This is a genomic window from Brasilonema angustatum (assembly GCF_059505445.1).
Window position 1 is genome coordinate 57672 of record NZ_JCACKO010000118.1, and the last position, 57671, is coordinate 115342.

The following is a 57671-nucleotide window of genomic DNA, read 5'->3' on the forward strand; positions in this document are numbered from 1 at the left end:
ATGCTTAAGTGTTTGTCAGTTTCTGGTAACTGATGTACTACATTCAAGTGACGCTTGTATCTCGCTTTGAGCGAATACGTGCCCCACTCTCTCCAGCCCGCAAGCTTTTGCCAAAGGTAGGTAGGTCCTAGTTGTAAAAGATTATTGAGATGCAAGAAAATTCGCTTATGGAATGGCAATCGTTTCTCATAACCGGGACGACAGGTATCCAATATAACTAGACAACCCACTTTCTGACCTTGAGAGTGGAGTTGCTGAGCCATCTCAAAGGCAATTGTACCCCCAAACGAGTAGCCTGCCAGATAGTAAGGACCATTGGGCTGAATCGTCTGGATTTCTTTAATGTAGTGCGCTGCCATGTCTTCAACTCGGGTATAAGGAGGTTGTTTCCCATCTAGCCCATGTGGTTGTAATCCATAAAATGGTTGATCCGATCCTAGATGCATTGCCAAAGGGCGGTAACACAGAATTTCTCCACCAAGCGGATGAACGCAGAACAAAGGTGGTTTGGAACCCTTCGGTTGAATTTCTACCAGCGATGACCAAGAAGTTTTTGATTTTTCCTGATTACTGGATAGTAACTTAGCAAGAGCTTCCACTGTACCTGAAGTAAAAAGTGTCGCTAGGGGAATGGATGTGCCGAATTTCTTCTCTATTTGAGCGAATAAGCGTACAGCGAGTAAGGAATGCCCCCCCAGATCAAAGAAGTTATCCTTGACGTTAATGGGTTGAATCCCCAAAACTTCTTCCCAAATCTGTGTCAGCTGGCGTTCTATCTCATCGCGGGGAGCAACAAATGTTTCTTCCACCTCTTGCCTAACTTGCTCTGGCATTGGCAAAGCTCGACGATCTACTTTACCGTTAGGAGTCAGGGGTAGAGCGTCTAGCATCACAAAAGCTGAAGGAATCATATATTTGGGCAGCTTCTCCTTCACAAAGCGCCGCAGTTCATCAGTTGTCTTGACTTGCTCCTGCTGTAGAACAACGTAAGCTACTAAACGCTGATCACCGGGTTGGTCTTCGCGGGCAATAACCACTACTTCCCGTACACTGGGGTGTTGACCTAACAGCGTCTCAATTTCTCTAAGTTCAATGCGTACTCCTCGGATCTTTACTTGACGATCCAAGCGACCAAGAATTTCTAGAGTACCATCTGGACGATAGCGTCCGCGATCGCCTGTATAGTAAAGCAAATCTTGTTCGTCGTTGCCCAAGGGGTTCTTGACAAACCGAGAATGATTTTCTTCAGAGGCATTGATGTAACCTAAACTACGGAATGGTGTCCGTATAACAATCTGACCTGGTTCACCAATACCACACAGTTGATTATTTTGTGCTAAAACCAGTGCCTGGGTTTCTGGCTGTGGTGAACCAACAGGTTGTACTCCAGGCAGGACATCAGCAGTGACTCGGTAAAAGCACTTTGCCAAAGTTGTTTCTGTCGGTCCATAAAGATTGACAATTTCGCCTCCCTCTGGGAAAGTTTCCCTCCACCGATGTATGAGTGTATCCTTGAGAGGTTCTCCAGCAAAGAAGATACGTTTTAAGGCACGTAGAGAAACTCCCGGCGGTACATTGACTAACCACGATTGAGCAAGAGTTGGAACAGTGTGCAGCACAGATATCTGCTCGCGTTCCAACCAACGTAGAATTCGCGTTGGTTCTAATTCATCACCTTCTGCTGGTAGACAAAGGGTTGCTCCACTGGTTAAAGGTAGGAAGACATCCCTAAGGACGACATCAAAGGAAAGCCCTGTTAATTGGGCACTGCGGTCTTGCTGACCAACTGCAAAAGTTTGCCGCTGCCAGTTGAGAAAATGCGCCATCCCTTTGTGACACCCCAACACACCTTTAGGAACACCTGTGGTGCCGGAAGTAAAGAAAATATAAGCTGCATCGTCACCAGACAGTTGAGGTAGGTGTATTGCACTACTGCTGTCTGTTTCAGAATTTATTCCAACTCCAGCGTCTGGATCTACGCAGATGGTAACCAGGGACTTCCATAACTCCTTCTGTTCTGGCTGATCGTCACCGATGCACAATAAATACTTTGCCTTCGATTCCTGAAGCATGATTTGCTGTCGATGCACAGGAAGCTTCGGATCGATAGTCAGTAACACACCGCCACTCAAGAGTACGCCCATCATACTGGCAATCAGCCCAAAGCTGCGTGAGCCGAACACGGCGACGACCTCACCACGCTTAACTCCATGACTCAGCAGAACCCGTGCTAGGGCATGAGCGCTTGTGGACAATTCGTTGTAGTTCCAGGAGCGTTCACCCCTTGGGTGGCTCCCTTTGGGAGCATCGCTTTGGCGGACTGCTGAGTGTTCTGGCGCAGAGTTTACCCAAGAGGTAAACATTGTAGTCACCAATTCGTACCGTGGTTCCGGCAAGGCTGCACTCAGTTCTGGAAGCAAAGGTCGAGATTCTGGTGTGACGAGGGAATATAATCCGATTTCGCTATCCGGAGTTGCAACGATCTGCTCAAGCAGATGCTGGAATTGATTCAGAAGGCAAGTCATGCGTGCAGCAGAAAATAGGACCTGCTGATACACCAGTCGCAAATTCAGCTCACCTGAGTGTTCCTCCACATATAAAGTCATGGAAAATATTGACTCAAGTTCATTCAGTTCTAAGGAACTGAGGGTCAATTCAGGGAGTTCCAAAGCCGTCTTAGGAGTGTTGATGAAGTTAAACATCACATCGAACACTGGATTTCGGCTCAAGTTACGTTCTGGATGCAGCTCTTCTACGAGCTTCTCGAAGGGTATCTCTTGGTGAGTATAGGCATCCAAAGCCACCTTACGAACTCGACCTAGCAATTCTAAAAAACTCGGGTTGCCCCCAAGGTTGGTACGCAGGGCGAGCGTATTCAGAAAACAGCCAATCAGCCCCTCAGTCTCGGTTTGGTTACGACCAGCGATTGGAGTCCCAACGATAATATCTTCCTGTACTGTATGGCGGTAGAGCAACGTCTTGAACGCCGCTAGTAGAGTCATGAACAAGGTAGTATCTGACCGCTGACTCAGTGCTTTGAGCGCCAAGGTGAGTTTCTTTGATAACACTAAAGATTGGCGTGCCCCTTGGTGGTTCTGGATTGATGGTCGCGGTTTATCGGTTGGTAATTCTAAAGGTGTTGCACCCGCTAGCTGGTTTTTCCAGTAGTTTAGCTGAGTGTCCAGTACTTGACCAGATAGCCATTGCCGTTGCCAAGCAGCAAAGTCGGCATACTGGATGGGCAGTTTTGGTAAGGGATTTGGCAAATCGTTTAAAAATGCCTGATAAACAGCTGCTAACTGTTGCCACAGGACGCCCATTGACCAGCCATCAGAGGCAATGTGGTGCATTACCAATAAGAGTATGTGCTCCTGTTGGTTTATCTGGAGTAAGGTGGCTCGCAGCATCAAGTCAGATGTTAAGTCGAAGGGGCGTTGTGCCTCTTGATGCAACAGACGTTGTATTTGCTCGTGTTGATGGCTTTCTGGCTTTTGTGTTAAGTCAATTATCTTGAGTTCAACTGACTTAGGCTCCCTAATGATCTGTATGGGGCTGCCATTATCTGAGGTAAGAAAATTGGTTCGCAGTGCCTCATGATGGGCAGCGATCGCATCCAAAGATTGCTGCAATACACCGACGTTGAGTAACCCTTGCAAACGTTGTGCGATCGGGATGAGATAAGCCGCACTGTTTGGCTCCATCTGCCCCAAAAACCACATTCTCTGCTGAGTAAAAGATAAGGGGGCTGAGTGCCGATCTTCTAGTTGAGGAATGATTTGGTGTTCTATAACACCTGTACTCTTGTTCGGAATTTGAGCGTTAGCGAAGTTTAACGAAGTTATCGCACTTGCTAGACCTGCAATAGTTGGTGTTTCAAACAGCAACTGTAATGGAATTTCCACATTCAGGTTTTGGCGTAGCCGAGAAATCACTTGTGTAGCGAGTAGCGAATGTCCTCCCAACTCAAAGAAGTTGCTGTGAATGCTAACTTGTTCCAAACCCAGAATTTGCGCCCAAATAACAGCTAAAACCTCTTCGGTGGGAGTACTCGGCGCAACAAAGTTGTTGTCATCGAAATCTAAGGTATCCGGTACAGGTAAAGCGCGGCGGTCTACCTTACCATTGGGGTTTAATGGTATGGCATCTAAGAAGACAAACGCTTTTGGCACCATGTACTCGGGTAGCTGATCCTGCAAAAAGCTACGCAATTCACTTGAAGTTGGGGCAACTTGTTCTGGGTGTACTACCACATATGCCACAAGGCGGTTGTCACCCGGAACATGCTCTCTAGCAATGACTACCGTTTGTTCTACGGCTGGATGTTCACCTAAGGTGGCTTCAATTTCTCCCAACTCAACACGCAACCCACGAATCTTCACTTGGTGGTCAATACGACCGAGGAACTCTATGTTTCCGTCGCTCAGGTAACGCGTCAAATCCCCAGTTTTATAAAGACGTGCGCCTGGTACGCGACTAAAGGGGTTGCGAATAAACTTTTCTTTAGTCAGTTCCGGACGGTTGAGATAGCCTCGCGCCAACCCGACACCGCCAATGTGCAACTCACCCGATTGACCAACAGGCACAGGCTGTAAATTTTCATCTAATATATAAACTTGTACATTGGCAGTCGGGCGACCAATTGGAGCAATAGTGTGATTAGTCCCACGTTGGCAAATCCAAGAAGTTACATCGATGCAACCTTCAGTTGGACCATAGCAATTGAGCAAAACATTGTCCAAATTTAAACGCTCAACGAAGCGATCAATGAATTCAACTCCCAAACCTTCACCGCCACTAGTGACGTGGCGCAGGCGAGTACAATTTTCAATTCCCTTTTCCTCAAGTAAAACGCGGATAATAGATGGTACTAACCCAGCTATAGTAATCTGCTGTTCAGTAATCACTTTCACCAGGTAGACAGGGTCTTGATGTCCACCAGGGCGAGCCAAAATCAACTGTCCGCCAAACGACAACGTCCAGAATATCTGCCATACTGAGGGATCGAAATTCAAAGAAAAGGTCTGTAAGACTTTGTCTTGTTCAGTTAATTGAAACGTTGCTTGCCGCCAGTAAAGGTGATTGCAGACTCCACGGTGAGCAATCATGACACCCTTAGGTTTGCCTGTAGAACCAGAGGTGTAAATAATATAAACCAGGTTATTGATGCTTACTCCTGAGACTGGATTCTCTTCGTTGTGCTGGGTAATCAGTTCCCACTCAGAATCCAAACAAATCACTTGCGCTTGATGATCTGGTAAGCTCTTGACCAATTTCTCTTGGGTGAGTATCACAGGTGTCTGAGTATCTTCCAAGATGAAGGCTAAGCGCTCTTGTGGATACTCTGGGTCGAGAGGTACGTAAGCACCACCTGCCTTGAGAATTCCCAGTAGTCCCACGACCATCTCTAGGGAGCGCTCAATACAAATCCCTACAAGTACATCCGGTCGTATGCCCACAGTTTGTAGGTAGTGTGCCAATTGATTGGCGCGATTATTCAACTGTTGGTAAGTAAGTTGCTGACCTTCAAAAATTACCGCTACGGCATTAGGCGTCTTTTCCACCTGCTGCTCAAATAACTGATGAATACATTGCTGAGGATAATCTGCCTGGGTATTGTTCCACTCAACAAGTAACTGCTGTCTCTCAGTTGGGGTGAGCAGTGGCAATTGGCTAACGTGCTGCTGTGGCTCAGCAACAATGGCTGATAACAACGTCTGGAAATGCTCGCTCATCCGCTCAATCGTAGCAGCATCAAATAAATCAGCGTTGTATTGCCACTCCCCTTGGAATCCTTGTTCTGTTTCCTCCATTGACAAGGTCAAATCTAACTTGGATGTAACCTTATCTAATTCAGAAGATGTGATGGTCAATGCGGATACATCCAATGTTTCTTTGGCTGTATTCTGCAAAACAAACATCACCTGGAACAGAGGGTGATAGGAAAGCGATCGCTCTGGTTGCAGTTGTTCTACTAGCTCTTCAAACGGCAATTCTTGGTTAACGTAGGCGGACATTACCATCGCTCGCACCCTTCGCAACAGTTCCTGAAAACTGGGGTTGCCAGAAAAATCAGTACGTAGAACCAAGGTATTAACAAAATATCCAATTAGCCCTTCTATCTCGGCAGAATTTAGCCCTGAAATCGGAGAACCAATCAAAATGTCTTCCTGTCCACTGTAGCGGTATAGTAGGGTTCCGAATGCTGCCAGCAATGTCATGAACACTGTCACATCCTCTTGCTGTGACAGTGTCTGTAATGCTTTTGATAAACTCTTGGGTAGTACAAAAGATTGCTTTGCAGTTCGATAACTCTGCACGGGTGGTCGCGGTCTATCCGTGGGCAATTCCAGTACTGGGGTGGCATTCGCTAGCTGCTGCTTCCAATAGTTAAGTTGCTCTTTTTCAAGGTCATTTGTTTGAGTACCATGGCAGTCCTCAACCTCGGTTAAGCTAGCTGCCTGAATATTTGACTGAAGGTATAAATTTTTGTTTGTTAACTGCATAGACACCTTGTAAAGAAAAACACTCTATTCATTCATCGGCTTGGTTACCAACTTTCATCACTAAAAACGAGTGATGCAAATTTACGACAGATAATATTCCTCTTATTAATTAAGTTGGTGAATTAATCATTTCTGCAGAGGAACAACTTAGCTTATGAATGAGCAATTTCTAAATTCATAAACTTTTCTTCTTGCAGTTGCTCTTGTGCTAACTCCAATAGTTGACGAGCAGTCTTTAACTTGTTTTCATCTTTGATTTTCTGATTAAACTGCTGTGAATAACCCGATTCAATATTTTGTAAGTAAGCTTGGAGATATTTGATACGCAAGTGCAGATCTTCATCTTGAAGAAACAGAATATCCGATTCAACCATATAGCGAATAACAAACATGGGAATGGAGCTTTGAAATGGACGGAAGTTTGGGTTGTGTGCACCAGGCACTTGGTTCAGCTTGTGAAATTCCCCTATCATCAGTCCTGACTCAACAAAGAAACGCTTAAGTTTTTTGTGATTCTCGTCAATTATTTTAGGAGCTTCCTCTATATCGATATCAGGCACAATGATTAACAGTGTTTTCCTTAAAGCCGCTACCCCCTCTCGTGGTTCTTGCTCAAGGAAGATTTCTCGACAGCGTAAAACATTCTCAAAAAATTGCTGAGGAGCCACATTTTTAGCACGTATAACTGTCAGCGACATAGTGTTTGCTCTAATTGAGTGAGGCACAAAAGGGCAAACAGGACCGAGTCTACCTAAATCAGGGTGAGCTTTTCCAACAAAATTTTCAACCCACTGCATGCTTTTAATTAAGTAGGGAAGGTCTTGTTGAAGCTGATTAATATCAATCGGTGTGTAGAGTTGCATTTTTACTACCTTATAAAAACTTACTTATGAATAAAGCAAGACAATTTAACCTATACAAAATGAAGCTAGTTATAGCTAATGACGCAAAAGCTATACTCATTTTTCATAGGAGATTTCTCCCTTAGCTTGCACTTAGCTAAAAGATGAATAATTATGACTGCAAAAAGATGCTTAGTTTCGGGCTCCTCAAGTAAGCTGGCAAAATGAATTTACTTGTATGTAGTAGATGCCTTTGTCTTGAGTGTGGAAGTTTATAAAGTTTATTAAGGTGGATGCAGTATTATTTTTGTTGATTCCAGGATAGGTGTTCTTGACTGAACTACCTATTGATTATTCAAACTCCACATACTAGAAAAGCATATCAAATCAACTGTAAAGTTTATGTTTTAATACCCATGACAATTATGATATTTCAGTGTAGGGTAATCCTGCTTAAGAATGATATTGGCGACGTATAATCTTCACAAGTTACAGTTTCAGAATTATTACAATGCATCACCACCCAGTCTAGGATTGGAGTTGAGACTAATTTTGCTTATAAAACCGCAAAACTGTTATTCAGACAGGCTTTCCTAATTTCTACGCATACTCGAATTACCAAACCTAATATAGTTGCTACACAAAGGCTGTAGCCTGAGAAATAGAATTTAGTCTAAACTTCAGTGTGCAATAAAACAACTTTATATGGACAAAAAGGTTTTCATATAGTCTATTGATTTATCTATCCATAAATCAATAATAAAATGCTATTTATTGATCTGCCTTTTCTGAGACAAATTTAACTGATACCGTAACTATAAAACTATCGCTCTTGCTCTGTTTTATGCCTGAGGTAAATCGAAGTCCTTAGTCAGAGCTTAAACATTGCAATGTAGGGTGACTAATAACCAGGACTTACGCAATGAGAGGCTTTGTTGTGGGAGGGTGTAAGGGGGTAAGGGTGTAGGGGAGCCACTGCCGCCGTGCGCGGGTTCCCCGCGTTGAGGCATGTGGCGTGAGCGAGTACAGCAAGCGCGAAAGGAGGACGCCTAGTGACTATCCATCCCGGTTGTAGAAGGAATGGGGCTTTATCACCGTGAAATATAATCAAAAATGCATCATCTAAATTAGTTAAAAAATCAGTCAATTTCAACTTTAGCAAAAAAACTGTAAAATTACATAATACTTATGTCTTTATTCAGACATTATAATATTCTTTATTTTGTGTTTTTGAGCATTTTTGCAATAAATCATACATTATATGGCAGTTAAAATAATATTATACGGCAGTTAAGACAATACTGATGGTAAAACTTTTTATACTGCTGGACGAACTAGCCAACATTGAACTATTCCCTAAGTACAACGTATTTTATCAAACCAGTTTGATAGAGTTTTTTCTTTGCTTGTATGAAACCACCCTACCTGTTCCTCTGAGCAACAAGCGATTTCACTAAGTATTTGTTCCTAAAAAAATAGGGGTTTTAGTAAAACAATTGCCCTTTTTTCAAAAAAAATCCTGAAATCTATATAAATTAATGGTTTCATCTATCCACTTCTGGCTATGACACTTTAGAATGATTCATTGAAAAGTCGAATCTACAGCAATTACGGCAGTTTTGAGCATAAATACTCATAAAGTCCGACTTTTGTAAATCTCTAAACAGAGATTTAAGTAACGATGCATCAAAAATGCATCTGTACACAATCTCAAGTAAACCTCAAGGAGTTTGACATGAACAAAGGTGAATTGGTTGATGCCGTAGCTGAAAAAGCTAGTGTTACGAAAAAGCAAGTTGATGCCGTCTTAACTGCAGCTTTGGAAACGATTATCGAAGCTGTTTCCTCTGGCGATAAAGTGACGTTGGTAGGATTCGGCTCATTTGAATCACGGGAACGTAAAGCCCGTGAAGGTCGTAACCCCAAAACCAATGAAAAGATGGAAATTCCAGCGACGAAGGTTCCTGCCTTCTCTGCTGGAAAACTCTTTAGAGAAAAGGTTGCACCCCCAAAATCTTAGATTCAGACCTAGGTCACCCTTTTTCTATGCGGCAACCAGCACACGGGGGAAATCTAGCCTGGGCAGCAGCACTAGCTGGCTGTCCCCCAAGTGCTATTCTGGATTTTTCTGCAAGCATTAGCCCTTTGGGACCACCAAAAAGCGCGATAGCAGCAATTGAGTCCCAATTGGATCATCTCAGGCATTATCCAGACCCTGATTATCGTGAACTCAGACTTGCTCTGAGTCACTTTCATCAACTACCCCCTGAATGGATTTTGCCGGGGAACGGCTCGGCAGAATTACTTTCTCTGGCAGGTCGGGAATTAGCACAGTTAGCTGCAACAGCTTTGATAACTCCAGCCTTTGGCGACTATTACAGGGCGCTGGCGGCATACCACGCACAGGTACTGGAGTTTCCTTCATTAGTTTTTCGGACAAGTCAATTGATTTTTGACAAGGTCCAAAAGACTAAGGACAAAGGACTATTGCTGAATAACCCCCATAACCCAACGGGGGTGTTATTTTCACGAGAAGCCATTTTGCCGTACCTAGAGAAATTCGCTTTGGTGGTAGTAGATGAAGCTTTTATGGATTTTCTGCCCCCAGGACAGGAACAAAGTCTAATACAAGTTGTGCAGGAATATCCAAACTTAGTGATTTTGCGATCGCTGACCAAGTTCTACACTTTGCCTGGTTTGCGACTAGGATATGCGATCGCCCATCCTGAGCGTTTGCGGCGCTGGCAGTTGTGGCGCGACCCCTGGCCCGTAAATACCCTGGCAGCAGCGGCAGCAGTCGCTGTTGTCCAAGATAAGGAGTTTCAGGAGCAAACTTGGGCATGGCTCCCACCTGCACGAAATCAACTCTTCGCTGGTTTAGCTTTAATACCCGGATTACAACCTCTCGAAAGTGCTGCTAATTTTTTACTCGTTGAATCACAGCAATCGAGTTCGCAATTGCAGCAAAATTTACTGCAGCATCACCAGATTTTCATTCGTGATTGTCTGAGTTTTCCTGAACTTGGCGACAGATATTTCCGGGTAGCCGTACGCTGTTGGTCAGATAACCAGCGCTTACTAGAAGCACTGTCATTAGTCAACAAACTAGGGGTGTAAGGGTATAAGGGTATAGGGGAGCCAGTACTGATAGCGTTTGCGTTCGCGTAGCGTGTCCCCTTGGGACTCAGCGCCCCCTATGCCTTCGGCACGGCTACGCCTATCGGGGCTAGCGTGGCACAAAGTGCCATAGTCCTTGTTTCCCGACAGAGGTATCTGGTGAGACCAGCGCGAATGACGGCTTTCCCGACCTAGGTGACTGGCGGAGCGCGTTTACGCAGCGCCCCCTTAGGGGCTAGCGGAACCGCTCTAGTGGGAACAGCCACGCCTTACGGCTATCGCAGCGTGCCCGCAGGGCATAGGTTCTCCCCGATAGCCCTCCGGGGAAGACCTCCGGTCTCGCTGCGCTTTAGACCTCTGGGCGTGCGCAAAGCGCATACGCCAGAGCGGGCACGAGGGAGAACGCCAGTGCGGTCTTGGGGAGACCCCAAGACCGCACTGGCTCCCCTCCCGCAGCGCTGGACTCACCGTAAGGCGTGGCCGTTCCCACTAGGGCGTGTGTAAGGGATGTGATTAGTGGGGGCACGCCCGCCACCACGCGCTTCATTGACCACGCTCATCTAGTATGAGCGTGCTTGCTCTAACACCAAAGTGTTTCGGGGGGAAACTTCCCCCCGAAAGCTGCCGCCCCTACACCCCTACACCCCTACACCCTTAGTTTTAGTCATTAGTCATTAAGGACGAAGCACAATTAAAAAAGAAAGCCAAAACCGTGCCGCAGGCATAAAGCTTCGGATAAAGGTAGGACAATTGACTAAGGACTAGGAACAAATCACGTGACTATTGACTACGATGTAGTGATTATTGGCGGCAGTTTAGCGGGACGCTACGCTGCCCTTACTGCTTCTCAACTAAGAGCCAAGGTTGCCTTGGTAGAACCAATAACAAACGGTGCATCTACGAAAGTTAACACACCATTAGAGTTTATTTATCACCATGCTCTAAGCCACACCAGTAACCTTAGCAAGCAACTAGGTGATGCAGCACTACTTGGGCTGCATACCTCGTGTGCTAATACTCTAGAAAAATGCCAAATTTCTGTAGATACGTCTCAGGCAATGCTGTATGCTCATGGCATTGTTTCCAATCTCCAAGAGCAGAATTCACTTGTCGTTCTGGCTGCCCAAGGAGTGGATGTTATCGTAAGTAATGGTCAATTTCAATCGTCGCCCCATCTTTCATTTGCCATTGATACTCGTTTACTACACGCACGCACTTATTTGCTTGCAACGGGTTCAAGTCCAGCAATTCCAGAAATTGAAGGATTACAAAAAACTGGTTTTCTTACCATACCTCAGGTTTGGCAATCTCTGAACAGTTCTACACCGCCATTACAGTGGGTGATTATTGGTGGGTTGCCCCAAAGCATCGAACTCGCTCAAACTTTGGCACGATTTGGTTACGATGTAACGTTGGTTGCGGAACGTCCCAATCTTCTTCCCAATATTGACTTAGAGATGGCTCAACTGCTTTGTAGTTTGTTAGAAGCAGAAGGTGTACGCGTCTTTATCAATACATCTATCACTCAGGTGAGACGAATTGAGGATAAAAAATGGCTTCAGGTGGGAGATAAAGCTATTGAAACTGATGAAATCGTAGTAGCAACAGCACAACAGCCAAATATTGAATCCTTAAATTTGGCTGCGGTAGATGTTAAATGGAATCAGCGTCGTTTACTTGTGAATGAAAAACTACAAACGACAAATCCCCGTATCTGGGCTTGTGGTGATGTGATTGGTGGCTTTGAATTCGCCAATATTGCTAATTACGAAGCAAGAATAGCTCTGCAAAATGCGCTTTTTTTACCGAGGTTAAAAGTCAATTATCGGCATATTCCTTGGGCAGTATTTACTAACCCGATGTTTGCACAAGTCGGTTTAACAGAGGCGCAAGCTAAACGCCAATACAGTCCTGATGAAGTTATTGTTTTACAGCAGTTTTTTAAAACACTCTGTGCTGCCCAAATCCAAGACCAAACTACGGGTATCTGTAAACTCATTGTGCTACGCAATGGTGAAATTTTAGGAGCTTCGATTTTAGGTGCACAAGCAACAGAGTTGATTAATGTTATCGCAATGGCGATCGCCCAAACAATCAAACTCAATCGCCTAGCTGATTTAGCTCCTCTGTGTCCCAGTTTTTCAGAGATTCTTGAGCAAATTATACGAGATTGGAAACAGCAAAAAATCAGTAGCAATATTGCTTGGCAAGACTGTCTGGAAAGCTTTTTTCACTTTCGACGGAATTGGAATTTCTAAACTCTGATAGAACGAATGAACTATATGCAAATTAATCCGCATGCAATTTCTAGGCGATTGGTTGACTATCTTTAGCGCTGGGTGTTTAGTGATTATGAGTCCTGGGCCAAACTTTGTCTTAACACTCCGCAATAGCCTAGCTCATTCTAGACAAGCCGGAATCTACACAGCGTTGGGAGTAACTGCTGGCGACCTCATTCATGTCATCTGCTGGTTAATCGGTATTGGTGTTATTATTTCCAAATCAGTCCTATTATTTAACCTGCTCAAATGGCTTGGTGCTGCTTATTTAATTTACCTTGGGATTAAATCTTTACAAGCTAAACATCAAGATAATTTTGTTGAGGAACAAACTTCTTAAAAAGGGAACAGGGAAGGGGCAACAGGCAACAGGGGAATCCCCATAATTAAAATTAGGGGATTTAAACAAAGACGTCTTGTTGAATCGTGCTACGCATCTGTCAACAATTTTTTTTATTCTTCCATTAATAAATTAAGGGGCTTGAATCCAATATCCGGGGCTAATTTTTTGCTGTTGCCTGTTCCCTATTCCCTGTTCCCGCCTCGGAGGGGCTGGTCAGAGTTGAAATCTTTAGCGGCGTTTAAAAACGGTTTTTTGACTTGCTTGCTCAATCCAAAGGTGACGTTATTTTTACTGGCACTGTTTACTCAAATCATTCGTCCTGGCACACCTGTAGCGGTACAAATAATTTACGGTCTAACAATTGTGGGGATTGAATTCACCTGGCTGGCATTTGTTGCTACTGTTGTCTGTGTTGCGGCAATCAAACGTCGATTTTTGTCAATTTCACATTGGCTTGAGCGAATTATGGGCGCAGTTCTCATTTTCTTAGCTCTGCGTCTGGTACTTGCCAAAGCACACGATTAATTGGTTTAGCAACGTTTCATTCACCACAGTAGTATTAATAATACGTTAAAATAGCTGCAACAATCGTTTACAACTCTTAAAAAGAAAGTAATAAGTTTTAGAGTAGCCAACCGCTACGCTGGTTTATATGCTTCTATCTGCATTAAGTAGAAAAATGGCTGGATTTGGTGTAACAAACCAATATTTTGGCGACATAAGTTTACCTCAGCGCCCTCATGGACAGTAATTAATGGGATTTTGCCCATTAAGCAAAAAATAGAAGCGGTTAAAACCACCACTATAAACAGCAAAAAACTGTCCTCCCCATTTGACGAATCTACTGGAATGAGTACCAATAAAAGAAGTTCCACTTGCCTAAAAAAGGAGAATAGGGGCTTGGCAATCAATCGCTGGAAACAGGATCTCAAAAATGACCTCATTGCTGGGTTGTTGGTTGTGATTCCCCTGGCAACTACGATTTGGCTTACAATAACCGTTGCAACTTGGGTCATCAACTTTCTCACCCAGATTCCCAAACAACTGAATCCGTTTGGTGGAATGCATCCTATTTTAGTCAATGTACTAAATCTGTTGGTGGGACTCATGGTGCCACTGCTGAGTATACTGCTGATTGGCTTGATGGCTCGGAATATTGCGGGGCAGTGGTTGCTAAATGTGGGTGAGCGGCTATTGCAGGCAATTCCCTTAGCAGGACAGGTTTACAAAGCTCTCAAGCAACTTTTAGAAACACTCTTAAAAGACAGCAATGGCAAGTTTCGCCGTGTTGTTTTAGTAGAATACCCTCGACGGGGAATGTGGGCGATCGCCTTCGTAACAGGTATGACTAGCAACGAAATCCAGACTCAGATGTCTGGACCAGTATTGAGCGTTTTCATCCCAACAACCCCCAATCCTGCCACTGGATGGTATGCAGTTGTTCCAGAAGACGAAGTTGTTAATCTGTCATTATCAATTGAAGATGCCTTTAAAATTATAGTCTCCGGTGGCATTGTTGCTTCCAATACCTCCCCGACGACCTTGGCTATCCCCAAAGAACGCAAACTAGAAATGCCACCCAAAGAAGCAAAGCGGCAGATTCTTCCTCTCGAAGAAACTTAAAATCAGTAGTCACTAGTAATTAGTCATTAGTCATTAGTCATTAGTCAAAATTTATTCCTCTCCATTTCCCTCACTCGCAGCCGACGGCGATCTACAGTTCACTTTGTTAACGCTGCGCGCTTCACTCCCCCACTCCCTTTGTCCCATTCCCCCCTAACTCACTTTTATGCAAGAGCGTAAACCTCGTCAAATTTCTCGTGAATTGGCTCTTTTAAGCCTCAGCCAACTGCCAATGAATCCAAAGAAATTAGAAAAGATACCACCAGAACAACTGGTATCAAAGTTAGTACTAGCAGCAGTACGTACGCTGCGATCTGAAGTCCAAGACACTCTAGACAATGCTGCAGGCGAACTGCAACGCAGTAATGATCGGCTTCTGAGTAGCCAAACACGCGCTAGTGACCTAAATACTGCTAGAACAATGCTCAAAGAAGCGGTTGTGTATACGCAAACAGCCATCAACAAGTTAGCTGCTACTATCGAATTTCCTGAACTCATTCAACTGGCGAATCAAGATAAAGAAGTCCGCGAGTACGCTAAAGAGATTATCATTACTGTCAGTGAAAACCGAAACACCATAGACGAGGAAATTTCTACTGCTTTAGTAGATTGGCAAGTAACTCGTCTTGCCCACATTGACCGAGATATACTCCGAATCGCCGTAGCAGAAATGAAGTATCTTCAAGTTCCCGACAGTATCGCAATTAACGAAGCTGTAGAACTTACTAAACGATACAGTGAAGAAGAGAGCCATCGATTTATTAATGGTGTTCTGCGCCGAGTTACTGAGCAAAAAAAAGTACCAACAACCCCGTAGTAAAAACCTTTATCGTTAAGAAGAACACACAACACAGAATATCTTCACAAATAAATAGAGTCTTGCCGCGATCGGCGCGTGGCACTTTGGGGATTTGGCAAGGAAAGAATTATTTATTTTATCAATGAAGAAAAACATTCGGCTTTATCGCATTGGGTCAAAAAATTAGCCCGCCTTATAAAACCGACGTTACACTGACCAATCCATGAAAGTTTTTTCTTTACCAGTTCTGACAACTGTGTTCTGTTAGTGCAGCGTTAACGTTTGCGCAGCGCCCCTTTTAGGGGCTAGTAGACCGTAGGTCGGCGCAGCCCGTTTTTTTTTGGTAATGTAGTCATGTCGAACATGATTACATCCTTTCTAAAGAATCCCGTTGTTAGGAGAAGCGGAAGTGTCAAAATTTAGATAAAAACTTATAGTTTCATAACACGTTATCTCCAATGGTCTTCAATTGGTTCCGCCGTCAACATAACGATCCTTCTGGTACTCCCTCGCAACAGAAACAGGAAGAAACTCCTGCTGCAAAACAACCCCAACCCGAAAGCGCCGAAACGTCAACAGCAGAAACTGCACCCGAAGTAGCGACGGATCTGCTGGCTTACGCGAAAGCAGCCTACAAGAATATTCAGCAAAGACAACAAACCGAACCAGCAGAAACTCCAGCAACTGAGGTAACTGCCGACGTAGCACCGCCAGAAAAACCTGAAATAGAGCCACCAGCACAGACAGAAACGCCACAACCACCAGAAGAAGCTGATGTGACTGCGACTCAAACCACGCCAGAAGAACCAGAAAGTACAGAGGAACTCAGCACAGCGCCAGTGCTAGCAGCAATTGCCGAAGAAGCAGATGCTTCTGGTGTGACCACAGAAAGTGTCGTCCCACCGGAAGCCACCGAACCACCGACACAAGAAGTCACTCAGCCAACAGCACCCACAACTTTATCATTTTTAGAAAGGGCAGCGGCAGAACGACAAGCAAAGCAGGAAAGATTGATAGCCACCGCCATTGATGTGACAAAACCAGAGGTGGTACAGCCAGTAGCCCAAACAACTACTGCACAAGGTACAGAAGAAATCACTGGACTTGATTTTGATGAAGGGTTTTTGTGGTCAACAGAAGTTCTAGCTGCACAAGGTAGACGTCCTGAAGATATTTCTTTTGAAGAAATCAGTTGGTTGAAAAAGCTGCGCCAAGGCTTAGACAAAACCCGTCGTAACATCGTTAATCAACTCAAGTCAATTGTTGGGCAGGGACCACTCAACCAAGCAGCAGTCACGGAGATTGAGGCATTGCTTTTGCAAGCTGATGTTGGTGTCGAAGCAACAGATTACATCATCACTACTCTACAGAACAAGCTTCGTCAAGAAGTCCTGCCAGCAGAGGAGGCGATCGCCTACCTCAAACAAATCTTGCGAGATATGCTGGATGCACCAGTGAAAAAATCTCACAAGCCAATCTTTGTCCCAGAAAAAGAAACTCTCAATGTTTGGTTAATCACTGGGGTTAATGGCGCTGGGAAAACGACTACCATCGGTAAAATTGCTCACCTTGCCCAGAAATCCGGCTACAAGTGCTTGATTGGTGCAGCAGATACCTTCCGCGCCGCAGCCGTAGAACAGGTCAGGATTTGGGGAGAAAGAAGTGGTGTGCAAGTCATTTTCAATCCTGCTAAAAATGCAGATCCTGCAGCAGTTGTGTTTGATGCCATCTCTGCTGCTACGGCACGAAAAACAGAATTACTTCTGGTGGATACCGCAGGACGACTACAAAATAAGAAAAATTTGATGGACGAACTCAGTAAAATCCGCCGTATCATCGATAAAAAAGTTCCCAATGCTAAAGTAGAGTCCCTTTTGGTTTTAGATGCAACTCTAGGTCAAAATGGATTACGGCAAGCTGAAATCTTTTCTCAAGCGGCACAACTAAGCGGTGTTGTTTTGACTAAGCTTGATAGCACTGCCAAAGGAGGGGTTGCCCTTGCCGTTGTGCAGCAGTTAGGCTTACCTATTCGCTTTATCGGTGCTGGAGAAGGAATTGAAGACTTGCGTCCTTTTTCTAGCTACGAGTTTGTGGAAGCACTTTTGAACGGTTAGCCTCAAAGATTTTAGTATCCAAAGATTATCTATTGACAACGCCAAGGGCGATAGGCGTAGCCGTGCCCTTGGCATAGCGTGTCTGCAGGACATAGTCGCCAAGAATGCGCCCGGAAAAGATAGGTAATTTTGTACCCGCAAGGGGTAGTTAACAAAGTCGGCGTAAGTCCCCCTCAGACTGCGGAGTTTACCAGAAGACGACAATTCCTCCCATCCCACGCGCGGGGTGGGAGGAATCGTCGCTACGTCGTCTTAGTCATTAGTCATTAGTCAATAGTCATTAGTAAGAAAAAGCACGATTTTCGTGTTCGCGTTTGCGCTAGCCCCCTCCGGGGCTAGCGTGCCGTAGGCATAATATCGTGTCCGGTTAAAGACTTATCATTAAGGCTCTTCGGGGGCAGGGGGTAGGGAGCACCGGAGAAAGAGTTTTCAGTTAGCACAGATGCATCGAATTATAACTAATTAAGCGAACATGATATAAAACATACTAATGACAAAGGACTAATGACTAATGACTTCGATTTCTCCCGGCTTTTGATGAAATTTTCACTCCGTTTAATTTCATCAAAAGCCGGGAGATGAGTTAAGGACACACACATCAAGCCTGCCTCCGCAGGCTTTGTTCGTATCGCTACACAATGCGTGCCTGTAAGCTTGTCCGAACCATATTATTTTTGATATCTTTTTTTGTCAAAGTTTCCTGACTTAGAGTTTTTAAATATTCTCTAGTGGTAAATTAAAGATTTGAAGAGCAATAGTTAAACAATGGTTCTCCGACTTGAGGAAACTGCCCGTACCTACGGATAGGAGCCTCTAGGCTTTCGGTTTCAATGTTTCTCAGCTAATAGATGCCTCAGACAGTGAAACACAAGTAGACTTTTTTGCAACGTAATGGTTAACTTTTCTCAATAAAATCTTTCTATCTAAAGAGGTATGACTAAATGAATAATATTTGATAAAATAAAACCCCTATTACATCTATGCTACAGAAAACTGTTTTGGCTAATCGTTTTTCGCTAAAAAGACTTAACTCTAAATTTAAATATTAAGTTAAAGAAGCACATGAAATATGAAAGACTTTTAAAATTTCCACTCTACGTTTTTCTACTCTTGCTAAACCGATAATCTTGTCACAAGATGGTTTAGCTCTTTAAAGAAGAAAGTATTAAACGAATCTAATACTTGCTGATGTAAATCACAATGGTAACTGTGCCTCAACCACCATCTCAACCTACTGATAGTAATAGTCGTACCCCGACCGAGGTCACACCAGTTGTGGCACTCAAAGAACTCGTGGCACGGTTACACCGAGAACAAAATAAAATTCAAGATTTACTCAGTTCTTTGGGCTTTGCCCTGCGAAGTTTCAATAATTTGAATCAGTTTTTGGAACTGATTCCATTGATGGCAACAAGAGTCACTGATGCAGATGGTAGCGCCCTATTTGTGTACAAACCGAATGGTCAAGTCAGATTAGAGCAGTTACATTGGCAAGATAGTCACCAGCGTAAGAATATCCGCAAGGCACTAGAAACAGCAACAAGTCAAATCCTATGTGTACCCAACAATACCCAGCCTCTAGCAATAATGTCGGGTATTTTGGATGATTATATGCACCGTAGCTTAGGACCAGGTATACAAGTTTTTGGTACAGCTATTCTGGTTAAGCATACAGAACGGGGATGGCTCTATGTTTTAAGCCGCGATCCAGAATATACTTGGACAGAAACCAGACAAAAGTTAGTTCGCCTAGTGGCAGATCAAACCGCAGTCGCAATAGAAAATGATGAACTTGCTGTGGAACTCAGGAAAAAAGAACGCCTAGATCAAGAACTAGAAATTGGCGCGGAAATTCAAAGGCGGCTTCTGCCACGTCAGTGCCCTACAATTCCAGGTGTTGCTATTGCCGCACGGTGTAAACCCGCCAATCGTGTTGGCGGAGACTATTACGACTTTATCCCCACAAAACACAACCAAATTCAACTAAATAACAAAGAGAGTTTAGATGCAGATGGTCGTTGGGGTTTGGTGATTGGTGATGTGATGGGCAAAGGAGTTCCAGCCGGACTGATTATGACCATGATGCGGGGAATGCTGCGGGGAGAAGTGCTACACGGTCATTCTCCTCAACGAATTCTGCAAAACTTGAATCAAGTCATGTACGCGGATTTGGAAAATTCTCACCGCTTTATCACTCTATTTTACTCAGAATATGACCCCCAAACCCGGATTTTGTCCTACAGCAATGCAGCGCATAATCCTCCCCTATGGTGGCATGCAACAACCAGAACAATCACGCGTCTAGATACTTTTGGAATGCTGATTGGTTTAGATGCCAATAGCCAGTACGAAGATGCCCAAGTAGAATTAGAGCTTGGAGATATCATTCTTTACTACACAGATGGCTTGACTGATGCAGCAGCAGCAAGTGGCGATCGCTATGATGAAGAAAACCTGATTACGATATTTAACTACGCTTGTAGAATTTGTAATGGGCCCCAGGAAATATTAGATTACCTGTTTGACCAAGTGCAACAATTCATCGGTGCCGATAAACAAAACACCGATGATATGACATTAGTTGTGCTGCAAGTTAGTAGTTAGTCGTTAGTTGTTAGCAACCTGGCGCTTAACAACCGTGGGGTAAAAGCCTTCTCTAGTATCTAACTACTTGACAAATAATCTAAAAACTGCTCAGGCACTAACCTCAACTCTTTTGACTGGAAACAGTTTATATCTACCCACAAAGCAGTTTTTTGTCGCTCACCTTCAGAAAAAACTAACTTTTCAGTTTCATAAAATTTGGCATCAACAAAGTCGCTTTCAAAAACTTGAATAATTTCGTGACCTGGTTGACCATTGAAAGTGAAGATGTTTTCCAAACAACCCAAGTAACGAATATTTGTTAATTCTGCTTGGATCTCTTCTTGGAATTCTCGTTTGAGAGCATCTTTACTTGTTTCACCAAACTCAACTCCACCACCCATTGCGCGGTAAAATTTTTGTTGCTTGACTGGATCGTAGCCTTCAGAAACGAAGATACGTATGCCTTTCCCCAGCTTGGCATACTGAGCCTCGCGAATCAGTCCCAAAGCGATAACACGAATTTCCCCTGGCTTATGCATTTTTGTTGTTAGTTATCGTAAATAAATGAAGGACGGCTTTCGCTCTCTTCAATGGGCCAATCTTCATTTTCACCGCCGATGTACAATTGCTCAATGGTGACATATTCCTCACTTAGCTGCTTAAGGGCGTTAATGATAAGATCGAGAGCGATCGCATCAGAAGTTCCCAAGTCAAACCAGCAACGCGCCCATGTCCCCTCATACTCAAACTCACCCATATTATGCATCAGCGCCAGCAAACTTTTATCATATCCTTGTGAGTCGTAATTCATGTAGCTTAGCTCTAATCCAGTTTCCTGTACCTGGAGATTTTCGGCATTAAATGCACCCAATTTACCCAAATAAAACCAGGAATTGAAAACCTCTTCTACATACTGTTTTTCTTGCTGAGAAGGAATTGTGCTGAACTCCAACCAAATCCATAAATCAAAAGGGTTAATTTCGCGAAACTGTACGTGCATTTTGTTGAAAGACTCAATCTAGATCACTTTTTTCAAATCTAATTGTAAAAGAGTAGAAGGTACAAAAAGTGTGCTTTCCTAATCGAGAAGTGGGAAAGCAACAAAAGCGCTTCGGTTACAGGCTCAGAAATAACTCCCTCCCTCCCAGCCTACGGCACGAAGCGCCCCGGAGGGAACCGGAGCTAACGTTAACGCTGCGCGCTTCACTCCCTTCCTCCCTCCTTTTTCTTGTCCCCTGATCTCCTACTTACTAAAACTACTCAGATTTTCCGCAGCCTTACGTCGTTCACGCTCAATTTGTCGTGTTACATCACCTGGGAGTTGAGACTTCTTAGTCAGGGCTGTATCAAAATTCTTAATCGCCTCCTGCATGAGTTGCGAGTTTTTCTCCTTATTCGCTTTTTCCCGAAGAATTTGAGCCTTAAGATAATACAACTCTGGGTTATCTGTTGTCACTTTTAAAGCACGATTAGCATAGTCTAGTGCCTGAGAGTACTGTTTTAAGTCCCGATAAGCAAGAGCGATACCCCTGTCTGCCAAATACTGGGGAGCTGCATTTTTTTCTAGCTTTTGAACTGCTTGTTCTGGGTTAGCAAAGGGCAAATTGACAGCTAGCAGTAAATCCATGTATCCTTTGATCAAATTGAGTTCTGGATCGTTAGGAGAAACTGCTTCAGCTTTGTCCAAATATTGATAGACTTGCTGTAGTCTAGTCAGGGCTTGTGGTGCACCCTTGACTGTTCCCTCACGTTGTATAATCACAGACCCCTCTAAAAATAGACCAACAGCAGCATACAAATTTCCCCGCAAGGGGTCACTAGAAATTAAATTTTGTGCTGTTTCTGATGTTTTTTTGCTGTAAGTGTCTAGTGCCGCCAAATCCTTATTCGTATATGCTAAAGATGCTTTCATAGCATAAGCTAAAGGTTCCTTTGGCTCTGTAGATAATGCTTCTTGTAAGTAACGATCTCCTGCTTGATAGTTTCCCTGTTGGAAAATGGCTTTGAATGCTGCCTCTGTTTTGTTGCCAATGTTACGAGGCTCTTTCATCCGAAAGGGATCTGCAGCCCAAGAAGGATTTGCCCAGATATTCAGTGCAATGGTAGCTGAAAAAGCCACTAGAATAGAGCGATAAAATTTGGCAAGTACAACTTTTTGCAAACCTGGAAACCGTGCATTCATTTTGAGTCTCAGTATATTTACTATTAAATTTTGTTTTTTAGATGACTGTTCACTCTCTGGACGTAGATCTGTTTGGGCCAGAATTTTGTATACTGTTTGACTTGGGTAATGTTTCTAAGTTCCCAAGCTTATTATGGCTATTTTTCAAGAGTGATTTTGCGACAATGAACGAAAGTAGGGGTGACGGTTTTCGCCGTTTGCGTGACTCCATTCTAACGAGTGGCACGTAACTTTGATCCAAAAGCATGTTTCTTGCTGCAAGATTGAGGTTGCCAGCGTCTTGAATCCTTGTAAATTTTTCGGGATTTTACAGTAGCTGGCAGTGTAGTTAATAGGTATGTTGCTGACTTTTTGGTAAACTTAACAAATGCTCTATCTGAGAAACCTCATTTATCATCCCACGGCTTGCCCAACAGCTATTCTTAAATCAATTAACTTGGAATTACCATCCCAACAACTGGGTTTAATTATTGGACCGAGTGGTTCAGGTAAAAGTACATTACTCGAAATTTTGTCTGGACTTGCCGAACCAACATCAGGTTCACTCTTCTGGCGCGAACAAGAACTGACCGCTGAGCAGATGCAACAACTGGCTGGTTTGGTCTTTCAGTTTCCTGAGAGGCATTTTTGCGGCGGTACTCTTTTAGAAGAATTGCGCTTGGGACATCCAGAGTTAGGAAAAGAGCGAGTTACGCAAGCACTTGGAGAAGTAGGTTTAGAGCATTTATCACTGAGTACATCACCTCATGCTTTGAGTGGAGGTCAGCAGCGGCGTTTAGCTTTGGCGGTGCAGTTGATTCGCCAGCCACATCTATTATTGTTAGACGAACCCACAGCTGGCTTGGATTGGTCAATGCGTCGGCAACTGGTAAATTTATTAGCGAAACTGAAAAAAAATTGGACACTGCTGGTTGTGACACACGACGCAGGGGATTTGTTGCCAATAGCAGACCGTTGTTGGACTCTCAATCACGGTGAACTCAAATCAGTTGATCCTCTCACATTGGGTGCAGCGAAAGAAGCTCAACCAGCAGTGTAATATACCAGTGGGGATGAGGAACAAAGCGAGCAGAGGATCTTGTGCAGAAGGAGAATAATTTTTGACTAATGACTGAATTGACTGATGTGCAATTGTGCTTCCCCATGATCTGGAATCCAGGCTAACCACTCTTGACTTGAAACGTGGCACAGTAGCAGTGCTTCGTCAAAACTGTAGGGGTTGGGAAGTTCCAACAGCTTTACCCAACTATAAGCCTGGAAATCCTCTGGAGATTCTGTGGAGAAGCACTTGTTTAACCAATTTAGATTGTGCCAGGAGCTTTCTATGGCATGATCTGATTTACTTGAATCTAATTTCATGGCTCTGCTTAGCCTTCTTTAGTGGGCTAAAACCAAATTATTTCTGTAACTAAGAATACAAAATAACTCCTATTTTTGAAAAGCGAGTGTTTTATAACTTTACATTTGTCAGTTGCAAGTGTTTGGTTGTGTTGCGAGCTACCTCGGGTGAGACTTTGTGAACGGTAGACTAATAACTGAATCACATTACCCGGTTAGAAATCCCATAAGATTATGACAACAACTCCTTTACCATCACTGCGCGAGCAACAACATCCGCTGATTCGTCAACTAGCAGATTGTATAGAAGCAGTGTGGCATAAGCACTTGGACTTATCGCCTTATCATTTGCCTAATGAATTTGGGTATGTGGAAGGTCGGCTAGAAGGTGAGAAGCTGACGATTGAAAACCAGTGCTATCAAACACCCCAGTTTCGGAAAATGCACCTGGAACTGGCAAAGGTGGGAAATATGCTGGATATATTGCACTGCGTGATGTTTCCCCGTCCAGAGTACGAACTGCCAATGTTTGGTTGTGATTTAGTTGGGGCTAGGGGTCAAATAAGTGCGGCGATCGCAGATCTTTCTCCAGTCAACTCCCAGTACACTCTCCCAAAATCATATACTTCTGCACTGGCTGCACTCCCTCAATTGAACTTTTCCCACCCGCGAGAATTGCCTGAGTGGGGAGACATTTTTTCAGACTATTGTGTTTTCGTTCGTCTGAGTTCTCCTGAAGAAGAAAATCTGTTTCTCTCTCGCACTCGGGAATTTTTAGAAATACATTGCATGCAAGCCACAGCATCCCAACCCCTTCCATCAGAACAGGCGATGCTAAGTTTGGCTGGACAACGTAACTACTGCACAAAACAGCAGCAGAACGACAAAACCCGCCGCGTACTGGAAAAAGCTTTTGGTTCAGATTGGGCAGAACAATATATGACGACAGTTCTGTTTGATATACCAAGTTAGTGCAAACTCAACAATCAAAAACTTCTTGTCTTTCCTAGGGTTTCCATCTTCCTATCTGTAGGTTCTGCTACGTTTTCAAGCAACTTACAAATGTAGAATTCATTTAACTTAAGCAAAATCGAGTCACAAAATCCTTCAATGTAACCTTCATTTCCAAACAGCTTGTCTATGATGTTCTGGGTTAAGTTGGAATGAGCTGCCGTTAACTCAAAGCCAATCAGCTTACCTCGTTAATCATACTTTTTTTCTCAAAGACAATGCAGTTGTTACCCAGTTTTGTTTGCTATCTATTCAGATAGACAAACCAAACTGTTGTAACTGTGTTAGGACTTACGCAAGAACTAGTCGTGAAACTCTTATTCCTATCCTAGGGACAGCCCTATGCCTGCGGCAAGGCTACGCAAGAGTGGGTATGTCTATGGCTGACGCCACAGCTATCGCCGTTAGCGCAGTATCTCCGTAGGAGATACGACACGGCTTCGCTGTGCTTTGTGGTATGCCCTAAGAGTCACGCTGCGCTTGAGCGCAGGGTGTGCAAAGGACATAGACAAGAGCGTCTGTGCAGGAGATAGGTTTTTTCATTATTTGACTTAATTCTATTGCGCCTAACTCACTTTTTTAGTTTGTATATGCAAAATTCCAACTAATGGGCAATATCATGTCAAGGGTGAGTGATAACTCAAGCGTAAGGGAGCAGTTTCTTGATAATGATAAACCACAGATTTGGTGGTTAATTGCTGTAACCTTGCCAGTCATAGTTGCAACTGGAGTCCTAAGCATAGCCAAAATGGAGCAAGTGAAAAAGTTGAATCCGCCCGTATCCAGTGCGCCAATCACAAGTATAAATGCTTTGGGGCGTTTGGAACCACAAGGGGAAGTTTTTAAACTGTCTGCACCAGTGGGAGTCCAAGGAACGTCGCGAGTAGAACAAGTTTTTGTCAAAGAAGGAGAGCAAGTTAAAAAAAATCAAATCATTGCTATTTTGGATAACTTCTCCAGTAGCCAAGCCGCAATGGAAGAAGCTAAGGCAAAAGTGCAAGAAGCCCGTGCCAATTTAGCAAATGTCAAAGCAGGTTCACCAAGAGACATTGAGGCTCAAAGAGCCGTCATTGCTCGCCTGGAAGCACAATTACGTGGGGAACTAGATGCTCAACAAGCAACAATTAATCGCCTGCAAGCAGAGTTAGGCGGGGAAAAAACTGTCTTAAAAGCAACAATTAATCGTATCCAAGCTGAAGTTCAAGGGCAAAGGGATGCTTTCCAAGCTACGGTTTCGCGTATACGAGCTGAACAACGTAATGCCGAAGTCGATGCTCAACGCTATCAGATGTTATACAAAGAAGGTGCAATTTCTCAGCAGGAACGTGATAGAAGGCAATTAGGCGCGGAAACTTCGACTCAGCAACTTGCTGAAGCCCAGGCAAACCAAAAACAAACAGTTGCAACTTTACGACAGCAACTTGCTGAAGCTAGAGCCAATCAAGTAAAAACTATAGGAACTTTGCAACAGCAACTGGTTGAAGCTAGAGTCAATAGGAACAAAATTCTCGCAACTTTGCAAAGACAAATTGATGAGGAAAGAGCCAAATTTAACAGAATAAAAGATATTCGTCCAATTGATTTACTAGTTGCACAAGCACAAGTTAGTAATGCGATCGCTGCACTCAAGAAAGCACAAGCTCAATTGAATTTAAGCTATATCAAAGCTCCAATTTCTGGCGAAATTATTAAACTTCATACGAAAGCTGGAGAGAGCATCAATACAAATGGTATTGCTGAGATTGGACGGACTGATCAGATGGTAGTCATAGCTGAAGTTCCCGAAGACAGTATTAGTAAGGTGCGCCTTGGTCAACGAGCTGTAATAACCAGTGATAATGGTGCTTTTGGCGGAGGATTACAAGGAACTGTTGCTGAAATTGGTAGGCAAATTGGCAAAAAAGATGTGTTAAATACAGATCCAGCCGCAGATGTTGATGCCAGAGTAGTAGAAGTGAAAATTGTCCTGACTCCACAAGATAGTAAAAAAGTGACAGGCTTAACTTACGCCAAGGTGGTTGTTGAAATTAATCTTTGAAAAATCAATTGTTCATGCGCTAACAACTAACAACTGAGGACAAAAGATAATGACAAAAATCCCTCTGGCTTGGTTACAACTGAAGCGAGAAAAAACTCGTTTAGCTGTAGCTCTGGCAGGAATTGCCTTTGCTGATATTTTAATGTTTATGCAGCTTGGTTTCCGGGATTCTCTATATTTTAGTAACGTCCGACTTCATACAAGTTTACAAGCCGACATTGTTCTCATCAATAATCAATCTAATGCTTTGCTTTCCATGAAAGGTTTTTCCCAGAGGCGTTTATACAAAGCTTTAGATTTACAAGCAGTACAAAGTGTGTATCCAATTTATCTAGATTATACTGCCTGGAAAAATCCTTTAACGGGTCGTTCTCGTAACCTCCTAGTGATTGGAATCAATCCAGCCGTCAACGTCTTAGATTTACCTGGAGTTAAAGAAAATTTAGATAAACTTAAACTGCCAGATGTTGTTTTATACGACCGTTCTTCTAGACAGGAATATGGACCGATCGCTACTGAATTTGAACAAGGAAAAACTGTAGTAGCAGAAGTCAATAGTCGAAGAATGAAAGTAGGGGGACTATTTACTTTAGGTGCTTCTTTCGGAGCAGATGGAAATTTAATTACCAGTGATTTAAACTTTTTGCGAATGTTCCCCCTTCATAAGTCAGGATTAATTGATATCGGTCTGATTAGATTAAAACCAGGAGCAGATGCAACCACTGTTGCTCAAACTTTGAAAAAATATTTACCTAGAGATATCAAAGTTTTAAGTAAGCAAGAATTTATTAATTATGAGAGATATTACTGGGAAAGTAGTACAGCAATAGGTTTTATTTTCACTTTAGGCACTATTATGGGTTTCATAGTAGGAACTGTCATTGTCTATCAAATACTTTATACCGAGGTAGCGGATCATTTAGCGGAATATGCAACCCTAAAAGCAATAGGGTATACACAAAAATATTTGTTAATTGTTATCCTACAAGAAGCTTTAATTTTAGCAATTTTAGGATATATTCCAGGATTTGCTATAACTATGTTTTTGTATGACCGGGCGAGAGATGCCACACTCTTACCAGTTTTGATGAGCGTTGGACGAGCCGTAATGGTACTCATTTTGACTTTTATTATGTGCTTTATCTCTGGCACTATTGCTATGCGTAAGTTGCGTTCTGCTGACCCTGCGGATATTTTCTAAAAAGTATCTAAGATTGAACTGAGTAAAAGAAGGATAGTTATATAGCAATCCTAAATCATTTATAAACAATTCCTGTTCCCCTTCGGGTTCGCCAGTCCCCCAATCTCCTGCGGAGACGCTTCGCTAACGTGACGGAGACCGCCAAGACGGGGGCTGGTCTCACCTGTTAAGCGTTCCCTGCCCTCATGAGACAATTTACAACTCAAATAGGACTACTATAGATATATTTATGTTTGATAAAGAACCAGTAATTTCCATAAAACATATCAACCATTATTACGGCAAAGGCATATTAAAAAGACAAATTCTCTATGATATTAATCTGGACATTTACCCAGGAGAAATTGTTATTATGACTGGACCATCTGGTTCAGGTAAGACAACATTACTGAGCTTGATTGGCGGTTTGCGGTCTGTGCAAGAAGGAAGTTTACAATTTTTAGGTATAGAACTATATAAGGCTAGCCAGAAAAAACTGGTCAATATTCGACGAAAGATTGGTTACATTTTTCAGGCTCATAATTTGTTGGAGTTTTTAACTGCTAGGCAAAATGTGCAGATGGCGGTAGAGTTGAATAAATTTATTTCTCACCAACAAGCCATTGCTAAATCAGAGGCCATACTAAAAGCAGTGGGTTTAGGAGAACGGATTGATTACTATCCAGAAAATCTTTCGGGAGGACAAAAACAAAGGATTGCGATCGCCCGCGCTTTGGTGAATAATCCCCCATTAGTACTAGCAGATGAACCTACAGCGGCTTTAGACAAGCAATCAGGACGCGATGTTGTGCAATTGATGCAGCATCTTGCTAAAGAGCAAGGAACATCTATATTGTTAGTCACCCACGACAACCGCATTTTAGATATAGCTGATCGGATTGTGGAAATGGAAGATGGTCTTTTAGCCCGTGATTCTCAAGGTAAAGTCAATAATTAGGGGTGTAAGGGTGTAATACCATTTCACGAAATCCTTGATACAAATGATTAGTCTGTAATTCTTTCTCCCCTGCTCCTCTGCTCCTCTGCTCCTCTGCTGCCTATTTGTATCAACCTTAAAGTGAAACGGTATAAGGGTATAAGGGGGTAGGGGGGTAAGGAAAACAATTGGTGAGACCAATTCTGATACCAATTTGAAAAAAGAATGCGACAGATAGAATGCTAAAAGTAATTACCAGTAAGTCTTTTACAATCCAAAATCTAAAATCCAAAATCCAAAATCCAAAATGGTATGAGTGCCATCTTGCTGTAAATTAGTGTTTGACAGCTTTTTGCTAAACTTTTATGCACAGACTCCTGCCCTTGTCTGAGGTTTCATCGACTCAATGCTTTAGCAACGTTCGTCTGGTCGCTACGGATATGGATGGTACCCTGACCAGGAAAGGAAAATTTACCAGTGAGTTATTGCAAAGTTTGCAGGATTTAGCAACTGCTGGTATCAAGGTGGTGATTATTACCGGACGGAGTGCTGGTTGGGTCAATGGTTTAGCGTATTATCTGCCCATTGTTGGTGCTGTAGCTGAAAACGGCGGTTTGTTTTTCTTGGGTGGAAGTGACAAACCAGTTACTTTAACACCCATTCCTGACTTAATAGCACATCGTCAACACTTGGCATCGGCTTTTCAACAATTACAAACTCAATGTCCCCAGATCCAAGAATCTGCTGATAATCGATTTCGCGTGACTGATTGGACATTTGATGTGCAATCTTTAAGCACAGATGAACTCAAAACCCTGAGTCATCTATGTCAGGAAATGGGTTGGGGTTTTACCTACAGTAACGTACAGTGTCACATCAAACCTCTGGGACAAGACAAGGCAAATGGGTTATTACAGGTGTTGCAAGAATACTTTCCTGAGTACAATACTCCAGAACAAGTTGTGAGTGTTGGCGATAGTCCCAACGATGAAAGTTTATTTGATCACCGTTATTTTCCACTGTCTGTAGGTGTGGCAAATGTGCTGGAGTATGCAAATCAACTTCAGCATCACCCTGTATATATGACTTCGGCTGCTGAAGGAGAGGGTTTTTGTGAATTGGCGCAAATGATTATAGATGCAATACCGCAAGCTGTTAGTTTGTAGGGTGGGCATTGTTCATGCCCAACGCCAGATGCCTCAACGCGCTTAACCCGCGCACGGTGAGACAGCGCGAATGACGGCTCTCCCGCTCTCACGGCGACTGCGTATGCGCAAAGCGCACGCCCAGAGGTCTAAAGCGCAGCGGAACCGGAGGTTCTCCCCGATAGCTGTAAGGCGTGGCGTTAGCCATAGGGCACTGGCTCACGCCACATGCCTCAACGCGCTTAACCCGCGCACGGCAGTGGCTCCCCTACTTCATTGTTAGGACTTACGCACGAGTTAAGAAAGAACAAGACTGTGAGATTGCTTCCTTACGTCGCAATGACACAACTACGTTTCCCTTGCTTGAGCCTGATTGTGATACTAATCTAATTTCTCATTATTACCAGATTTCGCTTCCTGAGGCACAACGAGAACTTTATCAACACGGTTACCATCCATATCCATGACTTCCAAGCGCATACCTTGCCATTCAAAATGATCTGCTGCTGAGGGTATGCGACCTAGATGCGCCATGACAAAACCACCTAATGTTTGATAACTTCCTCGGTGTTCGGACGACAACTCCTCAACATCGAATAGTTCAAAAAAGTCATCAACACCCAACATACCATCCAACAACCAGGAACCATCCTCTCGTTGCACTATTTGAGGGTCTTCTTGGTCATCAACAGAAGGAACATCACCAACGATTTCTATCATGACATCGTTAAGAGTGACTAATCCCTGAATCACACCATATTCATCCACGACTAGCGCCATGTGAGTAACGGTTTGCTTGAACAACTCCAAAACTTTCAAGCCTCGGGTGCTTTCTGGCACATATACGGGTTGTCGTAATCCTACTGTTAAATCCAACTGCTCACCACAGAAACTTCGGGCTAACAAGTCGGTGACTGGGATGATACCTAGCACGTTGTCAAGTCCCCCCTGACAAACTGGATACCGGGAATAAGTGCCATCAATAATCTTTTGGCGGTTTTCTTCAGTAGAGTCCTCCAAATCCAGCCAAAGAATATCTGGTCGGGGTGTCATAAACGAACTAACGGGGCGATCGCCCAAGCGAAAAACTCGCTCGACCATATCTTGTTCTGCTTCCTCAAAGGTTCCCTCCTCAGTACCTTGTTCGATTAAGACTCTAATTTCTTCCTCTGTCACGAGTGGCTCTTTGGACGGTCTGGTACCCAACAACCGCAGCACCGTATCAGTAGCAAGACTTAGTAAATAAACTACAGGAGACGTTAATTTAGACAACGTAAGCATCGGTATAGCGATAACGGAAGCAATAGGTTCCGGGTTGTTTAAAGCCAGCCGCTTAGGTACCAGTTCACCAAGAATTAGTGTCAAAAATGTAATAACTAAAATTGCTAATCCTTTAGCCAGGTGTTGCTTATAATCTGCCTGCAAAGGGATAAAATTTAGAATAGGCGTTAGTCTCTTGGCGATAGTTTCTTCACCATAGGCACCAGACACGATGGTCAGGAGTGTGATCCCAATCTGAACAGTTCCTAGAAACTGATTCGGCGAGGATGCCAGTTCCAAAGCGACGCGTGCTTTAGCATCACCCCGGTCAGCAAGTTGTTGTAGACGCACCTTTCGTACTGAGAAAATCGCCAATTCTGACATGACAAACACAGCATTGGCAAGAATTAAAAGAACAATAATTAGAATTTCGATTGTTGGAGACATCTGTAAAAACTGCCGATACTATCGGCAAACTGTGCTTAACCTTAACCTCTTAGTATCTAGTATGCAACGTGTGATTACGAAACACTCTGCATACAAAAAAGTCATAAATTATAAGTCATAAATTAGCAGCTTAAGACTGATTCGTATATGAACCATGAGTCAGTGGAATAAGTGGTCATTGTACCAGGTATTCATGACCAAGAAAGGGGTGTAGGGGGATAAGAAGAGACTGTTTTTTGGTACATCCATATACCCCAGAGCCAAGGGGGTTTCAAGCCCCCACTAAATCAAAGATGAGCGTGGTTTTTAATTGGTGGTGGATCCGGTGCCCCCACCAATTACTCCCCTACACCCTTACACCCTTACAACGCCAGGTGCCTCAAGTCGGGAAACCCGGACGCCAGATACCTACGGAGGGAGACCCTCATCAAGTACTGGCTCCCCACAGCACTGGCTCCCCTTACCCCCTTACACCCGCGCGTTGTTGACTCTATAGCTAGAGTTCTTTCTGTGTCTAGACTTTTAAAATAGTTGAGGTAAGCGTTAGTATTATGCTTGCCTGCGAGAAGGACTTCTTCATAATTTTGTGATCTATGGCATTTTCTTCCATTGTGCGTGCTTTGGGGCGTTCTGCGCTCACCACTGAACTCCTCTCTAAACTTAATCGGCAACAAGAGTTGCTCTTAAGTGGCATTCCTCGCTTACCCAAAGGTTTGGTCGCTTCGGCGTTGGCTCAAACCCAGAGCAAGAATTTGTTCGTGGTCTGTGCGACTCTGGAGGAAGCCGGACGCTGGACAACACAGCTAGAAGCAATGGGGTGGCAAACGGTACATTTCTACCCAACCTCCGAGGCGTCCCCATACGAACCATTTGACCCGGAAACTGAGATGACTTGGGGGCAGATGCAAGTCCTTGCGGATTTGATACAACTTGCCCGAGGAAGAGATGAGGGAGTAGAAGAGGGAAAGAGCGAAGGAGGGAAGGAGAGCCAACAGTCCCTCACTCCCTCACTCTCTCTCCCCTTACCCAAAATGGCGGTTGTCGCTACTGTCGCCGCGCTACAACCTCATCTACCACCGGCAGAAGCTTTTAAACCTTTCTGCTTCACCCTGAAACGTGGTATGGAATTTGACTTGAAGACCTTCAGTGAAGAAATCACAAAACTGGGGTATGAAAGAGTTCCTTTGGTGGAAACAGAAGGACAGTGGAGTCGGCGCGGCGATATTGTTGACGTGTTTCCTGTGTCCTCAGAGTTACCCGTACGACTAGATTGGTTTGGCGACGAAATTGAGCAGATACGGGAATTTGACCCAGTAACCCAACGTTCTGCCGCCCTTGACAAAATAGACCAGTTGATCCTAACTCCCACTAGTTTTGCTCCCATTCTGATGACAGCACTGAAAGATAGTGCTGAGTTCCAAGTATTGAGTGCTGAATTAAGTGATAACTCAGAAGTTGAGACTCAAGACTCAGAACTCCTTGAGGGTAACCGTCGCTTTTTAGGGTTAGCTTTTGATAAACCTGCTTCCCTGTTAGATTATTTACCTGAAAATACGTTAATTACTATTGATGAACCAGAACAGTGTCACGCCCACAGCGATCGCTGGGTAGAAAATGCCGAAGAACAATGGGAACTGCTTCTCAGCAAGGGAAATGAGGAGATTTCCACGTTATTGCCAAAAATTCATCGCTCTTTTGACGAATGTCTCGCTGATACAGCAAAATTTCCCAAACTAAATCTATCAGAACTGGTCGAGGAAAACAGCGGCATTAATCTTGCCAGTCGCAGGGTGCCAGTTATGCCGCACCAATTCGCTAAAATTGCAGAAACACTGCGACAAGAACGCGATCGCAACTTCTCGGTTTGGCTAATGTCTGCCCAACCTTCGCGTTCTGTGTCCCTGTTGCAAGAACACGACTGTCCCGCCCAGTTTATTCCTAACCCCCGCGACTACCACGCAATTGACAAGCAACAAATTAATCACACACCAGTCGCCCTCAAATATTCCGGTCTTGCTGAACTCGAAGGTTTTATTTTACCTACGTTCCGGGTGGTCGTCGTTACTGACCGTGAATTTTACGGTCAGCACTCCCTGGCGACTCCCAGCTACATCCGTAAGCGGAGAAAAGCTGCTTCTAAACAAGTTGATCCCAATAAGCTGCGTCAGGGAGATTTTGTCGTTCATAAGAACCACGGTGTAGGTAAATTCCTCAAGTTAGAAAGTCTCACACTTAACGACGAAACCCGTGAGTATTTGGTGGTGCAGTATGCGGACGGCTTATTACGTGTCGCCGCAGACCAAGTTGGTGTTTTGTCGCGCTTGCGTACGACAAACGAGAAACCACCAGAACTCAACAAAATGACGGGTAAGGCTTGGGAAAATACCAAGAATAGAGTCCGCAAAGCGATCAAGAAATTGGCAGTGGACTTACTCAAGCTGTATGCATCGCGATCGCAACAAAAAGGCGTTACTTATCCACACGATACACCTTGGCAGCAAGAATTAGAAGACTCGTTCCCCTACCAAGCCACAATTGATCAACTTAAAGCGACTCAGGATGTGAAACGCGATATGGAAAGCGATCGCCCAATGGATCGCTTAGTTTGTGGGGATGTTGGTTTTGGAAAAACAGAAGTTGCGATTCGCGCTATTTTCAAAGCTGTCACCTCTGGTGGAAAACAAGTAGCACTGCTTGCACCCACCACCATCCTGACTCAGCAACATTACCACACCTTAAAAGAACGCTTTGCGCCCTACCCGATTAACGTTGGGTTACTCAACCGCTTTCGGACTGCTGAGGAACGCCGCGATATTTTGAAACGATTGGCGACAGGAGAGTTAGATATCGTAGTCGGGACACACCAACTTTTAGGTAAAAGCGTAGCCTTCCGCGATTTAGGACTTTTGGTAGTTGACGAAGAACAGCGGTTTGGCGTCAACCAAAAAGAAAGAATCAAAAGCTTGAGAACTCAGGTTGATGTACTGACTCTTTCTGCAACTCCGATTCCCCGTACCTTATATATGTCCTTATCGGGAATTCGGGAAATGAGTTTGATTGCGACACCACCCCCATCCAGACGACCGATTCAAACTCATTTGTCACCCATGAATTCAGATAGCATACGCACTGCAATTCGTCAAGAACTCGACCGAGGGGGACAGGTGTTTTACGTTGTTCCACGAGTTGAGGGAATTGAGGAAATAGGAACAGAGTTACGGGAGATGATACCGAGTGCGAGAGTTGCGATCGCCCACGGTCAAATGGATGAAAGCCAATTGGAATCAACAATGCTGACTTTCAGCAATGGTGAAGCGGACATCCTTGTTTGTACCACAATTATTGAATCTGGTTTGGATATTCCGCGAGTCAACACTATTTTAATTGAAGATGCTCACCGCTTCGGACTAGCTCAACTGTATCAACTACGGGGTCGTGTTGGTCGTGCAGGAATTCAAGCTCATGCATGGTTATTTTATCCCAAACAGCGGACGTTATCCGACGCCGCACGCCAGCGGTTACGAGCAATCCAGGAATTTACGCAACTGGGTTCAGGGTATCAATTAGCAATGCGGGATATGGAAATCCGGGGTGTGGGTAATTTGCTTGGTGCAGAACAGTCAGGACAAATGGAGGCGATCGGTTTTGATTTATATATGGAAATGCTAGAAGAAGCTATCCGTGAAATCAGAGGGCAAGAAATTCCTAAAGTTGATGATACCCAAATTGACCTCAACCTGACAGCGTTTGTCCCAGCCGATTACATCACCGATTTGGATCAAAAGATGAGTGCTTACCGTGCGGTTGCAGCTGCAAAATCTAAAGAAGAATTATCGCAGATTGCTGCTGAGTGGAATGATCGATATGGCGCAATTCCTAAACCAGCGACTCAACTGTTGCGGGTGATGGAACTCAAACAGCTGGCGAAGAAACTAGGATTTAGCCGGATTAAACCAGAAAACAAACAGCACATCGTTTTAGAAACGCAAATGGAAGAACCTGGTTGGAAGAACTTGGCTCAAAATTTGTCGGAAACCCTCAGATCACGCTTTGTTTACTCTCCTGGTAAAGTGACAGTGCGGGGTTTAGGAGTAATGAAAGCAGATCAACAATTGCAAACGTTGATTGATGCTTTGGGTAAGATGCAGGGTGCTGTTGTGGAGGAGGCGGTTGTTTAAAATGATGATAAGTAACTCAACCTAATAAACGTAAAATGTCATTACGTTAGCGCAGCGTGCCCGGAGGGCAGCGAAACGCAGTGTAGCGAAGTAATCGCAAATAATCTATTTTACGTTTTTCAATGTTGACTTACTTATCTAATTCAAAATTAAATGGCATACAGTGAGTTTATGTATAAAGTTCTGCAAGCTACTTGTGAAAATGGCAATCTCATACTGAAGGAAAAACTAAGTTCTGAAATGGAAGGTAAAACCCTCAAAATAATTATTGTAGAGACAGATGAGCTTGAAGCAAAGAAAGAACGATTTTTTAGTCTTTTAGACAAACATTCATTTGCTCTGCCCGCCAATTATCAATTCGATAGAGAGGAACTGCATGGCAGATAAAGTGATGATAGACACCAACCTTTGGGTCTATCTATATGCAAAGATCCTCAAGAAAAATATCTAAAAGTTAAAAAAATAATTTCTGAGAATTTTGATTGCTTGACTGTCAGCACTCAGATTTTAGGGGAACTTTATAATGTTTTAACAAAAAAGAATTTGACATCAAAAGAAGAAGCAAAACAAATCATTCAGGAAATTGCTACGAATTTTATTTTACAGTTTTGGAAATTGATACTTTAAAAGTCTTGACAGCACTAGACATAAATTCAGGATATGGATACTCTTATTGGGATAGTTTAGTTATATCTACGGCTTTACTTAGTAATTGCAGCATTCTCTACTCAGAAGATATGCAAAATAACCAACTAATAGAAAAGAAAACAAGAATAGTCAACCCATTGACTGACGTGTAGTTAGATTTTATACTATATTTTTGACTTTCCTGGTAAAGTGACAGTGCGGGATTTAGGAGTGATAAAAGCAGATCAACAATTGCAAACGTTGATCGATGCTTTTAGTAAGATGGTTTCTTGCGTTATGGAGGAGGCGATCGCCTAAAAGGAGAAGTTGGCTAGTAGTAAGTGCTGTTTTCGCGCTTAGCGCCTACTACGAACTTTAATTTCCTTATGCCCTAGTTACGTAATGAGTCATGACTTATTCATCAACTTTTTTGGACAACCCAATATGACTAATATCTTTGCTCCTGAAGAAATTGACACCTTATCCTCAGAAATTGATAACCAACTTAGCGAACTCAGAACGAGATCTATATCAGATTCCAAGGAAGGAGAAACCGAAGGAACCAAAGCATTACCTGTTAAGCAAAGCCAAGTCATTGAAAAAATTACTCAAGAAAACCCCGAAAGTTTTTTGAAAAAATTTGCACGGGCAGCTAAGAGTGACTTGTGTGAACAAGGAGGCGTGCTAAATACTCAGTGGAAAAAGTGGGCTGATCTCAATAATAAAGATGTGATAGATAAGTTTGGCATTGCTTTGGTAGCACTGGGATTTTCTGGTAATATGCTGCAAATTCTGGTTGTTGCTGTTGCCGTGATTGTGATTCATATTGGCGTTAAGGCATTTTGCGAGAATTATTCTTAATATTTTTGTTTTTGGACTGTAAACCGATTATTTCTGGAATTCTAAGTAAGGAGTTTGTATCTATACTCAAGAGAACTCCCACATTTAGCCCTCAAAGTAGCAACCTATGGAATTAAATCTGCGCTTTCCAGAAATCAATCAAGTGATTGTCAAACTTGATGAGCAAGAAACTGAGAGGCTACCTTTTACTTCACCGTTGAGCGCAGAAGACCAAGAAAATATTCGCTGGTATTTAGAAACTTATTCAACGCATTATACCACAGATGTGGATGATGCAAGGGCAAAAGAAATAGCTGATAAATTGGCGCAATGGGGCGAGGATTTGTTTAACGCTGTCTTCCAGCCTCGGACTGCCCAGCGGATATTTAATGATTTCCAGGATGAAGCAGAACCAGGACGCTTATTAACCATCAGCGCCAATCATCCGATAATTTTATCGCTTCCTTGGGAATTGTTGCGTGACCCAGAAGGAACGTATTTATGCCATGAAAATCCGCGAATTTCGATTCGTCGGCGCTTGGCAGGGGCGGGAGGTGGTCGAAGACCGTTTAAAGTTAAGGTAAAAGATTGTTTACGGTTGCTGTTTGTGGTGAGTCGTCCCAGTGATGCGGGGTTTATTGATCCGCGTGGTGAGGCGCAGGCGGTTTTGGAGGCGATCGCACAAGAAGCAGCCGGACGAGTTGAGGTAGAGTTTTTGCGTCCAGCGACGTTGGATAATTTGGTAGCGCGGTTGGAAGACTCCCGCAAACCCCCTGTGGATATTGTGCATTTTGATGGGCATGGGGTGTTTGATGTTGATGGGCGGTTTCATGAACGGGCAAAACACAGCGATCGCTTAGCAGCAACAAAAGGCGATCATCAAAATAACGGCAATACGGGTTATCTGTTGTTTGAGGATAAAGAAGGGAAAACAGCCCTGATTACTGCCGAAACTTTGGGTGATATGCTGAACCGCCAAAAAGTCGGGTTAATTGTCCTGTCTGCTTGTCAGTCAGCGGCGATGGGTGGTGAGGATGGAGAAGATGCAATGGGTTGTGTCGCCGCCAGGTTAACTCATGCGGGAATTCCAGCGGTGTTGGCGATGACTCATTCGGTATTGGTGACAACCACCCAGCAATTGTTTGCCAAATTTTATCAGGGTTTGGTGTCGGGCGTTGGTATGGGCGAGGCGTTGGATAATGCGCGGCGGGACTTGTATCTCAACCGGGAACGCGGGGAACGACAACGGGGTGAGGAACGGATAACTCTAAAATTGCAGGACTGGTTTTTACCAGCACTCTATCAAGCCGGTGGAGATACACCGTTGTTAACTTCTACTCTCCACTCCTCCCCTCTCCCCCTCCCCGACTCCTCCTCATGGGGAAATTTGCCGCCTTTACAAGAAGCAGGATTTTTTGGTCGCAGTCGGGAATTGTGGGAGATAGAACGGTGGTTTGTGCAGGGGACACGCCGCTTAACAGTTTCGGGTTTTGGTGGACAGGGAAAAACCTATCTCGTTCAAGAAGCAGGACGCTGGTTGCACCGCACAGGGATGTTTGAGAAAGTGTGTTTTGTTGATTATGCTGCCTTCCAAGGTGTGGATGCGGTAGGATTGGCAGTCAGTACCCTGGCAACAGTGTTGGAAAAGAATTTAATTGATGCTGCCGCAGCAACTCAGGCATTGAGAAACCAAGCAACTTTGCTGATTTTAGATAACTTGGAAAGCTTGTCCCCGGAACCTTTACAGGAACTATTAACCGTGGCGAAACAATGGTCTGAGGTTGGGGAATGTCGGGTGTTAATCACGACTAGAACGCCAGATTTTACCCATCCTGATTATCTCACACAAGGTAGTCGCAAACATATTTCCTTGCCGTTGGGAGGTTTGGGACGAGAAGATGCTTTGGCGTATTTCCAGAGTTTGATCAAACTGCCCCCAGCACCCAAAGTTGACCCGCCCAAACGCGAGGTGTTGTTGGAATTATTTAAGCTGGTGGATTTTCATCCCCTGTCGATTGGTTTGTTAGCGAGACAGTTGAAAATGCGTCGTCCAGCAGAGTTGGGACAAAGGTTGGAAGCGTTAATTGCCCAAACACCAGATAACCCCTTGTTGGCGTCGTTGAATTTGTCTTTGGAAAAGTTGGACGCTGAGGCGATGCAGTTATTGCCTCGGTTGGGCGTGTTTCAGCGTGGGGCGTTTGAGAATATGCTGCTGGGTATCACTGAATATTCTGAGTTACAGTGGCAAAAGCTGCGTCCAGCATTGGAAGCTACTGCTTTGATTCAGCCCGAACGCCTGCCTGGTGTCCGCTTTCCTTATCTCAAGTTTCACCCGACTTTAGCCCCTGCTTTGTGGTCGCGTTTGTCATCAGAAGTACAAACAGAACTGCTTGCCCGTTATCGGCAGCAATATTGTGTACTGTCTGCCTTTTTGTATGAGGAAGATAGCCAAAATCCCCATCAAATCCGTGCCATTGCCCAATGGGAATTGCCGAATTTACTCTATGCAGTTCACGGGGCGTTGGATGCAGGTGAAAAATGGGCAGTGGATTTTGTTGACTATGTAAACAGATTTCTCGACTACTTCGGACTCAACCGCGATCGCACTTTACTCACCCAACGGCTTGCCCAGTTAACTGAAGAAGTCGGTTCCGAGAAATGGTATCTCTCGCGTACTAATTTAAGTGAACAATTATTCAATGCAGGGCGCTATCAAGAAGCGGCGCGAGTGTTTGGTGAGATACTGGCAGGATTGGGTGAGCAACCGAATTATCACCGCTGTGTTACTTTAACTCGACTGGGGCAGTGCTTGAATGAACAAGGACAAGCATCACAGGCAGCAGAAGTCTTGCGTCAGGGGTTGGCAGAGGCGCAACAATTGGAACAGTCTGATAATGTGAAGCAACTGATAGGAATTTTGCAGGGTGATTTGGCGAATGTGCTGACGGATATGGGAGATTATGGTGAGGCACGCATCGCTTATGAGGCGTCATTGACTATTAAAAAAGAACTGGGAGACTTTCGTGGTGCTGCGCTATCAAATGGAAACCTTGGCACTTTCGCCCTGTTGCAAGGCAACCTTTCAGAAGCCGAACAGCGTTACCGTGAAGCACTAACGACTTTCCAGCAACTGCGTGAACCAGCAAAGGAAGCAGTGTTTTGGCATCAACTGGGTATGGTGTACCAAAAAGACAAGCAGTGGGACGCTGCGGAAAATGCCTACCGACAAGCAGCACAGATTCAAGAATCTCAAGGTAATTTGGCAGGTGCAGCAACGACTTGGCATCAATTAGCTGTAGTCAATCAAGATGCTGGCAAACTGACAGAGGCAGAGGCTTGGTATCGCAAGGCAATTGAAGCTGCAAAAGCAACAGGAAATTGGTTGAAAGTATCAGGGTCACTCAACAACCTTGCTAACTTATTACAAAACCAACCGCACCGCTTAACCGAAGCACGGCAATTGGCAGAAGAGGCATTAGCTATCGACCTAAGCTTAGATCCCGCTGCGGCTGAGATTTGGAAAACCTATAGTATCTTGGCTAAGATTGCCGACAAACAGGGCGACACTACCCAAGCACGGGAATATCGTCGTCTGTCGCGACAAGCAAAGGCGGCGTTTGCCGGGACACAGTATGAGTTGTGGAATTTTGGGCAGTTGATTGCTTGGGTAGTAGCCGCTGTGGATGATGCAGAAGCGAGGCAACAGCTAGAACCTATGCTGGAAGAATTGGTGAAAGAAGAATTGGTGAAAAATGGTTTGGGTAATTTCGTAACTGCTATCCATCGCATATTAGACGGTGAGCGTGATCAGGAGGTGCTGTGTGAGCCGTTGGATTGGCAAGATTCTATGATTATCTTCGCTATCCTGCAAGGTATTGCTGATCCCCAGTCGCTTGAGGCGTTGTTGGAATGATCTTGATGGGGTGATCGCGTGATACGGAATTACATCGTTGCGAGTTCCGCGATCACAGAACGTAGACGCCGGAGGGGGCTTCCCGCAATCTGCCGCAATCTCAAACCTTGATTTTACGTTTTCAGTGCGTAATATCAAGCCCGGTTAATTACCCGTAATAAATTGACCCCACTCGCCTATCGGCACCCTCCCCTGTCCCAATACGGTTCGGTTAGCTTGTTTATCTCAAGGGAAATCCCCCCAACCCACGCGCTTGTGCTACAACGGGGAGATCCCCCCAACCCCCCTTAAAAAGGGGGGCTAGTTTAAGCCGTCCGTCGAACTCACGTTAGTTTACTCTTTTACCCCCTTTTTAAGGGGGTCGCCGCAGGCGGGGGGATCTTATTCAAACCATATTGGGGCATGAGTAATACGAAAGCTACTTATAATATCATCTCCGTTCAAAGAACCGTCATTGCGACCGAAGGGAAGCAATCCCAAAATCTTGCGATTGCCACGCTCCACTGCGTTCCACTCGCAATGACATATTAAGGGTGATTTGCCGGACATCATATAAGTCCTGACAAATACATTTGCAAATGCTTCCCAAACTTTGTGCAGACTGCTACATAGCTCATTTATGTCTTGGTATTTTGTGATATATCTCACACCAAACTAGTGAGCCAATAGTTATAATAAGAAGTATATATAAATCACATCAGAATAATATATAGCTTAGGTATGAGCTAAATGATTCTTCTGGACAAAAAAACTACACCTCAAGGTGGTATGTGGTTTTTGCTGAGGTCGTTTACATTCAAAATATGAAACGACAATAACAAATTTAAGATTTCAATCAGTATAAAAGCTTTCTTTATAATTTTTTTATAGTATTGTATTAGGGTGAACAGTTTTTCACAGTACGGTCAGTTTAAATAAAAATGATATACGGTGTTTACAAAACTAAATCTTCCGTGTATACATATATTTGGTATTGCCATGATTCTGTTTCAAAAGCTAGGTAAATAGATTTTATGGACAGCCAAAAACCCGTAACCAAACCATTCAAATTTTAAGGTGAACTTAGCTATGACTGCTCTCAAAACTCCAAATCGTGGTCAACGTATTTTCTTCCCTGGTTTTGTTCATTCTGAGTTGCAAGCTCATCAAACACTCAATCCAAATCAAATAGCTCAACCGAAAGTTGATTTACTTCAACCATTGCGTCGTAAGCTTGATTCTTTAGAAATTAAAAATCCGAAATTGGCGAAGTTTCTTGCAAGAATGATCCCGGCTCAATGTCCTTTTGAGCGAGATATCCTGCTGTTTGGTCGCAAAATTGCCCACATTCCCCCAATGTGCAAATTAAATCCGCTGTACGACGAACTTGTGGGATTACGTTTTCGTGCTTTGTGTTATTTGGCTGATGTTTGCGGTGAGGATATTCAATCTTACTGTTAAACTGTGAAAAAAATCACTTATGTAAGGTCACAACTTGGCTCGCAGTGCAAGTTTTATCTTATATATGATCGATGTCTTTGCGTCAGCTTGCTCCTCCGTTATAATGATTGCATTCTCACACGACTTGTACACCGTCAGATAATACTCACACCAACGACGATTAATGTCTGCCAGTGCCAATCGTGAGATTATTGCCAACCATAGAGCACAACAGTACTGAACCATCTCCAATAGTTGAGTTATCTCCCGCCTCCAAAGAACCGTGAAAGACGATCTTATGATCTTCTAGCACCCTCAAGAGCACGGAAAGTAACGCGGTTTTCTATTCTCAATTTTGCCAATGATAATTGATGAACCTTCACCAGGCTCAACAAGTCATACCATGTTGGATTTTAGATTTACCGATTGTGAAAGAGTTACTGGTAATCGCTTAATGCGTTTTATTTGTCCCAATCATTTTTCTAATAGGTGTCAGCTAGGTTGCTTTGTTGAGCCAAGGTTATAATTTTCCACAGAAGTGATAGCTTCTTTGAATATCACCTTGGCTGAAGGGAACAAACAATGGAGATTAACGTAGAACATCAACCGAGCATTGAGCAGCTTAACGAACTGGGTGTGTTCAAATGGGGGATTTGGACAAAGGAAGTCTCAAAGTTCCCTTGGACTTATGACACTCAAGAAACATGCTATTTTTTAGAAGGTGATGTCATCGTTACACCTGAGGGTGGCGAATCAGTGCAGATGGGTAAAGGTGATTTGGTGACTTTTCCGGCTGGAATGTCCTACACTTGGGATATTAGAAGCGATGTCAAGAAACATTATTGTCTTGATTAGTCAGTCATTTAGGAATTATTGAATTAAGAGTATTTCCAGAATTCCTAATTCAGCATTTAATAATCTATCCTTAAAAAGGTGCAACCTTCATAAGGACGTGGAAGAAAAATGTTATTGCATTTAAGCACCTGGCAGGAAGTCGAGGCTTATCTCCAACAGTCTAGGGGTATTATTTTCCCTATTGGTTCCACAGAACAACACGGACCAACAGGATTAATTGGGACAGATGCGATTTGTGCGGAGGCGATCGCCCGTGGTGTGGGTGAAGCGACTCAAGCAATAGTAGGTCCGACAATTAATGTGGGCATGGCATTACACCATACTGCTTTTCCTGGTAGTATAAGTCTGCGTCCCAGCACGATGATTCTAGTGCTGCGGGACTACATCACCTGTTTAGCTAAAGCTGGTTTTACAAAATTTTACTTTATCAACGGACACGGCGGTAACATAGCCACCCTCAAGGCTGCTTTTTCTGAAATATACGCCCACTTGGAAGATATACAAATTCCCAACGCGCAACGAGTGCAATGCCAAGTTGGTAACTGGTTTATGTGCGGTTCAGTTTACAAGTTGGCAAAGGAATTATATGGGGATCAAGAAGGTTCCCATGCAACACCAAGCGAAGTTGCAGTGACTCAATTTGTGTATCCAGAAGCGATAAAGCAAGCACCTCTTTCAGAAGAAGTTGGTACTGGACACAGAATTTATGGTGCTGCTGACTTCCGCCAGAAATATCCAGATGGCAGAATGGGTTCAAATCCGGCTTTGGCGACACCTGAACATGGGAAGCAGTTATATGAATTGGCGGTGAAAGAACTTAGCAACTGGTATTTGGAGTTTTTAAACGCGGATTAAATGATGAGAAGATTTGATCCCCTTATGTTTTTAAAAAGGGGACTTTTATCTTCCCCTCTTTTTTAGGGTTGGTTGGAGGGAGGAAAATTTTATATTGTTTCTGGTTGAATCTGAATAATTCAGGACTTACGCAAAATCATGAAAAAATAAACCGCAAAGGACGCAAAGAGCACAAAGGTAAGAGGGTTTAAGAGGGTTTTTGCGTAAGTCCTATAATTAAAAAACCGCAGAGGCGCAGAGAACACAGAGGAAGAGAAAAGAGAAATCATTTCAATGCAAACAGATTTACAGCACATTGCAAGTAAAGGACGGGCGAGATGCCCATCCCACAAGACTTTTCTTGATGAGTTAATTAACCGCGAGCAATACCCTCTTGACGCGCCGCACGTTGCACAGCACCAGCAACAGCAGTCACGACTCGCTCATCAAATACAGAAGGAACGATGTGTTGTCTATTAAGGTCTGAGGGTTTAATTAAGGATGCGATCGCACTCGCTGCTTCCAGATACATTGTGGTAGTAATTGTTGCAGCCCGACAATCCAAAGCACCACGAAATACACCCGGAAATGCCAAAACATTGTTGATTTGATTCGGGTAATCACTACGACCTGTTGCCATAACTGCAACATCGTCTTTGATCAACTCTGGCTGAATTTCAGGAATCGGATTTGCCATTGCAAACACGATTGGGTCTTTTGTCATAGAGCGCACCATTTCTGGTGTTAAAACGCCCGGTGCACTCAAACCAATAAAGACATCTGCACCTTGTAAAGCACCTGCCAGGGTTCCTTGAGCCTTGACTGCAAATTCGCGCTTTTCTTCTGTCAAGTCAGTGCGACTGGTAGAAAGAATACCTTTCGAGTCGCACATCCAAATTTTTTCTGCTCCTGCTTTTCTAAGTAACCGGGCGACAGCTACACCAGCAGCCCCAGCACCGTTAATCACAATGCGGATGTCTGCCATTGACTTTTGTACTACCTTGAGAGCGTTAAACAACGCTGCTAAAGTGACAATTGCCGTACCATGTTGGTCATCGTGAAAAACGGGGATATCTAATTCTTGCCGTAGTCTTGCTTCAATTTCAAAACAGCGGGGAGCAGCGATATCCTCTAAATTGACACCCCCAAATACCGGAGCAATATTTTTGACAGCTTCGATAATCTTGTCAGTATCTTGGGTATCAAGGCAGATAGGAAAGGCATCAATCCCAGCGAATTCCTTAAACAGCATAGCTTTGCCCTCCATAACTGGTAAGGCGGCTGCTGGACCAAGATTTCCCAACCCCAAAACAGCAGTGCCATCAGTAACAATAGCAACAGTGTTTCGTTTGATGGTGAGGTTGTAAACTTCTTCTGGATTTTCGGCGATCGCAGTACAGATTCTTCCAACTCCTGGCGTGTAAGCCATCGACAAATCAGACACACTTTTTAGGGGAATTCTGCTGGTAATGCTGATTTTCCCGCCACGATGCAAATTAAAAGTGCGATCGTAGACATTGAGTACCTTAACATCAGGCACAGCTTTCACCGCTTGCACAATTGTCTCAGCATGATCACTACTAGCTGCATCAACGGTGATCTCGCGAATGGAAATAGCCCTTGTTTGCTCGATTAAATCAATTTGACCAAAATTACCGCCACTGGTAGCTATAGCCTTGGTTACGTTAGCCAACATTCCGACGCGGTTAGGAATTTCCAAGCGGAGTGTCAAGCTAAAACTAGAATTAGGAGTCAGATCTGCCATGCTTTGTTGATTGTGGGTTTTAGATTTAGATTTTAGACCAAATATTTCTAATTAATACTTATTTTCTCCATCTCCACCCAGCTGTGTTACTTCTTCCACTCCCAATACGTTCGGATAAGCGATCCTATCTGATTTCTGAAAATTATTAACCGCCAAGACGAGGCAGTGCGTTGCGGGGGTTCCCCCCGTTGTAGCAACTGCCGTGCCAAGAACGCCAAGAAAAGAAAGAACAGAGAATTTCACAAATGATTTAGGATTGCTATATCTTCTGCTAAATCACATTCTGTGCCACAATCGGTATCAAGCATCAGGTGAGGAACTTGTGCAGCTTTAGGTGAATCAAATGCTGGGAACAACGCTCCGAGAGCGCTACGAAATTATAAAATTTTTGGGAACAGGGTTTAGTGAGACTTATCTGGCTCAAGATAAAGACTTACCTGGCAAACCATATTGCATAGTTAAGCAACTCAAGCCCCAGCTTTCCGATCCGTTTGTCTTGCAAACAGCCACACGTTTATTTGAAACGGAAGCACAAGTCCTGTATAAGTTGGGTAACCATGACCAAATTCCGCGACTTTCAGCGCATTTTCAGGAAAATGGAGAATTTTATTTAGTTCAAGAATTTATAAACGGTGATATTCTAAGCAACGATCTTATACCAGGTAAACAGTGGAGTGAAGATAAAGTTATTAACTTTTTGCAGGATATTTTAAAAATATTAGAGTTTGTTCATCGGCAGAATATTATTCACCGCGATATTAAACCTTCAAATATTATTAGACGTACCTCAGATGGCAAGTTAGTTCTGATTGACTTTGGGGCAGTCAAAGAAAAAATCAGTACCTTGAAACCTAACTCTCAAGGAGAGACAGTCTCTATTGGCACTCCCGGCTATGTGCCTCATGAACAAGCTATTGGCAATCCAGAATTTAACAGCGACATTTATGCTTTAGGTATCACTGCTATCCAAGCCCTGACAGGAATTTCGCCTAAACAACTCCCAAAAAATCCAGAGACTCATGAAGTTGTTTGGCGAGATTTGGTACAAGTGAAACCTCAGCTAGCAGATATTTTAGACAAAATGGTGCGTTATGATTCTCGTAAGCGCTATCAGTCAGTCAATGAGGTTTCACAAGCGCTTTCAAGCTTAGTCACAAAAAAAAATTAAAGAAGTGGCGAAATAGAAAGATTGCTTTAGCTTTGGTGTTGGTTGCTCTTGTCCCTTGTATAGTTGTTTTGGTTCCAGAAATACGAGAGAAAATATTCGCTTCATCACATAATGATTCATCGTTAACTAAAACTCCATTTTTGACTTATGATAGTTCTAACTATTTTATGCTTAGGATGAAATATCCTAAAAATTGGAAAAGTCAAAATATAGAAGATAGATTTACGGGTGATGTCGCTAAATTCTTTCTTCCTCAAAACAACGATTCAAACTCTTTTAAACCAGAAGTATCTGTAGAAATGGAAGATTTGAAAAAACCTATTTCATTACCTGATTATACAAATTTAAAAGTTAATCAAATCACTCGGTATTTAAAAAATCCTAGAAGGAATGAATCGCATCCAGCTAAATTAGCAAATCTACCAGCACATGAAGTTATTTATACAGGAAAGCAAGAACAATATAATGTTAAGAGGATGGCAGTTTGGGCAGTAAAAGACAACAAAGCATACATCGTGACTTACACAGCGGAAGAAAGTCAATATGATGCTTTTTTAGAAACTGCACAGGCAATGATTAATTCGTTGGAAATTCGCAAAAGTGCGTCCACGCCGTCTAAATAAGAAAAACAAATTCTGCCTTCATATCATGTCTGGATGAACACTTATAAAAAACCAAAAACCTCACCCTGCCCTATCGGGCATCCCTCTCCTTACTAACGAGAGGGAATGAGTGCAATAGGACTTACTCTCCAGCTTGTTGTTTGAGCAAATTCACCACATTATCAGATAACCATAAACCCGCATCGCGTAAAGCTTCAATTCCTTCTGATACGCTCTTAATCAGTCCGCGTCGTTTCGCTCTTATGAGTATGCCTCCTGTACCAATGGTAGTGATGCCCAAGACTTGACCACAACGCCGCGCTGCTCTATCGTCAACAATAGCTGCGCAATCTAAAGTTTTCAAAGCTAGACTCAATACTTGTGATTCTCCGTTGCCTAAATCCCAAGCTGCAACTTCAGGAGCAATCGTAGTCATTTCTACTCGTTGTATCCAAGAGACTCTAGGTAATTGTCTTGATGCAGCATCATCTTCACCTGCGATTGTAACTTCTTCAAATACACCTGAAGGAACTAATATTTCCGCGAACAATTGCGGGAGTAATTCTGCTTGCTGACTTTTAAAGAGCACAATAAGAGGTGAAGAGTTAATGATGATGCGATTAATCGACATTCCCCATTTCCTCAGCTAATTCCTCAGTAGTATATTGCATAAAATCTACTCGGTAACGAGACAAAGCATTAATAAATTCTGCCCGAGTAAGTCCAGCAATTTCTGCAGCTTTACCTTGAGAGACTTCGCCTAATTCATACCATTTTACGGCTGCCGCAATCCGCATTTCTTGGACGAATTCTTCGGGATTTTTGCGGAGAGCAGAAAATACAGTCTCCGGTAATTGGATTGGGACTGTTCTCATAGAAGACTGTTCCTTGTTTACTAAACATTATTTGATATCAGTTCTTTGTCTCGTGCAGCAGGCGCAAACAAGTGCGCAAAAATAGCGAATGAATGCAAGAAATTTACTGACTGCGAGATGGGCGAGATGTTATCTCCTTAATCTTAGGATTTTCTAAAAGCTTTTTCGCATCTGCTATTAGCTTATCGCCCCAGAATTGTTTTTTGAGAAACTTGACATCAGCATACCTTTTGTCTAAGCGCAGGGCTGCTTCTGCCATTGATAAACCCCGTTGCTGCTCTCCTTTACTATAGAGTGCGACTGCAAGAGCTTATTGAGATTCTACCTTTTTGCTATCATTATTAATAGCAGTTTGAAACTGACGCATAGCTGCTTCTATATCTCCTTGTTCGTATTTGACCAACCCAATGTTGTAGTAGGCTTTTGCATATTTGGGATCTAACTGAATTGCCTGCTTATAATCTACCAGGGCTGCTTGCTTGTCTCCCGACAGATGGCGGAGAATACCCCTGTTGTTGTAGGCTTTTGCATATTTGGGGTCTAACTGAATTGCCTGGTTATAATCTGCTAGCGCTGCTTGCTTGTCTCCCGACTCCTCGCGGAGAACACCCCTTTGGAAGTAGGCTTTTGCATATTTGGGGTTTAACTGAATTGCCTGGTTATAATCTGCCAGCGCTGCTTGCTTGTTTCCCGACTCAGCGCGGAGAGCACCCCTGTTGTTGTAGGCAAGTGCCAATTTGGGGTCTAACTGAATTGCCTGGTTATAATCTGGCAGGGCTGCTTGCTTGTCTCCCGACTCATAGCCGAGAATACCCCTGTTGTAGTAGGCTAAGGTTGTTCCGGTTGAGTTCCATCCTGATACACGTAAGGATTACCCCAAAGAGGTTCAGCGTGCATTCCATTGATAGCTACCACCTCACCAAAGCGATTGAGCAGTGGTCCTCCACTCATACCTTTTTGCAAATCGTTAGTATATCCAATTTGGTATCCACCTTCTAAAGCTTTCTTCAGAATTAAAGAAACTTTACCTGTTTTAAAAACAAAGCCTTGGTCCTGATTTCTGTCAAAATCAAAGGGAAATCCAGCTGCAAACACTTCATTGCCCACATTCAAACTTGATGCAGAACCAATAGAGGCGATCGCATAGCTGACTTTAGGACTGCGAAACTGCAAAACAGCCAAATCATTGTTTTTAAAGTAGGGAAGAGAGTTTTTGGTGCTAGGGACATCAGCCACATACACATAACCGTCGGGGGTTTGAATTTGATAGGGAGGCTTGCCTGACTTGAGTACATGAGCATTCGTCAGTACTGTATAAACTGAGCCTTGTTTGTGAATCAGAATACCTGACCCCAGAAAGTTTTTTGACAAGACTTTGACTGTAATCGACTTAGCTTTGTATTGCAGTTGGTTTCCCAAACGTTGGGTTAACAGTTGCTCAACACAAACCCCGACATTCGGTGCTGATGCTACCGACGAAATTGATAAACTACCAATACAGGCAACCAGTAGAAGTAAGCGCCATTGCATGTTGATTTAGTTTGCAATTTGCTTAACATTTCCAAACAGGTTGTCCTGCTGGACAAGATGTGCTTCCTCTACCTTCCATCTTAGAAAGGAGTTTTTGGACATCAAGGTAAGCTGCGTCTTTTTCTGAGGAAACAACATCTCTGTTGGTGTTACCACTGAGTTCAACGATTCCAGGACCAGCCGCACTGCGACCATAAAGCAGTTGTTGTAGAATATCCTCAGGATTTTTACCAGGCTTGAGGGTGACCAATATTTCCTTAGGCAAACAAGGACCACCTTTTTCGCCAGCAACGCACAATACAGGTTGACGCTCGGATCTACTAGTACGGAGGAAATTTAGCGTGCCGTTCTCGTAGAATCGTTGGAATCTGGCAGATATATCTTCACAGCGCCTTTCAGGAATCCAAGGAGGAGCAAATCCTGCATCAACCCAGCGAATCATCGGGATGTTTCCCCGTGAGGTGCGAACCAGTGTTGCTGGAACACCCTTGCTCATTCCGCAGAAGAACTTTTGGTTTTGAGCATAACTTGGCTGAGTCAGAGTTGCTGTAGAGGTGATGGTGAAGGCGACAGCGTAAAGCGCAGTGCTTTTACGAACCTTCGGACTGAGTATATCCGCAAATAAATTGAGTTTCATAGTTATTTCAATCCCTATGAAATTATACTAAAATATTTAGTTTTCGTGAGTGATTTTCCTGATTTGATCAGGACTTATAGCAATCCTATTTGATTTGTGTGAAAGTGCCTGCGCTTAGCGCATAAATTGCTGGAGTCCACCAAACCCGGTTTCTTGCAAAAACCGGGTTTCTAATTTTTAATGATAAGGGTGAAGTGTAATTTATTTAGCTGAAAATCGCCACAATCACTTAAGTAACTGCGCACCGCCTTATTTTGGTACTCGTCTGGGAGTTGGGGTAGTTTTCTCTGGCGCTGATGAGGAAGGAGTGGGGGTAGAAGGTGGTGTACTTTGAGAATTAGGATTAAAAACATTTACTAAAGCTTGCACCAACGCATCCCGCTGGCGACGGTTTAGCCGTGCAATTGCAGCGCGATCGCCATCAAAAGGATTTTTTTTCAGAGTATCATTCCCAGGATAAGTCGTTTCATACATCACTTCATTAGCACCCAGGTAATCAGCCAAAGTCAACTTCCAATCCAGTCGATAGTTTGGTGGACGTCCCTTCAAATAGGAGTGATACCGTATCATACGACTGACCAAGGTGTTATTTTCTGAAACTTTGCCCGTTTCTTTGCTAACGTACTGATTTTCTCGCGCTAAGTCGGGTAATTGTTGATAAACTGCTTGCCAAGCATCACCAGGAGTAACTCTTTGAGCGTCAGCCGGTTGGGAAGAACTCAAAAGAAGTAGACTCATCAGTATTATCCCAACTCCCCTAATCATGTGCTGGAAGGGGAGATGGGGAGATAGGAAGAGTGTTAGCGCAGCGTTAACGAAGTGGACCGTAGGTCGCCGTAGGCTGGGAAAGCGGGAGTAAGGGAGATGAGGGAGTATTTTGTTCCCCTGCTTCCCCTGCTTCCCCTGCTTCCTTGTCTCCTGCTTCTTTGCGGTAGACATCACTCTAGACTTCACCAATAATTTCTGGTTGAGTCAGTTCATCAGACATTTCGATAATTGCCCTCAGTACTGGTTTCATCATTACATCATCAGCATTATCAAAGTCTTCATAACGCCGACGCTTTGCACGATTTGCCACTTGAACTGTAATGCGGTAGCGATTTGAGGCTGCACCAATGAGATCCTCAGCACGGTGCATAACTTGCGATTGAGTCGTCTCGAACTTAGAACGCTTTAGCATAATTACTGGTTCAGTGAAGTCATTCTCTTCAGTTTAGCAGCACCAACATGGTTACTGCCTTGTGTTAAGTTACAAGCAACCTTTCTGTTGATAGAGGTTGATACTTTTTTATCACTTTATAAGTATTTTGTAATCTCATAACATTATCTCATGCCTGACCTTGTTGACACTGCTATCAACGCCGGAAATTTCAACACGCTGGTAAAGGCGGTTGTTGCCGCAGAACTCGTAGACATATTCAAAAGTCCCGGTCCGTATACAGTTTTTGCACCCACGGATGAGGCATTTAATAAGCTACCACCTGGAACTTTAGATTCATTGCTCCAAGACATCCACAAATTAAAAAATATTCTCATGTATCATGTAGCCTACGGCGATGCTATGTATGAAGATTTAATTGAAATTGACCATGCTGAAACACTAGAGGGGTCAATTGTGGCAATTGATTCTGCTGATGGTAAAGTGAAAGTGAATGACGCCAATGTCGTAAAAACTGACATTATTACCGACAATGGCGTCATCCATGTTATAGATGCAGTGTTGATGCCTGCAATCATTGCAGGAAAATAGGGGTGCAATCTACTGCACCCCTGCAAGGGTAGGAGAAGTCAATAACTAGGGGTGTAAGGGGGTAAGGGTATAGGGGTGTAGGGGAAATAATTAGTAGGGGCACAGAACCCACTACTAATTCAAGACCACCAAATTTACAATTTGGTGGTCTTGAACCGAAATAGCTTCGGGGTAGGGGTGTACAACTAAAGAAGATCCGGGCGTTTTTCCCCTACACCCTTACACCCCTATACCCCTTTCATTTACCCTACACCTATAATGGAGCCTGAGCGTGGAGCAAGACTTAAAGTCAGATTCCTAGATTCTCCCTCAACACTCCACTTCACCTCTGCAGCGCCATATAAAACCTTATTAGGTTGAGTGTTCAAATTTGTAATCTCAACATTCCCTTTTGCTTCAGCAGTACCAACATTAACCGCAACAATTAATTCTTCTGTTGCCAAAATTCGCGCAAAGATATAGAGTTCTCCTTGAGCATATAGGACTTTGTAATCGCCTGTACGCAAACATGGGTAAGCATGTCTGATGGCAATTAATTCGCGATGAGTCTTGAGAATTTCCCTATCCCAATTAGCTTCTAGTGGAAAACCACGACGAGAGTCTGGATCTATCGCTCCAGGTAAACCAACTTCATCACCATAATAGATACTGGAAGCACCAGGAAAGGTAAGAAGCAGTAAAGTTGCTAATTCTGAACTTGCTTTATCACCACCAGCAATAGTCACCAACCGTGCTGTATCGTGACTCGCAAGTAGATTTAGTTGAGTCAGTTGAATCTCCCAAGGGTAAAGTTTCAAGAGTCGTTCAATTTTCTCAGCATACTCAGGCGCGAACAACGGTGGGTAGGGCTTGTAGTCGCGGCTTTGTACTTGTTCGAGAACAACGCGATCGCCTGCAGTGAAACCAATAGTCGGTCCTGCAAACAAATAATTCATCACCCCATCAAATTGAGTTCCATCCAACCATTCACGGGAGTCTCCCCAAACTTCGCCGACAATATAAGCTTCGGGATTAATAGCTTTGACTCGCTGACGGAACTCTTGCCAAAAACCAGGAGTTTTAATCTCAAAAGGCACATCCAACCGCCAGCCATCAATGCCGAATTTAATCCAATATTCGGCAATTTCCATGATATATTCTCGCACTTCCGGGTTATCATGATTAAACGCTGGCAGCGCTCGATTGTCATTCCAACCCACATAATTAGCAGGAAACTCACCGTTGTAAGCAGAAACGGGCCAGTTTTCTATTTTGAACCAATCTACCCAAGGTGAATGAGGACCATTTTCCAAAACATCGTGAAAAAAGAAAAATCCACGACTAGAATGGTTAAATACCCCATCCAGAACAACTTTAATATTCCGCGCGTGAGCAGCGTCTAGCAATTCCCTAAAAGCCGCGTTACCCCCCAGCATTGGATCAACCTGATAATAGTCGTGTGTGTGATAGCGGTGATTACAAGCCGACTGAAAGATTGGTGTGAAATAAATGGCATTAATTCCCAAGTCTTGTATATAATCTAACTGCTCTAGAATCCCCCACAAATCTCCTCCCTTATAACCTTGGAGTGTAGGCATAGCTTCCCAGTCTTCCCAAGCTGCATTTCGTAAAAGCCGTTTCCGGGATTGTTTGCTTTTAGCAAACCGATCTGGAAAGATTTGGTAAAAAACAGCGTGTTTAACCCAGTCTGGTGTTTGAATATCCATAAATGATTCTCTATTTCTCCACAGCAATAGTTGCAGATCTCTGGCTCTTACGACTCACACTTGTGGTAGAAAATTTAACGATTCTTCACAAGACTGACTTATTTGCCTACTTCTGTACTCCCTGATCTTCCCGTGGTGTGCCTCACCTAAAATATACTGTTGGCTCAAGGCTAGTGTGGAGAAACTAGCCTCAGTCCTATCACACCAATGAGAATTAAGCCAATACAACTAAGGCGGCGCGCTTCAAGAGGTTCTTGAAATAAAACTATACTCAACAAAACCGTACCAACGGCTCCTATACCTGTCCAGATAGTGTAAGCAGTTCCAACTGGAAGTGTACGCAAGGCTTTAGACAAAAAGGTGAAACTCAGTATCATAAGGGTAACAGTAGCGACACTGGAACCAAACTTAGTAAACCCTTGTGCATACTTTAAACTAATTGCCCACCCTACCTCAAATAAACCAGCAATAAAAAGATAGATCCAAGCCATGTGCTCGTTCCAATACATTACAACAATCTAAAACTGAGGAGTTTTACCGAGTCACAGTAGGGATACTTTTCGCAACTGCTTCAGTGTGCATTGTATTTAGTTTAACATAAAAAATCTTGTTGTCTATAATGACATCTGCCTGATAATTTCAGCTTCCGACTTCCAAACAGATGCTGGGGATCGCCAGTAAAAACTATTTTCCCGTTCCATAAGGTGATAACCGATAAGTTCCCGTCGTGATGACGCCCAATAATTTCATTCACTTGACGTTCCTTTGTAAGTCACTTCTTGCTCAAATTTTCTGACTAACCACCTGAGTATGACAAAGCGTTTTTTGCGGGAAGCAGGAATCTTTATCAGGCGTGTACCATCAAGATAATTTCTAAGTACTTTTTATTCCCATGTTTCTAAATTGACATTTTTGATTTTTTGCATGCTGCACCCCAATTAAGTAAGTACAAAAACTGTGGCCTTATGTTAGTGTTGAAACATTAGAAAATATGAAAAGAATACAGAAAACAGAATGGAGAATTAAACAATAACTATGTTAGGGAAAATGAATTAGCCATTGTGCCTCCTTTGTATAATTTTATAGACTTGTGTAACTCAGATTTTTCTGTCAAAAGTATTTTAAGCTACAGTTTTTAAAGACAGTTTCATATATGGTTACTCCCTGTCTCAAAGTTAGTCTATATAGCTAAAAATTGCTGTAAGTGTCTTTGTTTAAAAAGCTAGGATAGAGCTTTTTTTCAACGAGTCCTCAGATTTGTTCAAATTTGAGCACAGTTTTGTCTAAAACTGCGTCCGGTGAAACAGTATTTCATGCTTTTGGTTAGGTAGAATCATCTATCATCTCAATTTTTCCAAGGCAAACTGGCTACGTCATCACTTGACCATGGTCATTTGGTGTCTATCAACACCAAAAGGTTGTGTTACATTAACTACTGAAATGACCGACTTCTTAAATAACTGAAGTTGATACACTAACTTGAGCAATTGCCTTGACTTAACTTAACGTAGGTATGCAAATACTGCGCCGCAGGAATGCAAATGGATTGGATTAGCTTACTAAAGGCTCAACAAGCTGATTTCCTTCAACGAATCAAAAAACCTAAGACTTACGATCTCTTTTTGCTGGAAAGTCAAGTCAAAGGTTGTCATAGCGAAATTATGGCATTTTGGGGCGAATCATTGGCAAAACTGCTGGAGATTGCTTGCAAACAAGCAGAAATTATTGCCAAAAATCCCCCTCCGACACCGCCGGAATATCCTGATCCTCCTGACTGGGCAATTCCCTTTCCAATATACTTCCAGCACCAAGCGGAAGATTATCTCTTGCGAGAGCAAATTATTGACCGAGTCATGAGCGATCGCCTAGGCAAGCAGGTGAAAAAAGTGGCACAAGATAGCTTGAACAATATAGCTCTAGATGATGAGGGAAATTTACGTGGTGAAAGCAAATTTTCCTACGTGCTTGCTAGTAATCCCAAAGTCAGTCTTCAAGTTTATGTTGCTGATGGAGAAAGTTTTAACAGTATCAAGAAAGACAAAGTTAGATGGTCTGTCACACAAGAAGATTTAAAAAATCATCAAGTCTTAATTTTTCTATGTTTGTTTTACCCATTTACTGGTCAAAGAGGTTATGAGAAGCAAGCAATAATAGCAGGTTTTTTACCCACAAATCAAATTGAATTTAGTGAGCCAAAACTATACATTACCCCAAGTCAGTTGTTATACGCGGGAGGACTGAGTTGGTATTTAGGATCACTGGGTACTCAAAAGGATAAGCTACGAGTCTTGAATGAAATTGTAATCACAGAAACAATTCAGACTTTACCATCAGACCATCCACTCAAGACAATAGTAGGTGAGTGGGAATGCTGGCAAACCTTAAAAGGACATACCAGGGGAATTAATTGCCTAGCCTTCAGTCAGAGGGGTAACAACGGCAACACATATCCTCTTGTAGCAAGTGGTAGTCGTGGGGAGACAAAGCTATGGGATTTGACCAAAGGTGAGTTAGTAGGGACATTATCAGAACATCCTTGGATTTTTTCTGGGTTAGTTGATGAAGTGAATTCCCTGGCTTTCAGTCCAGATGGGCAGACATTAGTTAGTGCTGGTGCAGACTCCACAATTAAACTTTGGCACGTAGGGGCACAAGACTTGATTGATATTTTGCACAAGCATAATGGGATGGTGCGGTGTGTTGCCTTTACCCCAGATGGACGAATGTTAGCAACTGGGGGCGATGATAGAACAATTATGTTTTGGGACTTGATGCAGCGCCAGGTTGCTACTGCCTTATCTCTAGAAGATACAGCAGCCCATTCACTAGCGTTGAGTCCTGATGGACAAACTCTGATCACAGGGAGTTACCGCAAAATTAAAGTCTGGCGTATCTGCCAACAGGAAACTCAGATACCTTTGGTTCCCGAGTTATTGCACTCGTTTACAGGTCATTCCCATATTATTCGTTCCTTGGCTGTCACTACGGATGGCAAAATTTTAGTCAGTGGTAGTCGAGATAAAACGATTAAAATTTGGCAGTTAGAAAATGGGGAATTACTTCACACCCTCAACGGACACAGGGACGGAGTGTATGCGATTGCGTTGAGTCCTGATGGACAAATTATTGCCAGTGGCAGTGCAGATAAAACGATTAAATTGTGGCATGTAGAAACAGGAGAACTGCTGGGTACATTTACAGGTCATACACACACGGTAACAGCATTGG

45 protein-coding genes and 1 pseudogene (2 of these 46 cut by a window edge) are annotated in these 57671 nt (G+C 43.4%); 27 read left to right on the plus strand and 19 right to left on the minus strand.

The features are described 5' to 3' along the window. Together AC5JM2_RS19975 and AC5JM2_RS19980 are read right to left on the minus strand one after the other, a co-directional pair. Positions 1-6503 carry the 5' portion of an amino acid adenylation domain-containing protein gene (locus AC5JM2_RS19975; RefSeq protein ID WP_495836595.1) on the minus strand. Its footprint begins 271 nt before the window's first position, so the window shows 6503 of its 6774 coding nt (coding positions 1-6503); it begins with the start codon at positions 6501-6503; its stop codon lies beyond the left edge, outside the window. 152 nt (positions 6504-6655) lie between these two features. Continuing rightward, positions 6656-7366 (minus strand): DUF6875 domain-containing protein, encoded by a 711-nt coding sequence (locus tag AC5JM2_RS19980; RefSeq protein WP_495836596.1) that lies wholly within the window; start codon positions 7364-7366, stop codon positions 6656-6658. A gap of 1714 nt (positions 7367-9080) precedes the next feature. Here AC5JM2_RS19980 and AC5JM2_RS19985 point away from each other — a divergent pair. The 9 genes from AC5JM2_RS19985 (at position 9081) to AC5JM2_RS20025 (ending at position 20224) form a co-directional block, all read left to right on the plus strand. Then, entirely contained in the window at positions 9081-9365 is a 285-nt protein-coding gene (locus AC5JM2_RS19985) for an HU family DNA-binding protein (protein WP_048868205.1), read from the plus strand. 26 nt (positions 9366-9391) lie between these two features. Next, positions 9392-10462 (plus strand): threonine-phosphate decarboxylase CobD, encoded by a 1071-nt coding sequence (gene cobD / locus AC5JM2_RS19990; RefSeq protein ID WP_495836597.1) that lies wholly within the window; start codon positions 9392-9394, stop codon positions 10460-10462. 776 nt (positions 10463-11238) lie between these two features. Further along, entirely contained in the window at positions 11239-12720 is a 1482-nt protein-coding gene (locus tag AC5JM2_RS19995) for a dihydrolipoyl dehydrogenase family protein (RefSeq protein WP_495836598.1), read from the plus strand. Positions 12721-12760: 40 nt separating this feature from the next. Then, on the plus strand, positions 12761-13081 hold the full coding sequence (locus AC5JM2_RS20000; protein ID WP_495836599.1) for a LysE family translocator: 321 nt from the start codon (positions 12761-12763) through the stop codon (positions 13079-13081). 141 nt (positions 13082-13222) lie between these two features. After that, on the plus strand, positions 13223-13609 hold the full coding sequence (locus tag AC5JM2_RS20005) for a LysE family translocator (RefSeq protein WP_495836600.1): 387 nt from the start codon (positions 13223-13225) through the stop codon (positions 13607-13609). A gap of 324 nt (positions 13610-13933) precedes the next feature. Further along, entirely contained in the window at positions 13934-14707 is a 774-nt protein-coding gene (locus AC5JM2_RS20010) for a DUF502 domain-containing protein (protein WP_495836601.1), read from the plus strand. 166 nt (positions 14708-14873) lie between these two features. Further along, positions 14874-15524: a transcription antitermination factor NusB gene (gene nusB / locus AC5JM2_RS20015; RefSeq protein ID WP_495836602.1), complete on the plus strand. Its 651-nt coding sequence runs from the start codon at positions 14874-14876 to the stop codon at positions 15522-15524. A gap of 440 nt (positions 15525-15964) precedes the next feature. Beyond that, positions 15965-17620 carry a signal recognition particle-docking protein FtsY gene (gene ftsY, locus AC5JM2_RS20020; protein ID WP_495836603.1) on the plus strand — a complete coding sequence of 552 codons (1656 nt, stop codon included), beginning with the start codon at positions 15965-15967 and terminating at the stop codon, positions 17618-17620. A gap of 1200 nt (positions 17621-18820) precedes the next feature. After that, the gene (locus tag AC5JM2_RS20025; protein WP_495836604.1) at positions 18821-20224 is read left to right on the plus strand and encodes a GAF domain-containing SpoIIE family protein phosphatase; all 1404 of its coding nucleotides are present in this window, start codon (positions 18821-18823) and stop codon (positions 20222-20224) included. Positions 20225-20283: 59 nt separating this feature from the next. On the opposite strand, the gene AC5JM2_RS20030 is transcribed toward AC5JM2_RS20025, so the two are convergent. The 3 genes from AC5JM2_RS20030 to AC5JM2_RS20040 all read right to left on the minus strand — a co-directional run bounded on the left by AC5JM2_RS20030 (position 20284) and on the right by AC5JM2_RS20040 (position 22388). After that, positions 20284-20745, minus strand: a complete 462-nt coding sequence (locus tag AC5JM2_RS20030; protein ID WP_495836605.1) for an NUDIX hydrolase — start codon at positions 20743-20745, stop codon at positions 20284-20286. An 8-nt stretch (positions 20746-20753) separates the two neighbouring features. Next, positions 20754-21206, minus strand: coding sequence for a DUF3531 family protein (locus tag AC5JM2_RS20035; RefSeq protein WP_495836606.1), 453 nt, complete (start codon positions 21204-21206; stop codon positions 20754-20756). Between the two features lie 243 nt (positions 21207-21449). Continuing rightward, positions 21450-22388, minus strand: a complete 939-nt coding sequence (locus AC5JM2_RS20040; protein ID WP_495836607.1) for a Sll0314/Alr1548 family TPR repeat-containing protein — start codon at positions 22386-22388, stop codon at positions 21450-21452. Between the two features lie 367 nt (positions 22389-22755). Here AC5JM2_RS20040 and AC5JM2_RS20045 point away from each other — a divergent pair, with 367 nt between their 5' ends. Beyond that, a complete protein-coding gene (locus tag AC5JM2_RS20045; protein ID WP_210615997.1) occupies positions 22756-23427 on the plus strand; it encodes an energy-coupling factor ABC transporter ATP-binding protein in 672 nt (223 codons plus the stop codon). Between the two features lie 65 nt (positions 23428-23492). Here the strand turns inward: AC5JM2_RS20045 and AC5JM2_RS20050 are convergent, their stop codons facing one another. Then, positions 23493-23747: a hypothetical protein gene (locus AC5JM2_RS20050; protein ID WP_169263891.1), complete on the minus strand. Its 255-nt coding sequence runs from the start codon at positions 23745-23747 to the stop codon at positions 23493-23495. Positions 23748-23960: 213 nt separating this feature from the next. Here AC5JM2_RS20050 and AC5JM2_RS20055 point away from each other — a divergent pair, with 213 nt between their 5' ends. The 5 genes from AC5JM2_RS20055 (at position 23961) to AC5JM2_RS20075 (ending at position 30058) form a co-directional block, all read left to right on the plus strand. Next, on the plus strand, positions 23961-24698 hold the full coding sequence (locus tag AC5JM2_RS20055) for a phycocyanobilin:ferredoxin oxidoreductase (RefSeq protein WP_495836608.1): 738 nt from the start codon (positions 23961-23963) through the stop codon (positions 24696-24698). Positions 24699-25356: 658 nt separating this feature from the next. Next, positions 25357-26775, plus strand: a complete 1419-nt coding sequence (locus AC5JM2_RS20060; RefSeq protein WP_495836735.1) for an HlyD family secretion protein — start codon at positions 25357-25359, stop codon at positions 26773-26775. 49 nt (positions 26776-26824) lie between these two features. Continuing rightward, on the plus strand, positions 26825-27976 hold the full coding sequence (gene devC, locus AC5JM2_RS20065) for an ABC transporter permease DevC (RefSeq protein ID WP_495836609.1): 1152 nt from the start codon (positions 26825-26827) through the stop codon (positions 27974-27976). Positions 27977-28205: 229 nt separating this feature from the next. Further along, positions 28206-28913, plus strand: a complete 708-nt coding sequence (locus tag AC5JM2_RS20070; protein WP_495836610.1) for a DevA family ABC transporter ATP-binding protein — start codon at positions 28206-28208, stop codon at positions 28911-28913. Positions 28914-29257: 344 nt separating this feature from the next. Continuing rightward, the gene (locus tag AC5JM2_RS20075) at positions 29258-30058 is read left to right on the plus strand and encodes an HAD family hydrolase (RefSeq protein WP_495836611.1); all 801 of its coding nucleotides are present in this window, start codon (positions 29258-29260) and stop codon (positions 30056-30058) included. 360 nt (positions 30059-30418) lie between these two features. Here AC5JM2_RS20075 and AC5JM2_RS20080 read toward each other — a convergent pair whose 3' ends face one another. Beyond that, entirely contained in the window at positions 30419-31744 is a 1326-nt protein-coding gene (locus AC5JM2_RS20080) for a hemolysin family protein (protein WP_495836612.1), read from the minus strand. Positions 31745-32337: 593 nt separating this feature from the next. Here AC5JM2_RS20080 and mfd point away from each other — a divergent pair. The 8 genes from mfd (at position 32338) to AC5JM2_RS20120 (ending at position 44431) form a co-directional block, all read left to right on the plus strand. Continuing rightward, positions 32338-35922 carry a transcription-repair coupling factor gene (gene mfd, locus AC5JM2_RS20085; protein ID WP_495836613.1) on the plus strand — a complete coding sequence of 1195 codons (3585 nt, stop codon included), beginning with the start codon at positions 32338-32340 and terminating at the stop codon, positions 35920-35922. A gap of 153 nt (positions 35923-36075) precedes the next feature. After that, positions 36076-36309: a hypothetical protein gene (locus AC5JM2_RS20090; RefSeq protein WP_048868226.1), complete on the plus strand. Its 234-nt coding sequence runs from the start codon at positions 36076-36078 to the stop codon at positions 36307-36309. Between the two features lie 21 nt (positions 36310-36330). Continuing rightward, on the plus strand, positions 36331-36549 hold the full coding sequence (locus tag AC5JM2_RS20095; protein ID WP_495836614.1) for a PIN domain-containing protein: 219 nt from the start codon (positions 36331-36333) through the stop codon (positions 36547-36549). Positions 36550-36993: 444 nt separating this feature from the next. Then, complete coding sequence (locus tag AC5JM2_RS20100; RefSeq protein WP_495836615.1) at positions 36994-37410, plus strand: hypothetical protein; 417 nt, start codon at positions 36994-36996, stop codon at positions 37408-37410. A 106-nt stretch (positions 37411-37516) separates the two neighbouring features. Beyond that, on the plus strand, positions 37517-41302 hold the full coding sequence (locus tag AC5JM2_RS20105) for a CHAT domain-containing protein (RefSeq protein ID WP_495836616.1): 3786 nt from the start codon (positions 37517-37519) through the stop codon (positions 41300-41302). Positions 41303-42370: 1068 nt separating this feature from the next. Further along, a complete protein-coding gene (locus AC5JM2_RS20110) occupies positions 42371-42742 on the plus strand; it encodes a Mo-dependent nitrogenase C-terminal domain-containing protein (protein WP_495836617.1) in 372 nt (123 codons plus the stop codon). Positions 42743-43303: 561 nt separating this feature from the next. After that, positions 43304-43576 carry a cupin domain-containing protein gene (locus AC5JM2_RS20115; RefSeq protein WP_495836618.1) on the plus strand — a complete coding sequence of 91 codons (273 nt, stop codon included), beginning with the start codon at positions 43304-43306 and terminating at the stop codon, positions 43574-43576. Positions 43577-43684: 108 nt separating this feature from the next. Next, a complete protein-coding gene (locus tag AC5JM2_RS20120; protein WP_495836619.1) occupies positions 43685-44431 on the plus strand; it encodes a creatininase family protein in 747 nt (248 codons plus the stop codon). Between the two features lie 352 nt (positions 44432-44783). On the opposite strand, the gene AC5JM2_RS20125 is transcribed toward AC5JM2_RS20120, so the two are convergent. Further along, positions 44784-46175: a malic enzyme-like NAD(P)-binding protein gene (locus AC5JM2_RS20125; RefSeq protein ID WP_495836620.1), complete on the minus strand. Its 1392-nt coding sequence runs from the start codon at positions 46173-46175 to the stop codon at positions 44784-44786. 343 nt (positions 46176-46518) lie between these two features. On the opposite strand from AC5JM2_RS20125, the gene AC5JM2_RS20130 reads away from it, so the two are divergent. Together AC5JM2_RS20130 and AC5JM2_RS20135 are read left to right on the plus strand one after the other, a co-directional pair. Next, entirely contained in the window at positions 46519-47343 is an 825-nt protein-coding gene (locus tag AC5JM2_RS20130) for a protein kinase domain-containing protein (RefSeq protein ID WP_495836621.1), read from the plus strand. A gap of 35 nt (positions 47344-47378) precedes the next feature. Next, a complete protein-coding gene (locus AC5JM2_RS20135; RefSeq protein ID WP_495836736.1) occupies positions 47379-47966 on the plus strand; it encodes a PsbP-related protein in 588 nt (195 codons plus the stop codon). 121 nt (positions 47967-48087) lie between these two features. Here AC5JM2_RS20135 and AC5JM2_RS20140 read toward each other — a convergent pair whose 3' ends face one another. The 8 genes and pseudogenes from AC5JM2_RS20140 to AC5JM2_RS20175 all read right to left on the minus strand — a co-directional run bounded on the left by AC5JM2_RS20140 (position 48088) and on the right by AC5JM2_RS20175 (position 52167). Beyond that, a complete protein-coding gene (locus AC5JM2_RS20140; RefSeq protein WP_495836622.1) occupies positions 48088-48576 on the minus strand; it encodes a PIN domain-containing protein in 489 nt (162 codons plus the stop codon). Then, the gene (locus AC5JM2_RS20145) at positions 48566-48820 is read right to left on the minus strand and encodes a UPF0175 family protein (RefSeq protein WP_495836623.1); all 255 of its coding nucleotides are present in this window, start codon (positions 48818-48820) and stop codon (positions 48566-48568) included. Before AC5JM2_RS20145 ends, AC5JM2_RS20140 begins: the two co-directional genes overlap by 11 nt. Before the next feature lie 103 nt (positions 48821-48923). After that, on the minus strand, positions 48924-49079 hold the full coding sequence (locus AC5JM2_RS20150) for a hypothetical protein (RefSeq protein WP_495836624.1): 156 nt from the start codon (positions 49077-49079) through the stop codon (positions 48924-48926). Between the two features lie 51 nt (positions 49080-49130). Further along, positions 49131-49637 (minus strand): annotated as a pseudogene (locus AC5JM2_RS20155) (tetratricopeptide repeat protein); the annotation flags it as partial. A gap of 11 nt (positions 49638-49648) precedes the next feature. Further along, entirely contained in the window at positions 49649-50350 is a 702-nt protein-coding gene (locus tag AC5JM2_RS20160; protein ID WP_495836625.1) for a S1 family peptidase, read from the minus strand. A gap of 22 nt (positions 50351-50372) precedes the next feature. After that, positions 50373-50987 carry a COP23 domain-containing protein gene (locus AC5JM2_RS20165; protein ID WP_495836626.1) on the minus strand — a complete coding sequence of 205 codons (615 nt, stop codon included), beginning with the start codon at positions 50985-50987 and terminating at the stop codon, positions 50373-50375. 249 nt (positions 50988-51236) lie between these two features. Then, positions 51237-51725: a hypothetical protein gene (locus tag AC5JM2_RS20170; protein ID WP_495836627.1), complete on the minus strand. Its 489-nt coding sequence runs from the start codon at positions 51723-51725 to the stop codon at positions 51237-51239. Between the two features lie 205 nt (positions 51726-51930). Beyond that, positions 51931-52167, minus strand: a complete 237-nt coding sequence (locus AC5JM2_RS20175) for a DNA-directed RNA polymerase subunit omega (RefSeq protein ID WP_495836628.1) — start codon at positions 52165-52167, stop codon at positions 51931-51933. A 150-nt stretch (positions 52168-52317) separates the two neighbouring features. Between AC5JM2_RS20175 and AC5JM2_RS20180 the strand changes: the two genes are divergently transcribed. Further along, the gene (locus tag AC5JM2_RS20180) at positions 52318-52737 is read left to right on the plus strand and encodes a fasciclin domain-containing protein (RefSeq protein WP_495836629.1); all 420 of its coding nucleotides are present in this window, start codon (positions 52318-52320) and stop codon (positions 52735-52737) included. 242 nt (positions 52738-52979) lie between these two features. Here AC5JM2_RS20180 and AC5JM2_RS20185 read toward each other — a convergent pair whose 3' ends face one another. The 3 genes from AC5JM2_RS20185 to AC5JM2_RS20195 all read right to left on the minus strand — a co-directional run bounded on the left by AC5JM2_RS20185 (position 52980) and on the right by AC5JM2_RS20195 (position 55294). Then, the gene (locus tag AC5JM2_RS20185) at positions 52980-54443 is read right to left on the minus strand and encodes a glycoside hydrolase family 13 protein (protein ID WP_495836630.1); all 1464 of its coding nucleotides are present in this window, start codon (positions 54441-54443) and stop codon (positions 52980-52982) included. A 170-nt stretch (positions 54444-54613) separates the two neighbouring features. Then, on the minus strand, positions 54614-54934 hold the full coding sequence (locus AC5JM2_RS20190) for a DMT family transporter (protein WP_495836631.1): 321 nt from the start codon (positions 54932-54934) through the stop codon (positions 54614-54616). A 255-nt stretch (positions 54935-55189) separates the two neighbouring features. Beyond that, entirely contained in the window at positions 55190-55294 is a 105-nt protein-coding gene (locus tag AC5JM2_RS20195; protein ID WP_495836737.1) for a DUF2087 domain-containing protein, read from the minus strand. A 690-nt stretch (positions 55295-55984) separates the two neighbouring features. Between AC5JM2_RS20195 and AC5JM2_RS20200 the strand changes: the two genes are divergently transcribed. Continuing rightward, on the plus strand, positions 55985-57671 hold the 5' portion of the coding sequence (locus AC5JM2_RS20200) for a WD40 repeat domain-containing protein (RefSeq protein ID WP_495836632.1). Its footprint extends 74 nt past the window's final position; only the first 1687 of its 1761 coding nucleotides appear in the window; the start codon lies at positions 55985-55987; the stop codon falls past the right edge of the window.

What these genes read in the sequence shown, in the direction of transcription:
- AC5JM2_RS20175 (WP_495836628.1), bottom strand. Translation starts at nt 52,167, where the DNA reads ATGCTAAAGCGTTCTAAGTTCGAGACGACTCAATCGCAAGTTATGCAC.
- cobD (WP_495836597.1), top strand. Translation starts at nt 9,392, where the DNA reads ATGCGGCAACCAGCACACGGGGGAAATCTAGCCTGGGCAGCAGCACTA.
- AC5JM2_RS20100 (WP_495836615.1), top strand. Translation starts at nt 36,994, where the DNA reads ATGACTAATATCTTTGCTCCTGAAGAAATTGACACCTTATCCTCAGAA.
- AC5JM2_RS20080 (WP_495836612.1), bottom strand. Translation starts at nt 31,744, where the DNA reads ATGTCTCCAACAATCGAAATTCTAATTATTGTTCTTTTAATTCTTGCC.
- AC5JM2_RS20130 (WP_495836621.1), top strand. Translation starts at nt 46,519, where the DNA reads ATGCTGGGAACAACGCTCCGAGAGCGCTACGAAATTATAAAATTTTTG.
- AC5JM2_RS20140 (WP_495836622.1), bottom strand. Translation starts at nt 48,576, where the DNA reads ATGTCGATTAATCGCATCATCATTAACTCTTCACCTCTTATTGTGCTC.
- AC5JM2_RS20010 (WP_495836601.1), top strand. Translation starts at nt 13,934, where the DNA reads ATGAGTACCAATAAAAGAAGTTCCACTTGCCTAAAAAAGGAGAATAGG.
- AC5JM2_RS20165 (WP_495836626.1), bottom strand. Translation starts at nt 50,987, where the DNA reads ATGAAACTCAATTTATTTGCGGATATACTCAGTCCGAAGGTTCGTAAA.
- AC5JM2_RS19985 (WP_048868205.1), top strand. Translation starts at nt 9,081, where the DNA reads ATGAACAAAGGTGAATTGGTTGATGCCGTAGCTGAAAAAGCTAGTGTT.
- nusB (WP_495836602.1), top strand. Translation starts at nt 14,874, where the DNA reads ATGCAAGAGCGTAAACCTCGTCAAATTTCTCGTGAATTGGCTCTTTTA.
- AC5JM2_RS20050 (WP_169263891.1), bottom strand. Translation starts at nt 23,747, where the DNA reads ATGAAATTAGATTCAAGTAAATCAGATCATGCCATAGAAAGCTCCTGG.
- AC5JM2_RS20145 (WP_495836623.1), bottom strand. Translation starts at nt 48,820, where the DNA reads ATGAGAACAGTCCCAATCCAATTACCGGAGACTGTATTTTCTGCTCTC.
- AC5JM2_RS20180 (WP_495836629.1), top strand. Translation starts at nt 52,318, where the DNA reads ATGCCTGACCTTGTTGACACTGCTATCAACGCCGGAAATTTCAACACG.
- AC5JM2_RS20090 (WP_048868226.1), top strand. Translation starts at nt 36,076, where the DNA reads ATGGCATACAGTGAGTTTATGTATAAAGTTCTGCAAGCTACTTGTGAA.
- AC5JM2_RS20120 (WP_495836619.1), top strand. Translation starts at nt 43,685, where the DNA reads ATGTTATTGCATTTAAGCACCTGGCAGGAAGTCGAGGCTTATCTCCAA.
- AC5JM2_RS20115 (WP_495836618.1), top strand. Translation starts at nt 43,304, where the DNA reads ATGGAGATTAACGTAGAACATCAACCGAGCATTGAGCAGCTTAACGAA.
- ftsY (WP_495836603.1), top strand. Translation starts at nt 15,965, where the DNA reads ATGGTCTTCAATTGGTTCCGCCGTCAACATAACGATCCTTCTGGTACT.
- AC5JM2_RS20055 (WP_495836608.1), top strand. Translation starts at nt 23,961, where the DNA reads ATGACAACAACTCCTTTACCATCACTGCGCGAGCAACAACATCCGCTG.
- AC5JM2_RS20045 (WP_210615997.1), top strand. Translation starts at nt 22,756, where the DNA reads ATGCTCTATCTGAGAAACCTCATTTATCATCCCACGGCTTGCCCAACA.
- AC5JM2_RS20030 (WP_495836605.1), bottom strand. Translation starts at nt 20,745, where the DNA reads ATGCATAAGCCAGGGGAAATTCGTGTTATCGCTTTGGGACTGATTCGC.
- AC5JM2_RS20150 (WP_495836624.1), bottom strand. Translation starts at nt 49,079, where the DNA reads ATGGCAGAAGCAGCCCTGCGCTTAGACAAAAGGTATGCTGATGTCAAG.
- AC5JM2_RS20105 (WP_495836616.1), top strand. Translation starts at nt 37,517, where the DNA reads ATGGAATTAAATCTGCGCTTTCCAGAAATCAATCAAGTGATTGTCAAA.
- AC5JM2_RS19980 (WP_495836596.1), bottom strand. Translation starts at nt 7,366, where the DNA reads ATGCAACTCTACACACCGATTGATATTAATCAGCTTCAACAAGACCTT.
- mfd (WP_495836613.1), top strand. Translation starts at nt 32,338, where the DNA reads ATGGCATTTTCTTCCATTGTGCGTGCTTTGGGGCGTTCTGCGCTCACC.
- AC5JM2_RS20110 (WP_495836617.1), top strand. Translation starts at nt 42,371, where the DNA reads ATGACTGCTCTCAAAACTCCAAATCGTGGTCAACGTATTTTCTTCCCT.
- devC (WP_495836609.1), top strand. Translation starts at nt 26,825, where the DNA reads ATGACAAAAATCCCTCTGGCTTGGTTACAACTGAAGCGAGAAAAAACT.
- AC5JM2_RS20000 (WP_495836599.1), top strand. Translation starts at nt 12,761, where the DNA reads ATGCAATTTCTAGGCGATTGGTTGACTATCTTTAGCGCTGGGTGTTTA.
- AC5JM2_RS20035 (WP_495836606.1), bottom strand. Translation starts at nt 21,206, where the DNA reads ATGCACGTACAGTTTCGCGAAATTAACCCTTTTGATTTATGGATTTGG.
- AC5JM2_RS20125 (WP_495836620.1), bottom strand. Translation starts at nt 46,175, where the DNA reads ATGGCAGATCTGACTCCTAATTCTAGTTTTAGCTTGACACTCCGCTTG.
- AC5JM2_RS20075 (WP_495836611.1), top strand. Translation starts at nt 29,258, where the DNA reads ATGCACAGACTCCTGCCCTTGTCTGAGGTTTCATCGACTCAATGCTTT.
- AC5JM2_RS20070 (WP_495836610.1), top strand. Translation starts at nt 28,206, where the DNA reads ATGTTTGATAAAGAACCAGTAATTTCCATAAAACATATCAACCATTAT.
- AC5JM2_RS20185 (WP_495836630.1), bottom strand. Translation starts at nt 54,443, where the DNA reads ATGGATATTCAAACACCAGACTGGGTTAAACACGCTGTTTTTTACCAA.
- AC5JM2_RS20025 (WP_495836604.1), top strand. Translation starts at nt 18,821, where the DNA reads ATGGTAACTGTGCCTCAACCACCATCTCAACCTACTGATAGTAATAGT.
- AC5JM2_RS20170 (WP_495836627.1), bottom strand. Translation starts at nt 51,725, where the DNA reads ATGAGTCTACTTCTTTTGAGTTCTTCCCAACCGGCTGACGCTCAAAGA.
- AC5JM2_RS20040 (WP_495836607.1), bottom strand. Translation starts at nt 22,388, where the DNA reads ATGAATGCACGGTTTCCAGGTTTGCAAAAAGTTGTACTTGCCAAATTT.
- AC5JM2_RS20160 (WP_495836625.1), bottom strand. Translation starts at nt 50,350, where the DNA reads ATGCAATGGCGCTTACTTCTACTGGTTGCCTGTATTGGTAGTTTATCA.
- AC5JM2_RS20190 (WP_495836631.1), bottom strand. Translation starts at nt 54,934, where the DNA reads ATGGCTTGGATCTATCTTTTTATTGCTGGTTTATTTGAGGTAGGGTGG.
- AC5JM2_RS20060 (WP_495836735.1), top strand. Translation starts at nt 25,357, where the DNA reads ATGTCAAGGGTGAGTGATAACTCAAGCGTAAGGGAGCAGTTTCTTGAT.